The 56,445-nt window shown below is 62.6% G+C and carries 55 protein-coding genes, 1 tRNA gene and 1 pseudogene (2 of these 57 cut by a window edge); 38 read left to right on the top strand and 19 right to left on the bottom strand.

Features of this window, described 5'->3' with window-relative positions; genetic code table 11:
• The 4 genes from JG739_RS20935 to hemB form a co-directional block, all read right to left on the bottom strand.
• Window positions 1-233, bottom strand: the start of a protein-coding gene (locus JG739_RS20935) for a dihydrofolate reductase family protein (protein WP_202363194.1). 409 nt of this gene lie to the left of the window's left edge; only the first 233 of its 642 coding nucleotides appear in the window; the start codon lies at window positions 231-233; the stop codon falls past the left edge of the window.
• A gap of 149 nt (window positions 234-382) precedes the next feature.
• Entirely contained in the window at window positions 383-733 is a 351-nt protein-coding gene (locus JG739_RS20930) for a HepT-like ribonuclease domain-containing protein (RefSeq protein ID WP_202363193.1), read from the bottom strand.
• Window positions 733-1,029, bottom strand: a complete 297-nt coding sequence (locus JG739_RS20925) for a nucleotidyltransferase family protein (RefSeq protein WP_202363192.1) — start codon at window positions 1,027-1,029, stop codon at window positions 733-735. The genes JG739_RS20930 and JG739_RS20925 overlap by 1 nt, the downstream gene beginning before the upstream one ends.
• Window positions 1,030-1,078: 49 nt before the next feature.
• On the bottom strand, window positions 1,079-2,110 hold the full coding sequence (gene hemB, locus JG739_RS20920; RefSeq protein WP_202363191.1) for a porphobilinogen synthase: 1,032 nt from the start codon (window positions 2,108-2,110) through the stop codon (window positions 1,079-1,081).
• A 398-nt stretch (window positions 2,111-2,508) separates the two neighbouring features.
• Here hemB and JG739_RS20915 point away from each other — a divergent pair, with 398 nt between their 5' ends.
• From JG739_RS20915 to JG739_RS20845, 15 genes are all read left to right on the top strand, one after another.
• Window positions 2,509-3,552 carry an enoyl-CoA hydratase/isomerase family protein gene (locus JG739_RS20915; protein WP_202363190.1) on the top strand — a complete coding sequence of 348 codons (1,044 nt, stop codon included), beginning with the start codon at window positions 2,509-2,511 and terminating at the stop codon, window positions 3,550-3,552.
• On the top strand, window positions 3,549-3,971 hold the full coding sequence (locus JG739_RS20910) for a DUF6163 family protein (protein WP_202363189.1): 423 nt from the start codon (window positions 3,549-3,551) through the stop codon (window positions 3,969-3,971). The genes JG739_RS20915 and JG739_RS20910 overlap by 4 nt, the downstream gene beginning before the upstream one ends.
• Window positions 3,972-4,226: 255 nt before the next feature.
• Window positions 4,227-4,742, top strand: coding sequence for a transcriptional regulator LdtR (gene ldtR / locus JG739_RS20905; RefSeq protein ID WP_202363188.1), 516 nt, complete (start codon window positions 4,227-4,229; stop codon window positions 4,740-4,742).
• 349 nt (window positions 4,743-5,091) lie between these two features.
• On the top strand, window positions 5,092-6,345 hold the full coding sequence (locus JG739_RS20900) for a L,D-transpeptidase family protein (protein WP_202363187.1): 1,254 nt from the start codon (window positions 5,092-5,094) through the stop codon (window positions 6,343-6,345).
• Between the two features lie 108 nt (window positions 6,346-6,453).
• Window positions 6,454-8,100 carry a Na+/H+ antiporter gene (locus tag JG739_RS20895; RefSeq protein WP_202363186.1) on the top strand — a complete coding sequence of 549 codons (1,647 nt, stop codon included), beginning with the start codon at window positions 6,454-6,456 and terminating at the stop codon, window positions 8,098-8,100.
• Between the two features lie 118 nt (window positions 8,101-8,218).
• Window positions 8,219-9,532 (top strand): serine hydroxymethyltransferase, encoded by a 1,314-nt coding sequence (gene glyA / locus JG739_RS20890; RefSeq protein ID WP_202363185.1) that lies wholly within the window; start codon window positions 8,219-8,221, stop codon window positions 9,530-9,532.
• An 82-nt stretch (window positions 9,533-9,614) separates the two neighbouring features.
• Complete coding sequence (locus tag JG739_RS20885) at window positions 9,615-10,202, top strand: hypothetical protein (protein ID WP_342216417.1); 588 nt, start codon at window positions 9,615-9,617, stop codon at window positions 10,200-10,202.
• Window positions 10,203-10,547: 345 nt separating this feature from the next.
• Window positions 10,548-11,315 (top strand): class I SAM-dependent DNA methyltransferase, encoded by a 768-nt coding sequence (locus JG739_RS20880; RefSeq protein WP_244749498.1) that lies wholly within the window; start codon window positions 10,548-10,550, stop codon window positions 11,313-11,315.
• 229 nt (window positions 11,316-11,544) lie between these two features.
• The gene (gene nrdR, locus JG739_RS20875) at window positions 11,545-12,021 is read left to right on the top strand and encodes a transcriptional regulator NrdR (RefSeq protein WP_023798407.1); all 477 of its coding nucleotides are present in this window, start codon (window positions 11,545-11,547) and stop codon (window positions 12,019-12,021) included.
• Window positions 12,022-12,023: 2 nt separating this feature from the next.
• On the top strand, window positions 12,024-13,145 hold the full coding sequence (gene ribD, locus JG739_RS20870; RefSeq protein ID WP_446720508.1) for a bifunctional diaminohydroxyphosphoribosylaminopyrimidine deaminase/5-amino-6-(5-phosphoribosylamino)uracil reductase RibD: 1,122 nt from the start codon (window positions 12,024-12,026) through the stop codon (window positions 13,143-13,145).
• A gap of 119 nt (window positions 13,146-13,264) precedes the next feature.
• The gene (locus JG739_RS20865; RefSeq protein WP_202363184.1) at window positions 13,265-13,882 is read left to right on the top strand and encodes a riboflavin synthase; all 618 of its coding nucleotides are present in this window, start codon (window positions 13,265-13,267) and stop codon (window positions 13,880-13,882) included.
• Window positions 13,883-14,250: 368 nt separating this feature from the next.
• Window positions 14,251-14,745, top strand: a complete 495-nt coding sequence (gene ribH, locus JG739_RS20860; protein WP_202363183.1) for a 6,7-dimethyl-8-ribityllumazine synthase — start codon at window positions 14,251-14,253, stop codon at window positions 14,743-14,745.
• Window positions 14,742-15,242, top strand: a complete 501-nt coding sequence (gene nusB, locus JG739_RS20855; protein ID WP_202363182.1) for a transcription antitermination factor NusB — start codon at window positions 14,742-14,744, stop codon at window positions 15,240-15,242. The genes ribH and nusB overlap by 4 nt, the downstream gene beginning before the upstream one ends.
• Complete coding sequence (locus tag JG739_RS20850) at window positions 15,239-16,456, top strand: MFS transporter (protein ID WP_202363181.1); 1,218 nt, start codon at window positions 15,239-15,241, stop codon at window positions 16,454-16,456. The genes nusB and JG739_RS20850 overlap by 4 nt, the downstream gene beginning before the upstream one ends.
• 629 nt (window positions 16,457-17,085) lie before the next feature.
• Entirely contained in the window at window positions 17,086-19,227 is a 2,142-nt protein-coding gene (locus JG739_RS20845; RefSeq protein WP_202363180.1) for a sodium-translocating pyrophosphatase, read from the top strand.
• A 261-nt stretch (window positions 19,228-19,488) separates the two neighbouring features.
• On the opposite strand, the gene JG739_RS20840 is transcribed toward JG739_RS20845, so the two are convergent.
• On the bottom strand, window positions 19,489-20,037 hold the full coding sequence (locus JG739_RS20840) for an outer membrane protein assembly factor BamE (RefSeq protein WP_202363179.1): 549 nt from the start codon (window positions 20,035-20,037) through the stop codon (window positions 19,489-19,491).
• 114 nt (window positions 20,038-20,151) lie between these two features.
• Here JG739_RS20840 and JG739_RS20835 point away from each other — a divergent pair, with 114 nt between their 5' ends.
• From JG739_RS20835 to JG739_RS20805, 7 genes are all read left to right on the top strand, one after another.
• Complete coding sequence (locus JG739_RS20835) at window positions 20,152-20,694, top strand: ubiquinol-cytochrome C chaperone family protein (protein WP_202363178.1); 543 nt, start codon at window positions 20,152-20,154, stop codon at window positions 20,692-20,694.
• Between the two features lie 44 nt (window positions 20,695-20,738).
• Window positions 20,739-21,302 (top strand): DUF177 domain-containing protein, encoded by a 564-nt coding sequence (locus tag JG739_RS20830; protein ID WP_202363177.1) that lies wholly within the window; start codon window positions 20,739-20,741, stop codon window positions 21,300-21,302.
• Between the two features lie 149 nt (window positions 21,303-21,451).
• A complete protein-coding gene (gene plsX / locus JG739_RS20825; protein WP_202363176.1) occupies window positions 21,452-22,522 on the top strand; it encodes a phosphate acyltransferase PlsX in 1,071 nt (356 codons plus the stop codon).
• Window positions 22,523-22,531: 9 nt separating this feature from the next.
• Window positions 22,532-23,503 carry a beta-ketoacyl-ACP synthase III gene (locus tag JG739_RS20820; RefSeq protein ID WP_202363175.1) on the top strand — a complete coding sequence of 324 codons (972 nt, stop codon included), beginning with the start codon at window positions 22,532-22,534 and terminating at the stop codon, window positions 23,501-23,503.
• Between the two features lie 106 nt (window positions 23,504-23,609).
• The gene (locus tag JG739_RS20815) at window positions 23,610-23,933 is read left to right on the top strand and encodes an integration host factor subunit alpha (RefSeq protein ID WP_202363174.1); all 324 of its coding nucleotides are present in this window, start codon (window positions 23,610-23,612) and stop codon (window positions 23,931-23,933) included.
• 195 nt (window positions 23,934-24,128) lie between these two features.
• Window positions 24,129-24,671: a MerR family transcriptional regulator gene (locus tag JG739_RS20810; protein ID WP_095485784.1), complete on the top strand. Its 543-nt coding sequence runs from the start codon at window positions 24,129-24,131 to the stop codon at window positions 24,669-24,671.
• A 185-nt stretch (window positions 24,672-24,856) separates the two neighbouring features.
• Window positions 24,857-25,195, top strand: coding sequence for a hypothetical protein (locus JG739_RS20805; RefSeq protein WP_202363173.1), 339 nt, complete (start codon window positions 24,857-24,859; stop codon window positions 25,193-25,195).
• A gap of 52 nt (window positions 25,196-25,247) precedes the next feature.
• Here JG739_RS20805 and JG739_RS20800 read toward each other — a convergent pair whose 3' ends face one another.
• Entirely contained in the window at window positions 25,248-25,538 is a 291-nt protein-coding gene (locus JG739_RS20800) for a hypothetical protein (RefSeq protein ID WP_202363172.1), read from the bottom strand.
• Window positions 25,539-25,996: 458 nt separating this feature from the next.
• On the opposite strand from JG739_RS20800, the gene JG739_RS36210 reads away from it, so the two are divergent.
• The 3 genes from JG739_RS36210 to JG739_RS35440 all read left to right on the top strand — a co-directional run bounded on the left by JG739_RS36210 (window position 25,997) and on the right by JG739_RS35440 (window position 27,687).
• Entirely contained in the window at window positions 25,997-26,284 is a 288-nt protein-coding gene (locus JG739_RS36210; protein WP_202363171.1) for a helix-turn-helix domain-containing protein, read from the top strand.
• Between the two features lie 176 nt (window positions 26,285-26,460).
• Window positions 26,461-26,537 (top strand) — tRNA-Pro (locus JG739_RS20790).
• 862 nt (window positions 26,538-27,399) lie between these two features.
• Window positions 27,400-27,687 carry an ATP-dependent DNA ligase gene (locus tag JG739_RS35440; RefSeq protein WP_244749496.1) on the top strand — a complete coding sequence of 96 codons (288 nt, stop codon included), beginning with the start codon at window positions 27,400-27,402 and terminating at the stop codon, window positions 27,685-27,687.
• A gap of 477 nt (window positions 27,688-28,164) precedes the next feature.
• Here JG739_RS35440 and JG739_RS20780 read toward each other — a convergent pair whose 3' ends face one another.
• The 4 genes from JG739_RS20780 to JG739_RS20765 form a co-directional block, all read right to left on the bottom strand.
• Window positions 28,165-29,424: an O-antigen ligase family protein gene (locus JG739_RS20780; RefSeq protein WP_202363170.1), complete on the bottom strand. Its 1,260-nt coding sequence runs from the start codon at window positions 29,422-29,424 to the stop codon at window positions 28,165-28,167.
• Window positions 29,421-30,956, bottom strand: a complete 1,536-nt coding sequence (locus JG739_RS20775; RefSeq protein WP_202363169.1) for an undecaprenyl-phosphate glucose phosphotransferase — start codon at window positions 30,954-30,956, stop codon at window positions 29,421-29,423. The genes JG739_RS20780 and JG739_RS20775 overlap by 4 nt, the downstream gene beginning before the upstream one ends.
• 106 nt (window positions 30,957-31,062) lie before the next feature.
• Window positions 31,063-32,193, bottom strand: coding sequence for a glycosyltransferase family 4 protein (locus tag JG739_RS20770; RefSeq protein ID WP_202363168.1), 1,131 nt, complete (start codon window positions 32,191-32,193; stop codon window positions 31,063-31,065).
• A 5-nt stretch (window positions 32,194-32,198) separates the two neighbouring features.
• Window positions 32,199-32,762, bottom strand: a complete 564-nt coding sequence (locus JG739_RS20765; RefSeq protein WP_202363167.1) for a polysaccharide biosynthesis/export family protein — start codon at window positions 32,760-32,762, stop codon at window positions 32,199-32,201.
• 359 nt (window positions 32,763-33,121) lie between these two features.
• On the opposite strand from JG739_RS20765, the gene JG739_RS20760 reads away from it, so the two are divergent.
• Together JG739_RS20760 and JG739_RS20755 are read left to right on the top strand one after the other, a co-directional pair.
• Window positions 33,122-35,353: a GumC family protein gene (locus tag JG739_RS20760; RefSeq protein WP_202363166.1), complete on the top strand. Its 2,232-nt coding sequence runs from the start codon at window positions 33,122-33,124 to the stop codon at window positions 35,351-35,353.
• An 88-nt stretch (window positions 35,354-35,441) separates the two neighbouring features.
• Window positions 35,442-35,699, top strand: a complete 258-nt coding sequence (locus tag JG739_RS20755) for a type II toxin-antitoxin system Phd/YefM family antitoxin (protein ID WP_202363165.1) — start codon at window positions 35,442-35,444, stop codon at window positions 35,697-35,699.
• A gap of 185 nt (window positions 35,700-35,884) precedes the next feature.
• On the opposite strand, the gene JG739_RS20750 is transcribed toward JG739_RS20755, so the two are convergent.
• Complete coding sequence (locus tag JG739_RS20750; RefSeq protein WP_202363164.1) at window positions 35,885-37,108, bottom strand: GNAT family N-acetyltransferase; 1,224 nt, start codon at window positions 37,106-37,108, stop codon at window positions 35,885-35,887.
• A gap of 90 nt (window positions 37,109-37,198) precedes the next feature.
• Between JG739_RS20750 and JG739_RS20745 the strand changes: the two genes are divergently transcribed.
• The 8 genes from JG739_RS20745 (at window position 37,199) to JG739_RS20710 (ending at window position 46,013) form a co-directional block, all read left to right on the top strand.
• A complete protein-coding gene (locus tag JG739_RS20745; RefSeq protein ID WP_202363163.1) occupies window positions 37,199-38,251 on the top strand; it encodes a polysaccharide deacetylase family protein in 1,053 nt (350 codons plus the stop codon).
• A 445-nt stretch (window positions 38,252-38,696) separates the two neighbouring features.
• Complete coding sequence (locus JG739_RS20740; protein ID WP_244749495.1) at window positions 38,697-39,716, top strand: ABC transporter substrate-binding protein; 1,020 nt, start codon at window positions 38,697-38,699, stop codon at window positions 39,714-39,716.
• Window positions 39,717-39,763: 47 nt separating this feature from the next.
• A complete protein-coding gene (locus JG739_RS20735) occupies window positions 39,764-40,771 on the top strand; it encodes an ABC transporter substrate-binding protein (protein WP_202363162.1) in 1,008 nt (335 codons plus the stop codon).
• A 46-nt stretch (window positions 40,772-40,817) separates the two neighbouring features.
• Window positions 40,818-41,831, top strand: a complete 1,014-nt coding sequence (locus JG739_RS20730; protein ID WP_202363161.1) for an ABC transporter substrate-binding protein — start codon at window positions 40,818-40,820, stop codon at window positions 41,829-41,831.
• On the top strand, window positions 41,828-42,415 hold the full coding sequence (locus JG739_RS20725; protein ID WP_202363160.1) for an SCO family protein: 588 nt from the start codon (window positions 41,828-41,830) through the stop codon (window positions 42,413-42,415). Before JG739_RS20730 ends, JG739_RS20725 begins: the two co-directional genes overlap by 4 nt.
• The gene (locus JG739_RS20720) at window positions 42,381-44,489 is read left to right on the top strand and encodes a sensor histidine kinase (protein WP_202363159.1); all 2,109 of its coding nucleotides are present in this window, start codon (window positions 42,381-42,383) and stop codon (window positions 44,487-44,489) included. Before JG739_RS20725 ends, JG739_RS20720 begins: the two co-directional genes overlap by 35 nt.
• Window positions 44,486-44,851 carry a response regulator gene (locus JG739_RS20715; protein WP_202363158.1) on the top strand — a complete coding sequence of 122 codons (366 nt, stop codon included), beginning with the start codon at window positions 44,486-44,488 and terminating at the stop codon, window positions 44,849-44,851. Before JG739_RS20720 ends, JG739_RS20715 begins: the two co-directional genes overlap by 4 nt.
• Window positions 44,852-44,864: 13 nt before the next feature.
• A complete protein-coding gene (locus JG739_RS20710; protein WP_202363157.1) occupies window positions 44,865-46,013 on the top strand; it encodes an adenylate/guanylate cyclase domain-containing protein in 1,149 nt (382 codons plus the stop codon).
• 288 nt (window positions 46,014-46,301) lie between these two features.
• On the opposite strand, the gene JG739_RS20705 is transcribed toward JG739_RS20710, so the two are convergent.
• From JG739_RS20705 to JG739_RS20680, 6 genes are all read right to left on the bottom strand, one after another.
• Window positions 46,302-47,276 carry a DUF2332 domain-containing protein gene (locus JG739_RS20705; protein ID WP_244749494.1) on the bottom strand — a complete coding sequence of 325 codons (975 nt, stop codon included), beginning with the start codon at window positions 47,274-47,276 and terminating at the stop codon, window positions 46,302-46,304.
• 110 nt (window positions 47,277-47,386) lie between these two features.
• Window positions 47,387-47,776: a cupin domain-containing protein gene (locus JG739_RS20700; RefSeq protein WP_202363155.1), complete on the bottom strand. Its 390-nt coding sequence runs from the start codon at window positions 47,774-47,776 to the stop codon at window positions 47,387-47,389.
• 64 nt (window positions 47,777-47,840) lie between these two features.
• Window positions 47,841-48,491: a pyridoxamine 5'-phosphate oxidase family protein gene (locus JG739_RS20695; RefSeq protein ID WP_202363154.1), complete on the bottom strand. Its 651-nt coding sequence runs from the start codon at window positions 48,489-48,491 to the stop codon at window positions 47,841-47,843.
• A 762-nt stretch (window positions 48,492-49,253) separates the two neighbouring features.
• Entirely contained in the window at window positions 49,254-50,984 is a 1,731-nt protein-coding gene (locus tag JG739_RS20690; protein ID WP_202363153.1) for an adenylate/guanylate cyclase domain-containing protein, read from the bottom strand.
• Between the two features lie 384 nt (window positions 50,985-51,368).
• Entirely contained in the window at window positions 51,369-51,593 is a 225-nt protein-coding gene (locus JG739_RS20685) for a dodecin (RefSeq protein WP_202367551.1), read from the bottom strand.
• Between the two features lie 234 nt (window positions 51,594-51,827).
• Window positions 51,828-52,454, bottom strand: coding sequence for a class I SAM-dependent methyltransferase (locus JG739_RS20680; RefSeq protein WP_202363152.1), 627 nt, complete (start codon window positions 52,452-52,454; stop codon window positions 51,828-51,830).
• 333 nt (window positions 52,455-52,787) lie between these two features.
• Here JG739_RS20680 and JG739_RS20675 point away from each other — a divergent pair, with 333 nt between their 5' ends.
• Together JG739_RS20675 and JG739_RS20670 are read left to right on the top strand one after the other, a co-directional pair.
• A complete protein-coding gene (locus JG739_RS20675; protein ID WP_202363151.1) occupies window positions 52,788-53,018 on the top strand; it encodes a hypothetical protein in 231 nt (76 codons plus the stop codon).
• 289 nt (window positions 53,019-53,307) lie between these two features.
• The gene (locus tag JG739_RS20670) at window positions 53,308-54,495 is read left to right on the top strand and encodes an MFS transporter (protein ID WP_202363150.1); all 1,188 of its coding nucleotides are present in this window, start codon (window positions 53,308-53,310) and stop codon (window positions 54,493-54,495) included.
• A 237-nt stretch (window positions 54,496-54,732) separates the two neighbouring features.
• Here JG739_RS20670 and JG739_RS20665 read toward each other — a convergent pair whose 3' ends face one another.
• A complete protein-coding gene (locus JG739_RS20665) occupies window positions 54,733-54,951 on the bottom strand; it encodes a DUF2842 domain-containing protein (RefSeq protein ID WP_202363149.1) in 219 nt (72 codons plus the stop codon).
• Between the two features lie 152 nt (window positions 54,952-55,103).
• Between JG739_RS20665 and JG739_RS20660 the strand changes: the two genes are divergently transcribed.
• Entirely contained in the window at window positions 55,104-56,195 is a 1,092-nt protein-coding gene (locus JG739_RS20660; protein ID WP_202363148.1) for a COX15/CtaA family protein, read from the top strand.
• On the opposite strand, the pseudogene JG739_RS20655 reads toward JG739_RS20660, so the two are convergent.
• A pseudogene (locus JG739_RS20655) lies at window positions 56,185-56,445 on the bottom strand (aminoglycoside phosphotransferase family protein); it runs 574 nt beyond the window's last position. The gene JG739_RS20660 and the pseudogene JG739_RS20655 overlap by 11 nt on opposite strands.

Genomic DNA, 56,445 nt, shown 5'->3' with positions numbered 1-56,445 from the left:
TTCCGTCCCATTATCCAAGCCCCGACATTTTCGAAGCTGCGCGCCACGAACCCGTCGTCCGTGTCCGTGGTGCCGCTGTCCTCGCCGGACATGTTGCGGAAGGTTCGGGTGCCGAACATCCATGTGTGCAGGGCTTCCCCGCCGACGCCCAGCGGCTCTTTCAGGTCCTGGTCGGGACCGGCGCCGAAGCCGTCGATGGACACGGTGAAAGCGTTGACGCGAAGCTTGGACATAGGTACCTCCCTAAACCAGTTGTGAAATGCAAGCAGTTATTTTTAGCCGGACTGATTGCGATTTGCAAGCGGTATTTCGCCGCCGAGCATGAGCGGCTCGTTTGGCCAGCATAAGGGCCAGCGCCAAGAGGGGAGTTTGCAGCAGGCGGCTACTTGCGCCGCGACGCCTCGAGTATGCGCTCGACAGCCAGGCGGAGCGGCGACAGACTGTCTGTCACCACGGTCCAGATGATGGCGTCGGAAGTCTTGTGGTATTCGTGACGCAAAACGTTGCCAATTCCACGAATCTGTTTCCAGGGAATTTCTGGAGCAAGAGCGAGCAAATCGTCCGGGATGTGCCGGGCAGCTTCGGAGATAATCTCGATGCCGCGCTCCACGCCATGACGAAGCAGCCAGTCGTCACGAAAGTCGTCCAGTGTCTTGCCGGCGGTGGCAGCGCTGATGCCATCCAAAGCCGCCATGATCTCGGCTAGGATCGGCTCGATCCGGCGGACTGCCATCAGAATACGCGTACGGCCGATTGTTCGATCTCGGCCTTCAACATGGGATGAAGGCTGTCGCGTGTGGTGATGTCAATTTCGGTTGACATCTTCTCTTCCAGAAATTGCTTGATCCCGACCAGGTCGATCAGAGAAAAGCGCCGCGCCGGATCATAGTCGATGAACAGATCGAGATCGCTGTCCGGCTGCGCATCGTCCCGCGCTGCCGACCCGAATAGATACAGCGAAGTTGCGCCCATGCCTTTGATGGCATCTGCGTTTCTCTGCAACCGTTCGATGACCTCGTTCCTGCTCATGGGCCTATTCTAGCGGATTGCAGCAAAATCCCAAAACGATGCGAGTGCCTCAGCCCTTGAGCATCGCCGCCACCTCGGGCGCGAAATAGGTAAGAATACCGTCGCAGCCGGCGCGCTTGAAGGCGAGCAGCGATTCCAGCATTGCCTTGTCGCCGTCGATCCAGCCATTGGCGGCGGCCGCCTTGATCATCGAATATTCGCCCGACACCTGATAGGCGAAGGTCGGCATCCGGAATTCGTCCTTCAGCCTGCGGATGATGTCGAGATAGGGCAGGCCGGGCTTGACCATCAGCATGTCGGCGCCCTCGGCGAGGTCCTGCTCGGCCTCGCGCACGGCCTCGTCGGAATTGGCATGGTCGAGATAATAAGTCTTCTTGTCGCCCTTGAGCAGGTCGGCGGTGCCGACCGCCTCGCGATAGGGTCCATAGAAAGCGGAGGCGAATTTCGTCGCGTAGGACATGATCGCCACATCCTGAAAACCATTGGCGTCGAGCGCATCGCGGATGGCGCCGATGCGGCCGTCCATCATGTCGGACGGGGCAATGATGTCGGCGCCGGCCGAAGCCTGGATGACGGCGGCCGCCGTCACCTGCTCCACGGTCTGGTCGTTGACGATGATGCCGTCACGCAAGATGCCGTCATGGCCGTGCGAGGTGAAGGGATCCAGCGCCGCATCGGTGATGATGCCGATCTCGGGCACTGCGCGCTTGATGGCGCGCGTGGCGCGGTTGATGACGTTTTCCGGATCGAGGATGTGCGAGCCGGTCTGGTCGCGCAGGCTGAGCTCGATATTGGGAAAGGTGGCGATCGCCGGAATGCCGAGCTTTGCCGCGCGCTCGGCCTCCTTGACGGCAAGGTCGAGCGACAGGCGGAAGACACCAGGCATGGCGGCGATCGGTTCGCGGATGTTTTTGCCATCGACGACGAAGATCGGCCAGATCAGATCGTCGACGCAGAGCCGGTTCTCCTGCACGAGGCGGCGCGACCAGTCGGCCTTGCGCATGCGGCGCAAACGGCGGCTGCCGGTGATCTCGTCGACGCTGCGCGCGCCGGCAGGCTTTGCTGGGGTGAATTTGTTCATCGCCAAAACTCCGGATTGGCGGCTTTTAACACGAGCCCCCGCCGCTGACCAATGCGGCACGATAGTGCCAGGCTTTCCAGCTTGAGTTCCTCGCCCCCACGGGAGTGGGGGAGAGGTGGCTCGGCGAAGCCGAGACGGAGAGGGGGAACTGCGCCCTGCGAAAAGGCCCCCTCTCCGACCGCTTCGCGGCCACCGCTCCCCCGCTTCGCGGGGGCGAGGAACCCAGGGCTTATAAGGGTCGCCGCACCTCGTGTCTCCTCTATTCTGTGGAAGCCACAAGGGAGTCGCGTTTCAAGGCTGACGGTTCACGGACAGGATTGCGCCTTGGCATTGACGCGCCCATGCGCCACGCTTTAGCACTTCAATCCCGGCGGCATGGGGGAGGGATTCTTTAGGCGATGGATTTTGGCGGCGGCAACGAGATCCGCTTCGAACGACTGGGCAGCGCCGGCGTCGTCACACTGACGCGGCCGCAGGCGCTCAATGCCGTCACCCATCGCATGGTCAGGGCGCTCGACAAGGCGCTGCGCGCCTGGGAGCGCGACGACGGTGTCGATGTTGTCGTGGTCAAGGCCGAGGGCAGGGCGTTTTCGGCCGGCGGCGACATCCTCCACATCTACGAGGCCGGCCGGGCGGGAAAGCCGCCGGTCGACTTCTTCGCCGACGAATACCGGCTGAACGCCCGCATCGCGCGGTTCGAAAAACCCTATGTCGCGCTGATCGACGGTATCGTCATGGGCGGCGGTGTCGGCATCTCGTTCCACGGCTCGCATCGGCTGCTGACCGAGAACGCCCAGTTCGCCATGCCGGAAGTCGGCATCGGCTTTTTCCCGGATGTCGGCGCCAGTCATCTCTTGCCGGGCCTCGGCGGCAGCTTCGGCATGTATCTGGCCCTGACCGGAAACCGCATCCGCTATGGCGACGCTTCGTGGTCGGGCCTGGCGACGCACACGATCAAGGCGCAGGACCAGGCCGGCTTTCTCGACCGGCTGGTTGCGACAGGCGACCCGGAAGCGGCGCTTCGCGGCTTTTCCGTCCCGGCCCGGCGCGAAACGGACAGTCCGACGCTGGAAGCCATCGCCCGCCATTTCGCGCAGCCGTCGCTGAGCGACATCATCGGCAGCCTGGAGCGCGCCGCACCCGCAGACGCGTTCGCGGCCAAGACGCTGGCGACGATCCGCACCCGCTCGCCGACCAGCCTGCATGTTGCCTGGCGCGAGATCAGCGCCGGGCTGACGCTGTCGATGGACGAGTGCATGCGGATGGAGTTCCGCATCCTCAACCGCATGCTTGCCGGCCACGATTTCTACGAAGGCATCCGCGCCGCCATCATCGACAAGGGCTCGACGCCGCAATGGCGGCCGGCAGGCATCGACGACGTCAGTGCTGCCGACGTCGATTCCTATTTCGCTCCACTCGGCGAACGGGAACTCAAGCTGTGAGCGAGGTCACGTCGAGACGCGTCGTGCTCCAGCCCTCGACGGTCGAGGTCATCTTCGCCTGGTTTCAACGCGTCATCGCAGGCTATTGTCTGGTGTTCGGGATTTTGTACTGGATCCGGCTGATCGGCTTCTATCCCGGCTCGTTGTGGCGCTTCGACCTGATGCCGGTGCATTGGCAGGTGGCGGCGGTGACGCTCGCCGTCTTCTTTCCCTTCGCCGCCGCCGGTCTTTGGATGCTGGCCTCCTGGGGGCCGGTGATCTGGTTCATCTGCGCGGCGACCGAGACCGTCATGCATGCCGGCTTTCCCGAGCTCTTCGGTCACCGGCCGCTGATCGTCGCCTCGCATGCGGCGGTGGCGCTGCTCTACATTGTCTTTCGCGTGATGATCTGGATGCAGAAGCGCCGGAGCCGGCAATAGAGCATCGACCGATGCTCAACAAGAATAGGCCACGCATCCAGTTGGACGGGCAAATTACCGCACGGATTCATTGGCTAAATCTTTAGGTTAATCGTCCTTGTTCGGGTGACCCTTCGTTAAGCCTCTTTCGAAACCTATTACCGGTAAGCTCTTGTTAGCCCTAGCGTTTAAGTCGAATTTTATGAGTATTCGATAGTGTCGCGATCAAGGTGAAAAACAAAAAATCACCAGGGCGACAAACGAGAGGCAAAGACAATGATCAATTCCCGTCCGGCGGCGAAGACCGTCAACGTATCCGATGACCGCCGCGAGGCGATCCGTTCGCTGTACATGGAATCGCTGCAGCTGGTGGAGCGGCTGCACCGGCGTTTGCTTGACGTGATCAAGGACGAATTTGACCGCAACGGCCGTTCCGATATCAACGCCATCCAGGCGCTGCTGCTCTTCAACATCGGCAATTCGGAACTGACCGCCGGCGAGCTGCGCTCGCGCGGCTATTATCTCGGCTCGAATGTCTCCTACAATCTGAAGAAGCTGGTCGATCTCGGCTTCATCAACCACCAGCGCTCGCGCATCGACCGCCGTTCGGTGCGGGTCTCGCTGACGCCGAAGGGCAGTGAGGTGGCGGAAGTCGTCGCCGGCCTCTATGAGCGCCATGTCGGCTCGATCGAACAGGTCGGCGGCATCAACACGGAAGAATTCAAGCAAATGAACCGCGCCCTGCAGCGCCTCGACCGCTTCTGGAACGACACCATCGCCTATCGGATGTAATCATGTCCGTCGCATGAGGGGGAACCGCGCCGAAGAAGTGCGGTCGGGGAGCGATCCAAAAGACCGGTGCCGAAAAGCATCGGTCTTTGCGTTTCGTGAGGACCAGCCGATCCAAATCGCGGTCAGGGTCACGTTGCCGCCATATTCCCGGTGAAAGCGAGAATGCGGGTGATGTTACGGCGCGAGCCAAACCGTCTCCCCGCCAACCGCCTCTCTGAAAGCGCGTCGCGCCGGCGCGTTCTCGCCCAGCAGCATAGCATGGTTGGCTAATTGTTAAGGGCGCCGACCTAGAATGCGGGCGGCCTAGCGTGCGGGCGGATCGCCCGGTGAAAAAATATCTGGAGCGTACATGAGAACCAGTCGCCGTTTCTTCCTTTCCGGAGCCTCCGCGTTAGCCGCAACGATGGTTGCCGGTGGCGCCAGCGCGCAGGATGTGATCGCCGATATCCTGAAATCCTCTGGCCGCGGCAACTGGAACGACCAGTTCGACGCCCGCGCCAGCGAGGGCGGCAAGGTGGCCTCGACGCTGCCGATCGTCAGCCTGCAGACCGTAGCGTACACCGAGCAGGCGATCGCGCAGTATCAGAATATTGTCGCGCAGGGCGGCTGGGAGCCGGTCCCGGACACCAAGAAATTGCAACTCGGCGTCATCGATCCCGACGTGGTGCCATTGCGCAGGCGCTTGATGGTTTCGGGCGACCTGGCGCAGAGCGCCGGCCTTTCAGAGGCCTTCGATTCCTATGTCGATGCGGCGGTCAAGCGCTTCCAGGCGCGTCATGGCCTGCCTTCCGACGGGACCCTGGGCCAATATAGCTATGCGGCGATGAATGTCTCGGCGCAGGTCCGGCTTGGCCAGCTGCAGACCAATCTGCAGCGGCTGAACGAACGCGCCGGTACGCTGGGCAACCGCTATGTATTGGTCGATATCCCTGGCGCCCAGATCGAAGCGGTCGAGAACGACCGCGTCGTGCTGCGCCACACCGCCGTTGTCGGCAAGATCGATCGCCAGACGCCGATCGTCGATTCCAAGATCAACGAGATCATCGTCAATCCTTACTGGAACGCGCCGGTCTCGATCGTGCGCAAGGACATCATTCCGCTGATGCGGAAGGACCCCAACTATCTCAAGGACAGCAAGATCCGGCTGTTCGCGCCGGATGGCAGCGAGGTCGATCCACTGACCGTCGACTGGTCGACCGACGACGCGGAGAAATACCGCTTTCGCCAGGATCCGGGCGCCGGCAATGCAATGGCCTCCGTCAAGATCAATTTCCCGAGTCCGGACGGCGTCTACATGCACGACACGCCGCAGCAGAGCCTGTTCGGCAAGATGATGCGCTTCGATTCCTCGGGCTGCGTGCGCGTCCAGAACGTGCGCGACCTCGTCACCTGGATCCTGCGCGACACGCCGGGCTGGAGCCGCCAGCATTTCGAGGCGGCGATCAAGAGCGGCGAGAACATCCCGGTGCAGGTCACCAATCCGGTGCCGGTCTTTTTCCTCTACATCTCGGCCTGGTCGACGGGTCCTGGCGTCGTGCAGTTCCGCGACGACATTTATGGGCTCGACGGAGCCAACGAGCTGCAGATCACGTCCGCGCTCTAAACCACTGATCTTTTTACCGAAAGGGCCGCCGGTGAGGGCGGCCTTTTTGTATCCGGTTGAAGGGCGCGCTTTGCGCCGGGTCCGGAAAGCGCCGTTCGGTACAGGGCCATGCAAGTCGCCATCTTCATTCTGGTCGTGCTCGTCTTCGTCGCCGTTTCCGGGGCACTGGCCCGGCTGGTGCGGGTGCCGCTGCCGGTGCTGCAGATTGCCATAGGCGCCGCACTCGCCTGGCCGATGCGCGGCATCCATGTCGAGATCGACCCCGAGCTCTTCCTGCTGGTGTTCATTCCGCCGCTGCTGTTCAGCGACGCCTTTGGTGCGCCGAAGCGCGAACTGGTGGCGCTGCGCGGGCCGATACTGGACCTTGCCATCGGGCTGGTCTTCTTCACCATCGTCGGCTTCGGCTACGCCTTGCACTGGCTGGTGCCGAGCGTTCCGCTCGTCGTCGCTTTCGCGCTCGCCGCGGTGCTGTCTCCGACCGACGCAGTGGCCGTGTCCTCGATCGTCGACAAGAACGTGGTTCCGGCGCGGCTGATGCACATTCTGGAAGGCGAGTCGCTGCTCAACGATGCGTCGGGACTGGTCATGTTCCGTTTCGCGGTGGCGGCAGTGTTGACCGGCAGCTTTTCCTTCGCCGCGGCGTCTCTGACTTTCGTCTATGCCGTGGCAGTCGGCATCCTGGCCGGCGTGGTGGCATTGTTCGTTGCCGCCAAGGCGCTGCAACTGCTGAACCGCATCGGCGGCGTGCCGGCCGAGGCGCAGGTGCTGGTCATGATCCTGCTGCCATTCGTCGCCTATCTCGGCGCCGAGCATGTCGGCGCTTCGGGCATCCTGGCGGCGGTCACCGCCGGGGTTCTGACCGGCGTTTCCGGAATTTTCCGCTTCCTCGGCGTTTCGGCGCGTATCCAGACGATGTCGCTGTGGACGACGCTGTCCTTCGTTTTCAACGGTGCTCTCTTCATCCTGCTCGGCCTGCAGTTTCCCGACATCATCGGCAATGTGCCGCCCGAGCTCAGCGGCCGCCATCCGGTGATCCAGCCGATCCTGACGATGTTGGCGCTGACGCTGTGCCTGATCGCGCTGCGCTTCCTGTGGATATGGATTGGCGACACCGCAGCCTGCGTCGTGGCGCGATTGCGCAAGCGCAAGGCGGAGCCGTTCGGACTGCGTATTCTCCTCGCCGGCTCGGTGGCCGGCGTGCGTGGCGCCATAACGCTGGCCGGCATCCTGTCGCTGCCGTTCGCTATGCCGGACGGCTCGCCCTTTCCGGCCCGCGACGTGGTGATCTTCCTGGCCGCCGGCGTCATCATTTGTTCACTGGCCATCGCCAGCCTCACGCTGCCCTGGATAGCGCGCGGGCTGGTCGAGCCGGGCGAGGATCGAGGTGCCGCCGAGGAACGCCTGGCGCGTGTCGGCGCAGCCAATGCCGCAATCGCCCGCATCGAGGCCATCGCGGGCGCTGAAGACGGGGACGAAGGTGAGGTGCCCGGCGCCCGGCTCGCGGCGGCCGACAGCATCGTCGCCGGTTACCGTCGCCGCATCGCCGCCTCCGACGAGGCCGATGAAGCGCGCGCCGAAGCACGGGAAGCCGGACGGCTGGAGCTCGAAATGAGGCTCGCCGGCATCGAGGCCGAGCGCAAGGCGGTGCGCGCCATGTTTCGCCGTCGCGAGATCAACGATCATACGATGCGGGCGCTGTTTACCGAAATCACGCTCACCGAGGCCTTGCTGAAGGGCCGGCAGGCGAGGAAATAGCCGGCGTTTGGCCTCGCTGCCGCAATCCGACCAGCAAATTTCGCGCCGCAAACGTGGCGGGGCGAAAGCAACTGTGTTAATGGCGCGGCAGACCCCCCGGACGACAAGGATCTCAAGCATGGCAACAGCAGCGGCAGTGTCGAACAAATTCGAATCCTTCTTCGAAACCACGCTAGCCGATGCCGATCCGGAGATTTTCGGCGCGATCCGCAACGAACTCGGCCGCCAGCGCCACGAGATCGAGCTGATCGCATCGGAAAACATCGTCTCCCGCGCCGTACTGGAAGCGCAGGGGTCGATCATGACCAACAAATACGCCGAGGGCTATCCGGGCAAGCGCTACTATGGCGGCTGCCAGTTCGTCGACGTCGCCGAGGAACTGGCCATCGAGCGTGCGAAAAAGCTGTTCGGCTGCAACTTCGCCAACGTCCAGCCGAATTCCGGCAGCCAGATGAACCAGGCGGTCTTTTTGGCGCTGCTGCAGCCCGGCGACACCTTCATGGGGCTCGACCTGAATTCCGGTGGCCACCTGACGCACGGTTCGCCGGTCAACATGAGCGGCAAATGGTTCAAGGTCGTTTCCTACGGTGTGCGCAGGGACGATCAACTGGTCGACATGGATGCGATCGAGAAGACTGCTCACGAAACCAAGCCGAAGCTGATCCTGGCCGGCGGCACCGCCTATTCGCGCGTCTGGGACTGGAAGCGCTTTCGCGAGATCGCTGACTCGATCGGCGCCTATCTGATGGTCGACATGGCCCACATCGCCGGCCTGGTCGCCGGCGGCGTGCATCCATCGCCGCTGCCATATGCCCATGTGGTCACCACCACCACGCACAAGTCGCTGCGCGGTCCGCGCGGCGGCATGATCCTGTGCAATGACGAGGACATCGCCAAGAAGATGAACTCGGCGGTGTTTCCAGGCCTGCAGGGTGGTCCGCTGATGCATGTCATCGCCGCCAAGGCTGTGGCCTTCGGCGAAGCGCTGAAGCCAAGCTTCAAGATCTATGCCGAGAGCGTTGCCGCTAATGCCAAGGCGCTGGCCTCCAGCCTGCAGGAAACCGGTCTCGACATCGTCTCCGGCGGCACCGACAACCATCTGATGCTGGTCGACCTGCGGCCGAAGAACGCCACCGGCAAGCGTGCCGAGGCAGCGCTTGGCCGCGCCAACATTACCTGCAACAAGAACGGCATCCCTTTCGATCCCGAAAAGCCGTTCGTCACCTCGGGCGTGCGCCTCGGCACGCCGGCCGGCACCACGCGCGGTTTCGGCCAGGCCGAGTTCCGCGAGATCGGCAAGCTGATCGCCGAGGTGCTGGACGGGCTCAAGGCCGCGAATTCCGATGAAGGCAATGCAGCCGTCGAAGCCGCGGTGAAGGCGAAGGTGGCCGCGTTGACGGATCGTTTTCCGCTCTATCCCTATCTCGGTTGAGCTCACGCAAAGTGTCGTCCCTTATCGGCCCGACGAGAAGCACTTTTTCAGCGGGGACGGAGTCCGGAAAGGAGCCTTGACGATGATGCAGATTTTCCGTGTCGCTGGCTTTGGCGCGCTTGGCGTGTTGGTCACATTGACTACCATGCCGTCCGCCGCCCTGGCACAGTCTGCGCCCACCCCAGCCGCACCGAAGACCGAGACCTTCGGCAACTGGTCCACCACGGTGGACGAGATCGATACCGGTGGGGATCTGCGCAAGACCTGCGTCGCCTCGAGTGCCTTTCTCGACGCGAGCGGTACCAGCGGCACGCTCACGCTTGCCATCTCGAACGATGATGCGCTGCCGCCCAACGGCTATCCGACCCTTGTCATCGCCATGAAGAACAAGGACTTGCCGACTGGCGAGAACATTCCGGCGGTGTTCGGCGATGGCAACGGCAAGGTCAAGGCGACCGTCGATGCCATGGCCGGTGCCGGCGGAAAATGGATGTTGAACAACAAGCCCGAGATCAGCCTGGCGCTGCTGCGTGCCATGCGCCGCGCCAGCGCGCTCGATATCGTCTTCTCCGACACCCCGGTCGCGACCGTATCGATGGACGGCTTCACCAAGGCCTATCGCAGCCTCGGCGTGTCATGTGGGTTCCCGACTGCTGACGTCGCGCCGTAATCGGCCGGTATTGTCGTCTCGGTTTGAATTTCGACTAACGACCCCTGGCCGTCATTCGCAACAGCCGCGATGAAAGGATCGATTGAGCCCCTCTACGACTTTCGGCAAGACGCAATGATGTCCGGCTTCAACGAGACTCGTCGGGTTCCGACTGAAGTTATGCCTTCGGTCGTTGAATAGAGTTCGACGGGAAACAAGCGACCGTTCTTGTGCAAGATAGTCTGCTGAAGTGTCCCAAAGTACGCCTGTCATTGCGCAAGCCGCGCCGCGCGTCTGGCGCGTCACGCCTCGGCGCGCTGGCCCAGCCTCGCCCTGGAGCAGATCACCATCAGAAAGGCAGACAAGATGCATGACGACGGACATTTCGATGAAAAGGTCGCGGCGACCTACGATGACGACGGGATGTCGGCCCCAGAGGTCGTCGACCCGGCCGTCGATCTCCTGGCCAAACTCGCCGGAGACGGGCGTGTCCTGGAGTTTGCGATCGGGACGGGTCGCCTGGCACTTCCGCTCGCACGCAGGGGGGTGCAGGTGGAAGGCATCGAGCTTTCGAGGCCGATGGTGGCCCGCCTTCGCGCGAAAAAGGGAGGCGCGGAGATCCCGGTGGCAATCGGCGACATGGCGACGACGCGCGTCGCGGGGCGATTCTCGCTCGTCTATCTGGTCTTCAACACGATCAACAACCTGACATCGCAGGACGCTCAGGTCGCCTGCTTCGGCAACGCGGCCGCGCATCTTGAACGCGGTGGGTACTTCCTGATCGAGGTCGGTGTCCCACCGCTTCAGCGGCTTCCGGTCGGGGAGACCATCCTGGCGTTCGACCACAGCGAGACGCATTGGGGCCTCGACGAGTTCGACGTGGTGAGCCAGAACTTCTCGTCCCATCACATCTGGCTCCGGAACGGGAGATTTGAGCGCTTCTCAGTTCCGTTCCGCTATGCCTGGCCGGCTGAGTTCGACCTCATGGCGCGGCTTGCCGGTCTAACGCTCCAACACCGCTGGAGCGGCTGGAAAAAGGAGCCGTTTCACGCAGGTCAGCGACAAGCACATCTCCGTCTGGCAGAAGGTCGGAGGCTAGGAGGGGTCTTTCGCGGACCGCTGAATCCGACATAGGAAGGCAGTTTAGTCGGCAACCGGCTCGTTCCGATCGGCGAGACAGAGCGCGGTGAACCACCCACAGCAGAAATTCAAAACTGAGACACTACCGTCCGGCATGGCGCTGGCAATTTCTCTCGCGCCTCGCTATCTCTGAGGCGCGCGAGAGGCCACCCCGATACTTTGCCGTTGCGGCAAAAACCTCTAAGCCTTTCGCTCCACCAGAATCGCGAACACAAGGCTGTCCATGCGCTGTCCCTACTGCCAGTCCGAAGATACGCAGGTGAAGGATTCGCGCCCCGCCGAAGATGGTGCGGCGATCCGCAGGCGGCGCGTCTGCCCCGATTGCGGCGGCCGCTTCACCACCTTCGAGCGCGTGCAGTTGCGCGACCTCGTGGTGGTGAAGAAATCCGGGCGCAAGGTGCCGTTCGACCGCGACAAGCTGCTGCGCTCGGTCGAGATCGCCGTGCGCAAGCGCAATGTCGATCCCGAGCGCATCGACCGCGCGGTGACCGGCATCGTGCGCCAGCTCGAAAGCTCCGGCGAGACCGAGGTCGCCTCGGGCGAGGTCGGCCGCCTGGTGATGGAGGCGCTGAAGTCGCTCGACGACGTCGCCTATGTACGCTTCGCCTCGGTCTATCGCAATTTCCGCGAGGCCAAGGATTTCCACGACGTGCTGGGTGAGCTCAAAGGTGACGAGCTCAAGGAAGAGGACGCCGGCTGAGCATGACAAGGCGCAGCCAAGCCGAGCAAGAGGTTCTTGATCGCCGCTTCATGGCGGCGGCACTGAGGCTGTCGCGGAAAAACGCCGGGCGGACCTCGACCAACCCTTCCGTCGGCACGCTGATCGTGCGCGACGACGGCGCCGGGCCGATGATCGTCGGCTCCGGCGTCACCGCTGTCGGCGGCCGGCCACATGCCGAGACCGAGGCGCTGGCGGAGGCCGGCGAGCTCGCACGCGGCGCCACCGCCTATGTCACATTGGAGCCCTGCGCCCACCATGGCCGCACCCCGCCTTGCGCCAGTGCACTGGTCAATGCCGGCGTCGCGCGCGTGGTTGGGGCTGCGAGCGACCCCGATCCACGCGTGTCCGGCAACGGCTATGCGATCCTGCGTGCCGCCGGTGTCGAAGTGGTCGAAAAGGTGCTGCTGGCAGAAGCCGCCGAGCAGATGGCCGGCTATCTCATTCGATCTCTGAAAAAACGTCCGGAAGTGATCCTGAAACTTGCGCTTTCCAGCGACGGCAAGATCGGCATGGAAGGCGCGGGGCAGGTCTCGATCACCGGCGACATCGCCCGGCGCGAAGTCTATCTGATGCGCGCCGAAGCCGACGCCGTGCTGATCGGCATCGGCACGGCGCTGGAGGACGATCCGGCGCTGACGGTGCGGTTGCCGGGGCTGGAGAACCGCTCGCCGGCGCGCATTGTGCTCGACCGCCAGATCAGGCTGCCGGAGACGTCGAAACTGGTCGCCGGCGTCGACCGGGTTCCGCTCTATGTCGCCGCCTGTGCCGAAGCCGACCCGCACCGGCGGGCCGCGCTCGAACGCGCCGGCGTGCGCTTCATCGGCACCGAGACGTATGAAGGCGATATTGCGCTGCCGGAACTGCTTGAGGATCTGGCCGCGCTCGGCATGGCCAGCGTGCTGGTCGAGGGCGGCGCCAAGGTGGCCGGGGCCTTCCTCGCCGAGGGGCTGGTCGACCGCATCGTGCTGTTCCAGGGGCAGGAGCCGATCGGCAAGCGCGGCATTGCATCACCCATCGACGCCAACCATATCCCGGCAGGATTTCGCAAATTGCGCGACATGCGTTTCGGCGAAGACAGCTACGCCGAGTGGATAAGGCCATGATCCCGAAAAGTGGGAACCGGTTTTCGGAAAAGATCATGGCCAAACAATCGAGGCCATGATCCCGAAAAGTGGGAACCGGTTTCGGAAAAGATCATGGCCAAACAAGAAGACAGGATCTGATGTTTACCGGGATTGTCACCGATGTCGGCACCGTCGCTGCCGTCAAGCCGCTGAGAGAGGGCGTCGGCCTGCGCATCGACACCGCCTATGACCCGCAGACGATCGCCATTGGAGCTTCGATCTCGTGCGGCGGAGTCTGCCTGACGGTGACGGCGCTGCCGGAAAGCGGCGCCAACTCGCGCTGGTTCGAGGTTGAGGCCTGGGATGAGGCACTCAGGCTGACGACGGCGATGGGCTGGAAATCCGGCACCAGGATCAATCTGGAGCGGGCGCTGAAGATCGGCGACGAACTCGGTGGCCACATTGTTTCAGGCCATGTCGACGGCACAGCCGAGATCGTCGCACGCAAGGAGGAGGGCGATGCCGTGCGCTTCACGCTGGAAGCGCCGCGCGATCTGGCCAAGTTCATCGCACCCAAGGGCTCGGTCGCGCTCGACGGCACCTCGCTCACCGTCAACAAGGTCGAAGGCACGCGTTTCGACGTGCTCTTGATCCATCACTCGCTGACGGTGACCACCTGGGGCGAACGCGATGTCGGCGACCGTGTCAACCTCGAGATCGACACCATGGCCCGCTACGCGGCGCGGCTGGCGGAGGCTGCGAAAGAGGGACTTTAAGGCCGTTGTTGCTGCCGGAGAGCGGCATGGATTCACACGGTTGGTCCGAACAGGACGAGCACCGCTAACTTAATTCCCGCCTTATTCCGTTCCGTTGGCACCTGCCTGCCGGCGACCTCTCCCCGTAAACCGGGTGAGGGGCGCGGTCATCGATGGTTTCGCCAATTGCCAGCGATGCAAGAAGGGCGCAGGCGTCGCAGCCAGCCTCTTTCTCCCCGTTTGCGAGGAGGAATGCCCGGCAGGGCAGTGAGGGGCAGCGCCGGCTTCGGAGGAAACCCGATAATAAGGCACCTCCCGCATCTCCACCAATCTTCTGCTTGCGATCAAACCGGCTTCGGCCTAAGTCACCGGCGATCCCGGAGACATCTATGGCTGGCACATCCCAACACGGCAAAGCGTTCATTCGGCCGAAGAAGCAGGCCCACCTTCTTGTCATCGAGGCACGCTTCCACGACGATCTTGCCGACGCGCTGCTCGAAGGCGCGACCAGCGCGCTCGAGGAAGCGGGCGCGACATACGACGTCGTCACCGTTCCGGGCTCGCTCGAAATTCCCGCGGTGATTTCCTTCGCGCTCGACGGCGCCGCCGAAGGCGGGCCGAGCTATGATGGCTTTGTCGCCCTCGGCACAATCGTGCGCGGCGACACCTATCATTTCGACATCGTCGCCAATGAATCGAGCCGTGCCCTGATGGACCTGTCCGTGCAGGAAGCGGTCTGCATCGGCAACGGCATCCTGACCACCGAAAATGACGAGCAGGCCTGGACGCGGGCCAGGCGTTCGGAAGGCGACAAGGGCGGCTTTGCGGCGCGTGCGGCGCTGACCATGATTGCCCTCAAGCAACAGTTGGGAGAGCGATCGTGAGCGAGCCCGCATCGCCCGGCCAGCCCGCGGTGCGCCACGCCAACAAGCGCGGTGCAGCCCGTCTGGCCGCCGTGCAGGCGCTCTACCAGATGGATGTGGCCGGCAGCGGCGTCTTCGAGATCACCGCCGAATACGAGGCGTTCAGGCTCGGCAAGGAAGTCGATGGCGCGCTCTATCGCGAGGCCGACGCACAATGGTTTCGCGCCATCCTCGCCGGCGTCGTCGAGAACCAGAAGACCATCGATCCGATCATCCGCCAGGCGCTGACGGAGGACTGGCCGTTGTCCAGGCTCGATTCGACGCTGCGCGCCATATTGCGCGCCGGCGTCTACGAGCTGATGAAGCGCGACGACGTGCCGGTGGCTGTCATCGTCTCGGAATATGTCGACATCGCCAAGGCGTTTTACGAAGAAGACGAGCCGAAGTTGGTCAACGCGGTGCTCGATCGCGTGTCGCGCCGGGTGCGCGGCGAAGGGCGTGGCAAGGACGCTTCATGACCGCCGTCGCCATCGCCGAGGCCGCCAGGGAAGCGCGCCGCACGGCGCTCATCCTGGCCGCTTCGCAGGCGATCATCGGCTCGGCCGCACCCATCGCCATTTCAGTGGGTGGATTGGCCGGGCACTACCTGCTCGGCTCCGACAAGTCGCTGGCGACGGCGCCGATCACCGGCTTCAACGTCGGCGTGGCGCTCGGCGCCCTGCCGGCCGCGGCCATCATCCGTCGGCTCGGCCAGCGCGACGGCTTCATGACCGGGACGATCGTCACTGCGCTCGGTGGTCTGATTGCCACGCTGGCGCTGTTCCAGGCCAGCTTCTGGCTGTTTGCCTTCGGCCTGTCGGTGATCGGCATCGGCGGTGCCTTCGTCCAGCAATTCCGCTTCGCCGCCGCCGACAACGCGCCGTCTGAATTCAAGGCGCGCGCCATCTCCTTTGTGCTGGCCGGCGGCATCGTCACCGCCATCCTTGGGCCGCAGATCGTCATCTTCACCCGCGAATTGTTTGCGCCGGTGATGTTTGCCGGCTCGTTTGCCTCCATCCTGGTGCTGGCGGCGGTCGGCGCCGCCATCCTGTCTTTGCTGCGCATCCCGGCCAAGGCGACGGGCAAAGCGGAAATCGCCGACAGCGACGCGCGGCCGCTCGCCGAGATCGTCACCAGGCCGCGTTTCGTGGCAGCGCTGTTTTGCGCCGTCGGCAGTTATGCGCTGATGAGCTTCGTCATGACCGGCTCGCCGCTCGCCATGGTCGGCTGCGGCCTGTCGACGGACGACGCCACGCTCGGCATTTCCTGGCATGTCATGGCGATGTTCGCGCCGAGCTTCTTCACCGGCGCGCTGATCTATCGCTTCGGCGCCGAACGGATTGTCGCAACCGGCCTTGTGCTGCTGATCGGCTGCGCCGTGGTGGCGCTGTCGGGCCTGGCGCTGTGGCAGTTCTGGACGGCGCTGATCCTGCTTGGCCTTGGCTGGAATTTCGGCTTCATCGGCGCCACCGCCATGGTCGCCGACAGCTACCGGCCATCCGAAAAGGCCAAGGTCCAGGGTTTTCACGACTTCGTCCTGTTCGGCTCCGTCGCCTTCGCCTCGCTGATGTCGGGCGCGGTCTACAACGCCTGGGGCTGGGAGATGCTGAACTGGATCATCTTCCCGGTGACGGTGCTGTGCTTCGTGGCGCTGGGCGTGCTGAAGATGACCGCGCGGCCGACCAGCGCATGACCCCGAACAAGGTTCGATAGACGCCGGTGCGAGGCGCCCCCCTCTGGCTTGCCGGCCAATCTCCCCCACGTGGGGGGAGATTGGATGCCAGCTCGGCTTTCGCCAATCGCCAACGACGAAGATGGATCAGCGGCAATGAAGCTGCCGATCTCCCCCCGTGTGGGGGAGATGTCCGGCAGGACAGAGGGGGGCGCGACGGAGCGCGACGGTCCTGACGTCAGTCCTCAAGTCGCCGCCATCGCACGCGCGAGCTCCTTGCCGGAAATGGATTTCAAACAGCGATTTCCATGACCCGGCCGGGTTCTGACGTGAAAGATAGCGGCTCAACCGAGCGTCACGACCTGCGCGAAGGCTGACGACCACGAAACCGATTTCGAGCGATCCAATCGGGCGGCGGCGATCGCAAGCGTGTTGCCGCCCATTGCTTTGGTGGAAAGCCGGGGGCTTTCGAGCGAAAGCTGGGGCTTTTGGGCGAAAGCCGGGCAAAAACCGAACAATATCTTGACGTTCGCACCCCTGTTTCGCATAAGCCGATGCGAGGAGAGCGGATTCTGCGTGCGGAATCCGCTCCCCGTCTCAACGGCCCAGGGAGGGGTTCTTTTGGGTCATCAATCGAGGAAAATCCGGCAATGACCATAATTTCAGCTGTCATCGCCTGCGGTCTGCTTTCAGTCCTTTACGCCATCTGGGCGACAAAATCGGTCCTCGCGGCCGATCAGGGCAATGCACGCATGCAGGAAATTTCCGCGGCCATCCGCGAAGGCGCGCAGGCCTATCTGGCGCGCCAGTACACCACCATCGCCATCGTCGGCGTCGTGGTCCTGCTGCTCGCCTGGTGGCTGCTTTCGATCACCGCCGCCATCGGCTTCCTGATCGGCGCCGTTCTGTCGGGCGCCGCCGGCTTCATCGGCATGCACGTCTCGGTGCGCGCCAATGTGCGCACCGCGCAGGCGGCTTCCAACAGCCTCGCAGCCGGCCTCGAGATCGCCTTCAAGTCGGGCGCCATCACCGGCATGCTGGTCGCTGGCCTGGCGCTGCTCGGCGTCTCGATCTATTATCTGATCCTCACCCAATTCATGGGCCTTCAGCCCAACGACCGCGTCGTCATCGATTCGCTGGTTTCACTCGGCTTCGGCGCCTCGCTGATCTCGATCTTCGCCCGTCTCGGCGGTGGCATCTTCACCAAGGGCGCCGATGTCGGCGGCGATCTCGTCGGCAAGGTCGAAGCCGGCATTCCCGAAGACGATCCGCGCAATCCGGCCACCATCGCCGACAATGTCGGCGACAATGTCGGCGACTGCGCCGGCATGGCCGCCGACCTGTTCGAGACCTATGCGGTGACCGTGGTCGCCACAATGGTCCTCGCCGCCATCTTCTTCGGCGGCACCGCCGTCCTCAGCGCCACGATGCTCTATCCGCTGGCCATCTGCGGCGCCTGCATCCTGACCTCCATCGTCGGCACCTTCTTCGTCAAGCTCGGCTCCAACGGCTCGATCATGGGCGCTCTCTACAAGGGCCTGATCGTCACCGGCCTGCTGTCGATCGTCGGCCTCGGCATCGCCACCTCGGCAACGCTGGGCTGGGGCGAGATCGGCACGGTCGCCGGCATGGCCATCACCGGCGCGAACCTGTTCATCTGCGGCCTGATCGGCCTTCTGGTGACCGGCCTCATCGTGGTGATCACCGAATACTATACCGGCACCGACAAACGCCCGGTGAACTCCATCGCCCAGGCTTCGGTCACCGGCCACGGCACCAACGTCATCCAGGGCCTTGCGGTCTCGCTGGAATCGACGGCACTTCCGGCGATCGTCATCGTCGGCGGCATCATTTCGACCTACCAGCTCGCCGGCCTCTACGGCACGGCGATCGCAGTCACCACAATGCTTGGCCTTGCCGGGATGATCGTTGCGCTCGACGCCTTCGGCCCCGTCACCGACAATGCCGGCGGCATTGCCGAAATGGCCGGCTTGCCCAAGGAAGTGCGCCAGTCGACCGATGCGCTCGATGCCGTCGGCAACACCACCAAGGCGGTGACCAAGGGTTACGCCATCGGTTCGGCCGGGCTCGGTGCGCTGGTGCTGTTTGCGGCCTACTCCAACGACCTGAAGTTCTTTGCCGCCAATAGCGACAAATATCCTTACTTCCAGGGTATGGGCGAAGTCTCTTTCGACCTCTCCAACCCTTACGTCGTCGCCGGTCTGATCTTCGGCGGTCTGATCCCTTATCTGTTCGGCGGCATCGCCATGACCGCTGTCGGCCGTGCGGCGGGCGCCATCGTCCAAGAAGTGCGCAAGCAGTTCCGCGAGGATCCGGGCATCATGGCCGGCACCTCGAAGCCGAACTATGCGCGTGCGGTCGATCTTCTGACCAAGGCGGCGATCCGGGAAATGATCATTCCGTCGCTGCTGCCGGTGCTGGCACCGCTGGTCGTCTATTTCGGGGTGCTGCTGATCTCGGGTTCGAAGGCATCCGCCTTTGCGGCGCTCGGCGCCTCGCTGCTCGGCGTCATCGTCAACGGCCTGTTCGTCGCCATCTCGATGACCTCTGGCGGCGGCGCCTGGGACAATGCGAAAAAATCGTTCGAGGACGGCTTTACTGACAAGGACCGGGTCAAGCATCTCAAGGGGTCCGAGGCACACAAGGCCTCGGTGACCGGCGACACCGTCGGCGATCCCTACAAGGACACCGCCGGTCCGGCAGTCAACCCGGCGATCAAGATCACCAACATCGTCGCCCTGCTGCTGCTGGCCGTGCTCGCGCACGGCTGAGGCCGCTCGGCCTTCCGGGGCCGAAATACACAACCGAACCCGCGGGAGCGATCCCGCGGGTTCTTCTATTTTGCACGTCCCGCATCAGGGCATTGACGCCCGTGACGCTCCAAAGCTCGTGTTCAAGTCGTCTGCGGCCCGGAGCCTGCGACGCTGGCTTGCTGTCTCAAAACAAAAACCCGCAGGATCGCTCCCGCGGGTTTTCGGTCGCCTGAGATGTTGCTGCTTCCAGGGAAGCAAAAGGAAGGAGGCTGGGATGGGTCAGGTGCCGGGCGTGGCGCCGCCGCCGCCGCCGCCGGGGAGGCCGGGCGCCAGCTTGCTGGCGCCGCCGATGATCTGGCTGAGGAAGTTCTGGTCCTTGCCGCCGGTCGGCGTGGTCCGCGAGATGAAGTCGAACACCTTGCCGTCCTTCAGGCCGTAATTGGCGATCTGGGTCACGCGCCCGTCCTCGCCGAAATAGACGGCCAACACCTTCTGGTCGACCAGCCTAGGCTTGTCGAAGGCGACGTAACGCTTGCGCGTCTGTGAAATGTAATAAAAGGCCTCGTTGTCGAAAGTCGCCTTGGTCGACGGGGTGCCGAGCGCCAGAAGCACCTGTTCGCGGCTCGAGCCGACCGGCACCAGGTCGATCGCCTGCTGGTCGATGACGTAGCCCTGCGTCAGCGTCTCGCTCGGATTGAGATCACCGATCATCTTCGACGAGTTGCAGGCGCAAAGCGCCGAAGCAACCACCAGCAGCGAGATCGCGCCGGCGGATCTCGGAAAAGCGGACCTGGGCAGAAAAGTCGACTTGAATTTCAGCGCGCGCAACTACAACTCCATTAGCTGGCCGCAACTTGCGCTGGGCCGCAAAACCGGTAAACCAGCTTGCTCGCCGATGCAACAAGGCCACTTCAACAAACGGTCCCCGGGAGACCACCCTCAATGTTCCAGCGCCTTTTTGGTCGCGAACGTCACGCCAACCGCGCTATCACCGAGGCGCTCTACGCACAAATCGTGGCAGCGGCGCGGCAAACCGTGTTTTATTCCGACTGGAATGTCCCGGACACGCCGCTTGGCCGCTTCGAGATGCTGTCGCTGCACATGTTCCTGTTCCAGCACCGGCTGCGCGGCGAGGGTGGTGTTGCCGGGGAGGTCGCCCAGGTGCTGATCGACGAGTTCTTCATGGATGTCGAGCATTCGCTGCGGGAACTCGGCATCGGCGACGTCGGCGTGCCGAAACGCATGAAGAAACTGGCGAAGATGTTCTATGGCCGCACCGCCGCCTATGACGATGCGCTGGAACGAAACGACCATGACGCCCTCGTCGCGGCGCTTGACCGCAATGTCAGGCCCGATGCCGCCACCTGGCCGCAGGCGACGCATCTGGCCGGCTACGTCGCCGATGCCGCCAGACGACTCGCCGAACAGCCGACCGAATCGATTGTTTCCGGCACTGTGGCATTCCCCGTGGCCCAGACTATTTAAGAGAAACAAAGCCTATCCAAGAAACAAGACTATCCAAGGAAAAGATGAAACACGCCGATTCCCCGAGCCCCGATCGCCGGAGCCCCGTGTCCTTCGTGGCCAACGTCGCCCGGCTGCCGCAAAAGGGCCTGCCGGTGCAGATCGAGGCCGACGCCGCGCAGCGCGCCGCGCTGGCAGGCGAGCACGACTTGCTCTCGGTCGAGAACTACCGCGCCGAACTGCTGGTGGCGCCATGGAAGCGCAATGGCGTCAAGGTCAGCGGCCGCGTCGAGGCCGATATCACCCAGGCCTGCATCGTCACCCTGGATCCGATCGAGGCGCATATCGACGAGGCGGTTGACGCACTGTTCCTGCCGGAGCAGTCGAAGCTCGGGCGGCAGGGTTTCGAGGGCGGCGGCGAGATAATGCTCGATGCCGAAGGGCCGGACAGTCCGGAAACATTTTCCGGCAATTCAATCAATGTCGGGGCGCTCGCCGAACAGTTCTTTGGGTTGGCGATCGATCCCTATCCGCGCAAGCAAGGCGTTTCGATGGAGGCTGCCGACGATGCCGGGACTGCGGAAAGCGAATTCCAGCAAAAGCTGCGTTCCCTGCTGGGAAAATCCTGAAAACCCGACCCAATCGGAGAAAGCCGGTTGTGCGGCAGCCCAAAAACGCTATTTTCGCCGAACCTTCGCGAGCCCCAAACCCGTTGCCAGCGACAAATTCGTTGCCAGCGCTTGCCGCTCGCTCAAGCTAACTGTGAGATGAACACCGCGTGATCAGGATTTCCATCGATGCCATGGGTGGCGATCACGGACCAAGCGTGGTCATCCCGGCGCTCATGACGGTCGCGACCCGGCGTCCCGACATCCGCTTCGTCATCTATGGTCGCGAGGAGGCAGTGCGCCCCGAACTGGCAAAGCTGCCAAAGCTGGCGGAAGTGAGCGAGTTCATCCACTGCGAGGTAGCAGTCCGGATGGACGACAAGCCGAGCCAGGCGCTGCGCCATGGCCGCTGGAAATCATCGATGTGGAAAGCGGTCGAGGCGGTCAAGGCAGGCACTGCCGACGCCTGCATCTCGGCCGGCAACACCGGCGCGCTGATGGCGATGTCGAGGTTCTGCCTCCGCACCATGGCGACCATCGACCGTCCGGCGATCGCGGCGCTCTGGCCGACATTGCGCGGCGAAAGCGTGGTGCTGGACGTCGGCGCCACCATCGGCGCGGATGCGCATCAACTAGTTGATTTTGCCATTCTGGGCACTGGCATGGCGCGCTCGGTTTTCGGCATCGAACGGCCGAGCGTCGGTCTGCTCAATGTCGGCGTCGAGGAGATCAAAGGCCAGGAAGAGGTCAAGGAGGCGGGCCGCATGTTGCGCGAGGCCAACATGGCCTCGATGAACTACCATGGTTTCGTCGAGGGCGACGACATCGGCAAGGGCACGGTCGACGTGGTCGTCACCGAAGGATTTGCCGGCAACATCGCGCTGAAGACTGCGGAAGGCACGGTACGACAGATCGCCGGTTACTTGCGCGCCGCGATGGACCGCACGCTGATGGCCAGGATCGGCTATGTATTCGCCAAGGGCGCCTTCGATCGCCTGCGCGAAAAGATGGATGTCGGCCGCTCCAACGGCGGGGTTTTCCTGGGTCTGAACGGCGTCGTGGTGAAAAGCCATGGCGGCGCCGATTCGGACGGCTTCGCGGCGGCGATCGAGCTTGGCTACGACATGGTGCGCAACAACCTGCTCGATCGCATCGAAGCCGATCTCGACCTGTTCCATGCGCGCAATCCGCATGCCCAGACATTCAGGAAATCCGACGTCGTTGCCGACGCAGAGGAATAGGAAAGAGCCTTGATCAGATCAGTCGTGCGCGGCACAGGCGCCGCGCTGCCCCGCCGCATCATGAAGAATGCCGATTTCGAAGGCATGGTCGAGACGTCAGACGCATGGATTGCCCAGCGCACCGGCATCCGCCAGCGCCATATCGCGGCCGACGATGAGACGACGGCTTCGCTCGGCGAGGCGGCGGCGCGCGCAGCCCTGGAAAATGCCGGCCTGACGCCGGCCGATATCGACCTGATCGTGCTGGCGACCTCGACGCCCAACAACACCTTTCCGGCGACCGCCGTCGACATCCAGAACCGGCTCGGCATGCATCACGGCTTCGCCTTCGACATGCAGGCGGTGTGCTCGGGCTTCGTCTACGCGGTGACGACGGCCGATCTCTATATCCGCGGCGGCCTGGCCAAACGCGTGCTGGTGATCGGCTCTGAAACCTTTTCGCGCATCCTCGACTGGAGCGATCGCTCGACCTGCGTGTTGTTTGGCGACGGCGCCGGCGCGATGGTGCTGGAAGCAGGAGAGGGGGCGGGCGGCATTGCCGACCACGGCGTGCTGGCGGCCAGCCTGCGCTCCGACGGGGCTCACAAGGACAAGCTGTTCGTCGACGGTGGAGCGTCGACCACCGGAACGGTGGGCCATCTCAGGATGGAAGGCCGCGAAGTGTTCAAGCACGCGGTCGGCATGATCACCGACGTCATCGAGGCGACGTTTTCGGCTGCCGGGATCACCGCTGAAGATCTCGACTGGTTCGTGCCGCATCAGGCCAATAAGCGGATTATCGACGCTTCCGCCAGGAAGCTCGGGATAGCAGAACAAAAGGTGGTGGTGACCGTCGATTTGCACGGTAACACCTCGGCTGCTTCGGTGCCGCTGGCTCTGTCGGTGGCGGTCGCCGACGGCCGCATCAAGAAGGGTGATCTGGTGCTGATCGAGGCGATGGGCGGCGGCTTCACTTGGGGCGCGGTCCTGGTTCGCTGGTAAGTGCCGAACGGACCGGTTCGGTCCTTGACCTTGCCGGATCAATTACTTAGGCTCTATCTTTGCTTATATAGAGTTATGTTTTTTTGAGCTGATGGGGACGGTTCGCATGGGGGGAAAGACACTTACGCGCGCCGATCTTGCTGAAGCCGTTTATCGCAAGGTTGGCTTGTCGCGTACTGAATCGGCCGAGCTCGTCGAAGCGGTTCTGGACGAGATCTGCGAGGCGATCGTTCGCGGCGAGACGGTGAAATTGTCGTCGTTCGCGACGTTCCATGTTCGCTCCAAGAACGAGCGCATCGGGCGCAACCCCAAAACCGGCGAGGAAGTGCCGATCCTGCCGCGCCGCGTGATGACCTTCAAATCGTCGAATGTGCTGAAGAACCGCATTCTGCGCGCCCACCAGATCAACAAGGCCAAGGGCAGCAAATAGCGCCTGTGCTTCAAAGCCCGGTTGAAAACGGTCGCCTGCTTTGACGCCGGGCTTGAATATTGTTTCATAAACCGCTGAAATAAGGCTCGATTCGGCGGAACAAGCCGGATCGGAATGACTCTTTGTTGAGCATGATCCTGGCCGAAAACCGATTCCGACTTTTCGGGACCATGCTCCAGCGTGAGGATTTCGCCCATGGACAAGAGCCCCGACGCTTTCCGCACCATCAGTGAGGTCGCAGAAGATCTCGACCTGCCGCAGCATGTGCTGCGTTTTTGGGAAACGCGTTTCAACCAGATCAAGCCGATGAAGCGCGGCGGCGGCCGTCGCTACTACCGGCCGCAGGATGTCGAACTGATCAAGGGCATCCGCCACATGCTCTACGATCAGGGCTACACGATCAAGGGTGTGCAGAAGCTGTTGCGCGAGAACGGCAATCATTTCCTGGTCGCCATCGGCAATGGCGACATGGCGGCCGTCGAGGCGATCTCGCAGCGCCGGCAGGCCGATGCGGTGCCGCTGACGCCGGCGGCCCAGCCGCGCGGCGCCGATGACGAGATGCTGGTCGGCGAGCCCAAGGTGAAACCCAGCCGGCGCTTTTTCGGCCTGGGCAAGACCGACGACGAAGGCCCGGTGCAGCCGGGCACGTCGAAACTCTCGCGCGACAATCGCGCTTTGCTGCAGGAGGCGCTGTTCGACCTTCTGGAATGCAAGCGCCTGCTCGATCAGGTGCGCTAGTCCCTCTGCACAGGGGATTTGGTTCTTTGACTGACGGTCACTGCCGGCCGGCCTGCAGCCATCATCCCTGACGCTGGCCACAGGCCACCTTCTGATGCGACGTGCCCTGGGCCCCGATCGGTCGCGGCAAAACCGGAACCGGTTTTGCGATCGTGCGTTCCTCCCGCAAAAGAAGGAAGCCTGTCATGGTATCATTTTCGACCCTCTCCGACATCGATCTTGAAAAGCAGGTCGCGGCCCTCTCCAGGGAACTGGCGGCGCTGAGGAAGGCCGTTTCCAGGCGCGGCAGCGCTTATTACGAGGACGGGCGTGACACCGCGTCGGACTATTACGCGGACCTCGCCGAGCGCTTCAGTGACGCTCTGCCCGCGATCAGGAGGCATGGCAGGGTGATAGAGAAGACAGCCCGCGATCATCCCGCGACAGCGGCCGCCGTCGGCCTGGTTGTGGTCGGGCTCGTCGCCAGCCTGTTCCTCAGCCGCCAGCAGAAAACGTCGCGAACGAAATCGAGATCGGCACGTTGAGACAAGAAAATGGCGGCGCGGACGGCCGCCATTCTCGTTGACTACGGATCGATCAGCGCGCGAGCTTGAGCTTGTTCTTCGGGCTGACCTGCGCGGTCTGGCTGCATTTGCCGTAGACGGTGCCGTTGGAGTCGGTGGCGTCCGTGTAGGTACCCTTGCAGTCGAGCTGCAGCACCAGGCAGTGACCCGCGCCCTTACAAACCGCGCCGCCGCCGCTCGGATGCGTGCCGTTGGCGAAGGCCGAGTTCGGCACGGAAATCGAGCCGAAGGCCGAGACGACGATGGCAGCGGCGAGCGACAAGTGCTTGAGGTTCAGGCGATTGAAGTTCGAGATGTTGGTCATTTGAGCATTTCCTTCTCTGGATCGAGGATCGCCGTCAGGGCGTCCTTCCGGTTGGGAACGCCTTTGTGGCGTCCATACCGTGTTGGTGCGGCCCGGAGAGAAAAGGTTCACGCGTCGCTTCAAAAAATATTCGCCGTCCCCTGACGCGCTCTGCCTGCATCAGCTCCCGCCGCTGATTCGATCCGTTCAAAGCGGCTGACGGGCCAGCGACAGCCGGTTAACAAGGGAGCGGCTCAGAACCGTCGAACAGTTCGGCGATCGGCCAGTCAAAGACCCCGATCGGGATGACGGACCCGTGCCGGCGCCGCCAAGGCCAGTGCCGGGCTGCGCCGATCGGAATCACGATGCCGTGACGGCATTTTTGGCGCTTGGCAAATCACCATCGAGAGGGCATTCTCTGCGCCGTCTCAGGCAACTTCTTGATTTGATCAAACTCTTTAAATCCACGGAGTTGCCAAATGCCCCAAATAGCAACAAGCGAAGCTTTTTCCGAACTGTCGGCGACCCAAGCTGCGCCCGATCACAGCGCCCTCAAGGCCATCCGAGAAACCAGGGGATACAGCATGGAAGAGCTGTCCCTGACGTGCGGACTGTCGGTCGATGAGATTGCGGACATCGAGAACGGCAGGAATTCCGATTTGTCGAAACTTAGGCGAATAGCCTCCGCGCTCCGGCTTCCGGAAAGCGCGCTGATCGATACAGCCGCGCTGACACAATCTGTGGAAAATCCAAGACCCGTCTCATAGCAGCGACGCCAGACGATCAAGCCAGACAAGCGAGGCTTGTTCTGGATTTGAAGTTCCTGAATGCTGACGACGTCCAACGGGGCAGGAACTTCAAATCCACCATGCCGGGCATCGGCGTGATGGCCGCCGAATTCGGTTGACCCGAACCGGGTTATCACGATACATCGCGACCGGTCCGGAGTGTAGCGCAGCCCGGTAGCGCACTTGACTGGGGGTCAAGGGGTCGTCGGTTCGAATCCGGCCACTCCGACCATTAAATCCTTGAGATCCCTAGTTTTTATTGAAGGCGCCTTCTGGCGCCTTTTCCATTTTCGGAACGAAAGGGGCTCAAATCGCCCGTTTTCGGAACCCGGAGTCCCGAAAAAGTCCCGAAGTGAAGCCCGAATGTTTTGAATTCGTGCGCCTCGGCTACTCCAAATCTAGCCTGCGTAACTCTCTAGGAACCCGAAATGCGTATCCATTCTATTGAGCCTGCCGTCCATGTGGGTGAAGGGCGACTCCATGCGTCGCTAGGTTCGACGCGGAGCTGATGCCAGACATCCGAATCTATGGGCTGCGACTTCTTCGGTCGCCAGACGGTCGATTCCTCACCTACTCACCGTCTTCGGGCGGAAAAAGATGCACGACCTTCTCACCTCGATTTGAGGGCGGCCCAGGCGTAGCGGATGTTCTCTTGGGCTTCCATGTTTCCTCGCTGAGATGGACTGTCTCGGCGTCAACCGTGAAAGCGAGGCCCTGTTCCATCAAAGTCTAACGACTGTGAAAGCGCACTGTAAAGCACGTGCGGTAACAGTTGATTCAACCGTTGCTGGTATTTTGGAGGAGTGTGGTAGCGGCTCCGACAGTGGCGCGGGAAGGCGAATTGCCGGAGCCGCCAGCGCGGCCCGTTTGGGGGTTTGACCGCGCCGTCCTATTCTGGGACAGCGCGGTCAACGATTCGTTAAAATTTTCCGGAACTAATTAAGAGCATGCTAATTGAATCGCGGTTTTGCGAGTCAAATGCATGCGTTTGAAGTTTGTCCCGCCACTACTGCCGACCTTGGTTGAGAAGCCTCCGGAAAGCGGCCTATGGCTTCATGAGGTCAAGTTCGACGGCTATCGGTCGCAAATGATCATTGACGAAAGCGGCATCGAAGTCACTGGCTGTGGACAGCGCCATCATCGACGGTGAGATCATCGTGCTCAATGATGCCGGCCCGTCGGATTTCGCGGCTTTGCGCAAGGCCATCACGCGGCGCCAGCACGATCTCTACTTTGTTGCCTTCGATCTGCTGCACCTCAACGGCCACGATCTGCGCGACATGGCTCTGCAAGAGCGCCGCGATATCCTTGCCGGCATCATCCCGCCTGACATCCGCACCCAGTTCAGCCAGGCGCTCCCGCCAATGCGATCTATCACCTGATCGACCAGGCCGGCCTTGAGCGAATGGGGAGACACTAAGTTTCGCAGCGGCCGGTCGACCAACTGGCTGAAGACGAAATGCTACACTGTCGGGGAATTAGAACTGCTCGGCCACCTTCGAAAGTGAAACGCGGGAACCTTTCATCCGCGAGCCGCTTTGTGTGCATGTCCCAAGCCGTGCAACCACCCATATTGCCAAAGGGCAGCCCAGATCGGGATGTCAACTGTGAAGTCGCTTTGGAAGTCGCATTTGCAGCCTTGGTGACCGCCTCGGAAGCGAAAGGGTGGACGCCGCGCGAAACGGCTGCAGCCTTACTAAAACTCGCATCGGAGCATGCTCAGCGGTTCAGGCTTGTGCCGGCTGAGCCGCCAAGGTGGCGAACGCGAAGAGGTATGTTGATCGCGGGTGCCGCGCTCGTGTTTTTGCTGTGTGCGGCCATCGTTTGGTGGGTTGCTTAGACTTGCCCCCAGAAATCCATCAAACCCCCGCCGCCGGCGCAGGCAGCGCCACCGGTCGCAACTGCCGCTGATGGCGATATTCCAGCGCGATGGCGCCCCAGATCAGCCCGAGCAGCAGATAGACGTGGCGCCAGTGATCGATGTCGATGAAGGTGCCCAGCGCGATATTGCCGATGAATGCGACATAGGCGCACAGAAGATAGGGTTGCCACGGCCTGTCGCGCAGGAGAATGCGGAAGCCGGCTGATATCGTCCAGCAGGTCAGCGTCAGGAACGACACGAAGCCGAGCCAGCCATAGTCCATCAGCATTTTTAGCCAGATGTTGTGTGTGTCCTCGCCGAAAATCGTGCCGAAGACGAGCGGGCCGATGCCGAGCGGATGCTCAAGCGCCATCTGGAAACCGAAGATATAGCGGGCGAAACGGCCGAGGCGGGCGGTATCGTAGCTCTGTTCCAGCTGAGCGCGGCTGGTGAACATTTCCGAGACGCCCGGCAGCTGCAGGACGACGAGCATCGCAATGACCAGCAGCGAGATGGCGGCGATGGTCATGATGACGACACGCAGCCGGAATTTTCCGCTGGCGCTCTGCAGGAACAGGGCGCCGGTGAGCAGGATCGCCGAAACCCCGAACATGCCCCAGGCGCCGCGCGAGAACGAGAAGAAAATGCCGGCCGTGATGATCAGCAGCGGCATCGCCAGCAACGGCATGCGTGAGACCGGGCCGGTCAGCAGGAGATGGAGCAGGTAGATGCCGGGCAGCACCAGGAACGGCCCGAACACATTCGGATCCTGGAAGGCACCGGTGGCGCGGTCGTATCTGGTGAAGATCTCCGCCCCCGGGAAGGCATGGAAATAGCCGGCGATCCCAAGCAGCGAGGTCAGCACCGCCGACATCACATAGGCCCGGAAGATCACCCGGTAGAGATTTGGCTGGACCGATGTCACCGAGGCGAAGAACACCGCGGTGAAGGCAAGGAACAGCGACACGGCGAGATAGAGCGGGGTGCCGGCAATATCCGACATCTGGGTCATCGCGATCATGCCGCCGATGTTCATGACCACCAGCAGCACCAGCAGCGGCGCCGCCGCGCGCGATATGCGCAGGCCGAACAGGGCCCAGACCGCCATCAACCCGACCATGTAGAGGTCGTACGGCGCTGGCTCGGCGATGACGAAGCCGGACAGGAAGACGCCGAGAAAAACCGCGCCCGACGCAATCAGCGCGATCAGCTTGGCGTTGACCGCAGCCGGCGAGAGTTCATGCGCGACTGCGCTCAATAGGCATTTTCCGTATTGAGCAGCCGGATCGGTGTCAGGAACAGGATCTTCAGATCGAACAGCAGCGACCAGTTCTCGATATAATAGAGGTCGTACTCCGTCCGCATGCGGATCTTCTCGTTGGTGTCCATCTCGCCGCGCCAGCCATTGATCTGCGCCCAGCCGGTGACGCCGGGCTTGACCTTGTGGCGTGCGAAATAGCCGTCGACCACCTCATTGTAGAGAAGGTTGTGCGACTGGGCGGCAATGGCGTGCGGGCGCGGGCCGACCAGCGACAGCGAACCGAAAAGCGAATTGAAGAACTGCGGCAACTCGTCGATCGAGGTCTTGCGGATGAAGCGGCCGACGCGGGTGACGCGCGGGTCGTTCCTGGTCACCGTCTGCTTGGCCGTCGGGTCCGCCTTGTCGGTGTACATCGAACGGAACTTGTAGACCTCGATGATCTCGTTGTTGAAACCATGCCGCTTCTGGTGGAACAGCACCGGGCCCTTGCTGTCGAGCTTGATGGCGATCGCGGTCGCCAGCATGACCGGCGAGAACACGATGATGCCGATGATCGAGAAGACGATGTCGAAGGCGCGCTTGGCGACCGAATCCCAGTCGTTGATCGGCCTGTCGAAGATGTCGAGCATCGGCACCGAGCCGATGTAGGAATAGGCGCGCGGCCGGAACTGCAGCGCGTTCGAATGCGCCGAGAGCCGGATGTCGACAGGCAGCACCCACAGCTTCTTCAAAAGCTGCAGAACGCGCGATTCGGCGGTCAGCGGCAGCGACACGATCAGCATGTCGATGCGGGCGATGCGGGCGAACTCGATGAGCTCGGAAACGGTGCCGAGTTTTGGATAGCCGGCGACGATGGGCGGCGAGCGCTTGTCGCCGCGGTCGTCGAAGATGCCGCAGATTCGGATGTCGTTGTAGGGCTGCTTTTCGACGGAGCGGATCAGGACTTCCGCCGCCGTGCCGCCGCCGACGATGACGGCGCGGCGTTCCATGCGCCCGTCGCGCGCCCAGCGCCGGATCAGCTTCGACATCAGCAGTCTCAGGCCGAAGATCAGCATGAAGCCGACGACGAACCAGGTGCCGAAAACCAGGCGCGAATAGTCTTGCGACATCTTCATGGCGAATGCCGTCAGCGCCATCAAGGCGAAGGTGCCGGCCCAGATCATCAGCAGACGGCCGAAATTGGCGAGCGGCCGCATAAACGAGACGATCTGATAGCAGTCGGCGACGTCGAGCAGCACCACGGCGAGGGCCGAGGCGGCGGCGATCGCCAGCGGATATTGCCAGGCGAGATGGTTGAAGAAGCCGACATAGTAAAAATAGATGCACAGGCCCGACAGGAACAGCAGCGCGAATTCGACCATCCGCAAGACGCCGCTGACCATGATCGGCGACATGGTGTCGCGCCGGTATTGCGTCGCGACCTGACGGGCGACGTCGTTCATGCCGCCGGGGCTATCGTCACCGGCCGGGCCGTTGAAATTGCGCACCGCGTCTTTCGAAAAGCGGCGTTTGGGATCGAAGTCGCTCATGATGCATCCGCAAAGCTTCACGCAAGTGAATAGCGAAAGAGAGCTAAGAAACCCTTGAAACAACAAATAGGTTTTGGAGAAGCTTTGAGGTTAGCGCCCTTTTGGGTTACCGCTTGAGCGCCGCGAAATACGCCGTCTCGATCGCGGCGGCCATCACGTCGGCGCCGAACCGCGCCTTGAGGTCGGCTGTACCGGGCATCAACCCGCCATAGGCATTGGGGTCGGCCAGCGCCGCGCTCATCTTGTCGGCAAGCTCGCGCGGATCGGGCCGGACCAGGGCAGGGGAGCCGGCGCCAAAAATTTCCGGGATGCCGCCGACGCCGGTGGCGATCATCGATTTGCCGGCGGCGAGCGTCTCCAGCACGATGTAAGGCATGGCTTCCGCGCGCGAAGGCACGACGACCAGTTCGGCCAGCGCGAAGGCTTTGCGCGCCGGCATCGGCGGCAGGAAACGCATATGGGCTTCGAGCCCGAGCCGCTTCACTTGCGCATGGTAGCGCGGCAGGTCGTCGCCGTCGCCGACCATCACCGCCTTCACCGGGCGTCCGAGCCGTGTTCCGGCAAGAACCAGCGCATCGATGAAGATGTCCGGTCCCTTGAGGTCGCGCATCATGCCGATGTAGAGGGCATCAGCCGCATGCGGCTCGGTTGGCACCGGCTCGAACTCGGCGGCGCTCAGGCCGTTGTAGACAAGCTTGTTCGGGATCGGTGGTTCGCCGACCTTCCTGCGATAGGTCTGCCTTTCATAGTCGGAGACAAACAGAAGATAGTCGGTGAAGCGCGCCATGAACCGCTCGAGCGCGAAGAACAGCTTCCCCGTGGCGGTGGTCTCGTCATAATGAAGAGAGCCGCCGTGAGGCGAATAAAGGCGGGCTACGCGAGACCTTGATACCCGCAACAATGAGCCGAACAGGCGGGCATAGGTGCCACCCTTGGCGCCGTGCCCGTGGAGCACGTCCGGCCGCAATTCTTTGATGATCCCAAATGTGCGCCAGGCCGAGGCGAGGTCGCCCGGCCCGACGTGCCGCTGCATCGGCGTACGATGGATGCCGAGCGCCATTGTGCCTTTCATCTGTTCGAACAGATGTTCCTCGAAGTCGCCGCCCGTCGTCGAATCGCAGACGATGCCGACGGCATGCCCGGCGGCGACCTGCGCCTCGGTCAAGTCGCGCACGTGACGAAAAATCCCTCCGACAGGTGAGCGAAAGCAGTGGACGATCCTGAGTGTGTCCGCCACGTGGTCTAGAACAGGCGTTCGCGAACATAGACCGTGTCGCCGGGCAGAAGCGGGTCGGAAGTGGCAACGCGACCAGTCATGACCTTGCCGTTGATGTCGCGGGTGATGTCGACGCTTGCCTGGTTGGCGCGCGGGCTGAAACCGCCGGCGATGGCAATCGCCTTTTGCACGGTCAGGCCGGGAACATAGGAATACTGGCCCGCAGCACCGACTTCGCCCATGATGAAGATCGGCCGGTAGCGGTCGATCTCGACCGAAACATCCGGATCACGGAGATAACCCTGGCGTAATTTGTCGGCGATCTCGCCTTCGAGTTGCTGTGCGGTGTGGCCGCGCGCCGGTACGGCGCCGACGAGCGGGATGGACAGATAGCCGGATTGGTCGACGCTGTAGACGTTGGTCAAACCTTCCTGCTCGAACACGGTGACCCGGACCCGGTCGCCGGCGCCGAGGCGATAGGGCTGATCGAGCATTTTATGAAAGGCGGCCGGCGCCGGCCGGTAGCTGGAGCAACCGGCAAGCAATGACACGGCGAGCAGCGCACGGAACAGGGGAGCAGTGCTTTTCATGACCGGACATGTACCTTCGACTGGCCGCCGCTACACCGCGGCAAACTCTGGAGATCGGGGCCCGTTATCATCCGGTTAGGGTTAATGGCCGGTAAAGGCAGGCGGCCCAAGCGACGGCAATCGACAAGAGACGGCCCGGTTTCGATGCTTTGTTGCCGGTTGCGCGTAAACCCCAAACAGGTGCTTACCGCAATATTAACGGCTGAGTTACCATATTTGTTTACGGTGTATGCTGACCAATGCATGTCGCCCAAGTTGCGCAGCGGTTTTGGGACAACGACATGCATGAAAACAAGAGCTGGAAGCGCGTCGCATGAATCCGTTCAATGCGACGCGCTTCAAGCACCGGAGCAGGATGCATGTCCGTTCAATCCGCGGCCGCAGATGTCGACGTCGATCTCAGGCAGCTCTTCGCCAGCCTCGCGAGGAATTGGCTGCGCATTCTTGCTGTCGCGCTAGTCGTAACCGGTCTGGCGTTCGCGCTCACCTGGCTCGCCACCCCGCATTACCGGGCCGAAACCCGGCTTTTGATCGAGACGCGCGAATCGGTCTACACGCGCCCCGACGGCACGAATGACAACGACAAGCCTATACTCGACGAAGAAGGCGTGACCAGCCAGGTCGAGGTCATTTCCTCGACCGACATCCTCAAGCAGGTGGCGCAGAAGCTTGATTTGTCGCGGCTTCCCGAGTTCGACGAGACGGCGGATATGCCGGCGCTGAGCCGGCTGCTGGTCGTCGCCGGCCTGAAAAGCGACCCCAACGAGATTCCGCCGGAAGAACGCGTGCTGACGAAGATGCGCGAGAAGCTCAACGTCTATCGGGTTGAAAAATCTCGCGTTATCGTCATCGAATTCTCCTCGGAGGACCCCAAGCTCGCTGCCGAAATTCCAAACGCCATCGCCGACGCCTACATCTCCGTCCAGGGCAATGCCAACATCGAATCGAATTCCGCCGCAACCGACTGGCTGGCGCCGGAGATCGCCGATCTGTCGAAGCGGGTGAAAGATGCCGAGGCCAAGGTGGCAAGCTACCGCGCCCAGTCCGATCTTTTGATGGGCGGCAACAATTCGGTGCTCGCCACGCAACAGCTTTCCGAACTGTCCAGCGAATTGTCGCGGGTGCGGGCCAATCGCGCCTCGGCGGCAGCGACTGCCGACAGCGTCCGCAGGGCGCTGCAGAATGGCGGCTCGCTCGATGCGGTGCCGGAGGTGTTGTCGTCCGGACTCATCCAGCGCCTGCGCGAGCGGCAGGTCGAGCTCAAGGCCAACGTCGCCGACCTTTCCACCTCCTTACTCGACAATCATCCGCGCATCCGGGCGCTGAGATCGCAACTTGCCGATCTCGACCGCCAGATCCGCAGCGAGGCGGAAAAGATCATGACAGGGCTGATGACGCAGGCGCAGACCGCCCAGGCCCGCGAAAACCAGCTTGTCGCCGACGTCAACACGCTGAAGGCCGCATCGGCGCGCGCCGGCGACCAGCAGGTCGAACTGGACGCGCTGCAGCGCGAAGCGACCGCCCAACGCCAGCTGCTCGAATCCTACCTGACCCGTTACCGTGAGGCGTCCTCGCGCAAGGACAGCAACTATCCGCCGGTCGACGCCCGTGTCTTTTCCCGCGCGGTGGCGCCGACCCAACCCTATTTCCCAAAAATCCTGGCGATCGTCGGTGCGGCCTTCGTCGGCTCGTTGTTGGTCATGGCGATCGTGACGCTTCTACAAGAGCTGTTTTCGGGTCGTGCCATGCGGCCGGCCGCCGGCGCCCGCTTCGAGCGGATCGAACAGGTGGCGATGCCGGTTGCCCACGAACCGCCAAATCACGAACCGCCCGATCACGAGCCGCCCAATCAGGAACCGGCCGATATCGAAGAGCTTGAGGATCGGACGGCGCAAGCCCAGGCAGAGCCGCAAGCGGCTGCCGCGGCGCAAGCAACGGCCCCAGCAACTGGCCCGGCAACTGGCGACCACGTCGGGCCGGCGCGCCGCAGCCTTGGCGAGGTCGAAATCGACAAGGCGGTGGAAAAACTGATCTCAAGCGGTGCGGCGCGCGCCATATTTGTGTCGCCGGAAGGCGACGAGGCGGCCGCCTCGGCGGTGCTGGTGGCGCGTGAGGTTTCCGACGCCGGCCTGCGTGTGCTCCTGCTCGACCTCACCGCTTCGGGCGCCGCTTCGCGGCCAACGCTGGACAGCAGGCTTTTCCCGGGCATCACCGATCTGCTCGCCTCCGAAGCGCAGTTCAGCGACGTGATCCATGCCGATCTCTATTCGGACTGCCACGTCATTCCCGTCGGCACCGCCGATCCGGTCCGCGCCATGCGCGCCGCCGACCGGCTGCCGATCATCATGCAGTCGCTGACCACCGCCTACGATCTGGTCGTGGTCGAATGCGGACCCACCGACGCGCAAGGTATCAGCCGCCTTGTCGGCGAGGGCACCGAGGTCTTCCTTTCGCTGCTGGAGCCGAACGACGAGGTGGCGCAGGCCGCGGTCGAGCTGATCGAGAGCGGCTATCCCGAACTGACGCTGGTGACGCCGGTTGGCCACCAGACGCCAGGGACGCCGCTGCCAGGACGACGCTCCGCCGCCTGAGACGGTTCGTTGCTTCCATGTCGATTCCGATTGAGGATGTCATGCATTATACGTATAATGCATGACTTCTGGATCGAATGGCAGGAAAATGATCAAAGTCAGCGCGGCCGAGTTTCAGCGCAATATTGGACGTTATCAGGACATGGCGCTCACCCAGCCCGTGGTGGTCACCCGCAACGGTCGGGAGCGCACCGTGATGATCTCGACCGAGGAATATCGTCGTCTCAAGCGCCGCGACCGAGAGGTGTTGAGCCTCGATGACTTCGATGATGCCGATATCGCTGCCCTTGAGGCGACCAGCGCCCCGGAATCGTCCAAAGCTTTCGATCACGAGCTAGACCAGTAGCTGCGTGGCGCTTCCCACTCCTGTCCCGGGTCTGGTCATACGCTATAGCTATCTCTGGTTGGCCGAGCATCGGCGCGGCCAAGAGGAAGGCGTCAAGGATCGGTCTTCATCCTCACGACGACCACGGAGGAGGGCAGGCACTGAAAGAGCGTCGCGCTGGCTGGTTGCCGCGGACAGAATGAATGCTAACTGTCACCCTCTGCTGGCACAGCCTGTCCGGCCGCCTTGCGGCGCAGCATCTTGGTCAGCTTCCAGATCGTCGGGCTGTTCTTGACGAAGGCTTTCAGGCGCCCGCCTTGCCGCAGGACAAACACCAGCGCGCGGCCTTTTGTCGTCAGCGGAATCAGGACCTCGAAATGCCGGGTCTCGATATCGCACCACAACCGCTTGTAGGGTTCGTCGCCGACCGAGAAATCATAAACATCGAACCCCTTCTCGCAGGCTTCCTCGATGTTGTCGAAGAACAGGAAGTCGCCGGGGCTGGCATGGGCGAGGTCGTCGTCGGCGATCGCTCCGAATTCGCAGATCAGGCGTTTTCCCGAGCGGCTCGATCCGGTGACGGCGCGAAGCTTGCCAGCGACTTCGAGCCCATGCAGCACGAAGGACGGTTTGTCGTCGCAAAGCGCTTCGACGAACAATGCGCGGAAGAAGGCACGAACTTGTGGCTCGCCGAAGACGTTGGCGATGCCCATTTTGCGGAAGCGGAACTCCTTCATCTCGAAAAACGCATCGAGCAGTCTGTTCACCTCGTCTGACGTCCGCGCCTCGATGCGGCGGTGGCTGCCGACGGCTTCCAACTTTCGCGCTTGCGAGCGGTGCCTCTTGCGCCTGCGCTTGCCGCTGGCGCGAGAGAGCAGTGCATCAAAACCTCCCGCTAGGTCGACGGCCAGCGACAGGTTGGGGCTGGGAAAATGCGGCAGGGATAGAAGCGGATTGGCAATGCCGTCGAGATCGGGCAGCAGCCGCTCCAGCGCGACGAGGTCGATGTCCGGCCGCGCCCTGGCGATCGCCGCCAGCATCGAGCAGATAGAAGCAGCATCCGCCTTGGTCAGCCAGAACGGGTCGGCGGCGGCGAAATTGCCGTTGGCATGGCGGCCGCCCATGAAACGGGCAACGCGTAACGGACCGCTTCTGGTGACTTCCAGCGCCAGCGAAAAAACCGGCCTGCCGTCGGCGCTCAGCGTCGCTAAAACGGTGTCCGCTTCGGCATGTCTGGCCCAGTTCAGGATCCAGGCCGGGCTCTGCGCAGGCGCGAACAGCGCCGAACCGCAGAACTCGGCATAGGCCGCAAGTGCCGCACCGTCGGCGACCGACACCGACCGGCCGGCATGATCCGCAGGCCCCGCGCGCGGCGCCGCCTGCATTGCCTCGAGCCGATTGCCGTCAAATGACGCGGTGGCGTCAACCATACCTCAATCCTTAGGGCGTATTCACCGCGATTGGGCGCGCGCATAGCCGCATTCCGTGCTTGGATGAGCCTAGGCGCAAAAGGTGAATGAATGATCGACGGGGGCGAGGCAATCCGGAAACTGGCGCTCAACGTCGTGCGCTATAGCGGTCTTGCCCCGCTGGCCAAGCCATTTGTCGGCGGCATCGGCGCCATCCTGATGCTGCATCGGGTCACCGCCACGCCGGAAAAGCCTGATAGCGTCAACCGGCATCTCAACATCGCGCCCGAGTTTCTGGACGCCGTGATCGCCGATATGACGGTGAACGGCTATACATTCGTCACCCTGGACGAGGCGATCGAGCGCATCAAGGCCGGCAAAGGTGGCCAGTTCGCGGCGATCACCGCCGACGACGCCTACCGCGACAACATGACCGAGGCGCTGCCGGTGCTGGAAAAGCACGGCTCGCCGATCACCATCTATGTCGCGCCGGGGCTGATAAACGGCGCCGCCGATCTATGGTGGGAGGTGGTCGAGGACATCGTCAGCGCGCGCAACCGGCTGGTTTTGACGACACCGAACGGTCCGGTGACGATCGACTGCTCGACCCCGGGCAAGAAAATCCAGGCCTTTGCGCGCCTGCACGACCATCTGACGCTGGAGGTCCGCGAAGAGGACCAGCGCGCGGTGCTGCGCCAATTGGCGCGGTCGAACGGTATCGAGTTGGGCGCGCGCCAGAGCCTGTTGATGAACTGGGACGAGATCCGCGCCATGGCAGGGCATCCGCTGGTGACGATCGGCGCCCACACCATCAATCATCGCAACCTGAAGCGGCTTTCCGAAGCCGATGCGCGGCACGAGGTCGATGACGTCAGGCGCATATTGCAGGCCGAGCTTGGCGAGGCGCCGCGCCATTTCGCCTATCCCTATGGCTATGCCAGCGCCGTTGGCGATCGCGAAGTCGGCTTTGCCCGCGATGCCGGCTATGCCTCGGCGGTGACGACCCGCCACGGCGTGCTGCGCGCAAAACATGCCGGTTTCCTGCACGCGCTGCCGCGCATTTCGGTCAACGGTCGCTATCAGAGCGTTGCCCATATCCGCACGATGCTGTCCGGCGTGACGACGCCGCTGGCCAATGCCGGCAAGATGGTCGTCACCATCTAGTGGTCTGACAATCCGATGGACGGCAAGAACCGAGCCCCTGCGGGCCATCCCTGATGGGAGGTCAAGGGAACGTCGTGACCCAATCCAGTCGCCTAATGAGGCGAGATCGAACGCCTCGAACAGGTGTCCAAAAGCCGCCATTTGGCGGTCACCAAATCAATTAGGTCGTCCGCTTTTGGAAACTGCGAGGATTTCCGCCTAAGGTCGGGGCTGGCCGAGAGCTTTGCCCTCGCCACGAACGCAGATAGGGCGTATGGTTACTGATCGCTGGCCGGGGCTTAGCCAAGCCAGCGACTGAGAGCGCAAGACTCCCGCATCAGGATTGAGCGCGCTCCAAACCGCAACCGCTCGGCGCGCTCACGAGACTATCTGCCTCTGCCGGAACCTCTTTTGCTCGGTTCCGACCGCATTGTCTTTTGCAATTCGGAAGAGAGGGAGCGATCCCGTGCAGATCATCCGGAGTCGCCGCGCTTTCCTGGCCGTGCTCATGGCCGGCGGTTCAGTGGCCGCCGCCGCAGGCTTGACCGGCGCACGAATATCGCTCGCTGCAGAACCACCGCCCGAAACAACCACCATCCGCTTGGCAAAGATCAGCGGCATTTGCATCGCACCGCAATACGTCGCCGAGGAGCTGCTGCACCTGGAGGGGTTCACCGACGTCCGTTACGTGGCAGCGGGAGCAGGGGTTGGGCAGGCTGAGAAGATCGCGCGCGGAGAGGTGGATTTCAGTCTGAATTTCGCCGCACCGCTCGCCCTTGCGATCGACGCCGGTGACCCGATTACGGTGCTGGCGGGCGTGCATCCCGGCTGCTTCGAACTGTTCGGAAACGAAAGCATCCACCGCATCACAGACCTGAAGGGCAAGACCGTGGGCGTACAAGGCCTTGGTTCAACGCCGCACGTATTCGTGACCAGCATGGCAGCTTACGTCGGGCTAGATCCAGAAAAGGACATCCGCTGGATCACCAGTTCATCCGTCAGGCCCATGGAGCTTTTCGTCCAAGGAAAGGTCGACGCGTTCCTCGGCTTTCCGCCCGAGCCCCAGGAACTGCGCGCCCGCGGCATCGGCCACGTGGTCGTAAACAGTGCCCTTGATCGTCCCTGGTCGCAGTACTTCTGCTGCATGCTGGCGGGCAATGCGAAGTTCGTTCGGAACAACCCTGTCGCCACCAAGCGCGTCTTGCGCGCCATTCTCAAGGCGGCAGACCTTTGCGTCGCAGAGCCGCAGCGCGTCGCGCAACAGATCGTCGATAGCGGGTTTACCGCCAACTATGACTATGCCCTGCAGACGATGAACGAAGTGCCCTACGGCAAGTGGCGCGAATACGAGCCCGAGGACACCGTACGGTTTTACGGCCTGCGCCTGCATGAGGCCGGCATGATCAAGTCGAGCCCCCACCAGATCATCGCCAACGGAACGGACTGGCGCTTCCTCAACGAGCTGAAGCGTGAGTTGAAAACGTGAGCGGGTGATGGGCACGCAGTGTTGTTTTCTACTGAAAGGAGACTCCGATGCCGATCATCCAGAACCGCCGTCGCTTCTTGGCTGGCCTCACGGCGGCCGGCGGAGCGGGCATTATCGGCACCTCGACATCGGCCTGGGCCGAGGCACCTCCTGAAACGACCTCCGTCCGTCTGCCGAGGTGGATCGATGGTGCCTACTGCTGGGCGGGGATGTACCTGGCGGGAGAGCTCCTCAAAGCGGAGGGCTTCACCGACGTCCGCTATGTGCAGGGCGACGAGAAAGTCGATCAGGCGGTGTGGATTGCACGCGGCGACACGGATTTCAGCATGAATTACGCGCCAGTCCATGTCGCGTCCATCGACGCGGGCGTGCCAATCAAGGTGCTTGGCGGTCTGCACTCCGGGTGCCTCGAACTGATCGCCAACGACAGCGTAGAAGGCATCCCGGACCTCAAGGGTAAGCGGGTGGGCATGCACGACATCGATGCGCCGTCGCGCGTACTGGTTGCCCTTATGGCGGCCTATATCGGACTGGATCCCAACAACGACATCGAATGGGTCCAGGAAAGCAAGCCGGTGGAAGCCTTCGCCAAAGGAAAGTTCGATGCATATCTCTTCACGCCGCCGGAGACGCAGCAACTGCGCGCCAAGAAAATCGGCCACACGATCCTCAACACTACGGTTGACCGCCCGTGGTCGCAGCACTTCTGCTGCATGACCTCGGCCGCTGCGGACTACGTGAACAAGTACCCGGTCGCGACCAAGCGCGTGCTCAGGGCCATCGTCAAGGGCGCCGACCTCTGCGCGTCGAATCCCGCATGGAGTGCAGGGCAGATGGTCGAGCGAGGTTTCGTCGACAGCTACGAATACGCGCTGCAAACGCTGAGCGACACGCGATACGACGTCTGGCGGGACTACGATGCCGAAGCCTCGATGCGCTTCTACGCGCTGCGCATGCAGGAGACGGGTATGATCAAGTCGAGCCCACAGCAGATCATCGCCGACGGAGCGGACTGGAGATTTCTTGACGAGCTGAAGCGCGAATTGAAGAGCTGATCAGGCAATCGGCCCGCGGTGCTGTTTCCACGGAAAGGAGAACCCCATGCAGATCATCCAGAACCGCCGCTGCTTCCTGGCCGGCGCAGCCGCAGCCGGGGCCGCAGGCTTGGTCGGCACCACTTCGACACCGGGTTGGGCCGAGCCGCCGCTGGAGACCACATCCGTCCGCCTGCCGCGATACATCGGCGGCGCCTATTGCTGGGCGGGCGTGTATATCGCCGGAGAGATGCTGCGCGCCGAGGGATTCGCCGATGTCCGCTATGTGCAAGGTGACACCAGCGTCGATCATTCGGTGTGGATTGCAAATAACGAGACGGATTTCAGTGTGAATTACGCGCCGATTCATGTGGCGTCAATCAACGCGGGCGTGCCAATCAAGGTGCTTGGCGGTCTGCACTCCGGGTGCCTCGAGCTGATCGCCAACGACAGCGTCGAAGGCATCTCGGATCTGCGGGGAAAGCGAGTTGGCGTGTTTACCCTCGATTCGCCGCAATACGTGTTGGTTTCCCTGATCGCCGCCTATGTCGGGCTCGATCCCGTCAACGACATCGAATGGGTTATCGAAGAACACAATTTCGCGGAAGGCTTCGTCGAAGGAAAGTTCGATGCATTCCTCGGTCAGCCGCCCCGCACGCAGGAACTTCGCTCCAAGAAAATAGGCCATACGATCCTCAACTCGACCACCGACGCGCCGTGGTCGCAGCATTTCTGCTGCATGATTTCCGCCACTGCGGATTATGTAAACAGATACCCCGTGGCGACCAAGCGTATCCTGCGGGCCATATTTAAGGGCGCCGACCTCTGCGCGTCCGAGCCGGAGCTGGTTGCGCAGCAGATGGTCGATCGAGGTTTCGTCCCTAGCTATGAATACGCACTGCAAACGCTGAACGACATCCGGTACGACCGGTGGCGGGATTATGATGCCGAAGCCTCTTTGCGGTTCTACGCGCTGCGGATGCATGAGACAGGTATGATCAAGTCAACTCCGCAGGCGATCATCGCCGAGGGCACTGACTGGCGCTTCCTCGACGAGTTGAAGCGCGAGTTGAAGACGTGAGCGGTTGGCCGGCACGCATTCTGCTATTGGCGCTGCTTGTTCCTTGGCCAGTGCAGGCGCATGAAGCGCCGCACGACCAGCGTCTGCCGACGATTGGGCCGGCGCCCGACTTTACCCTGACCTCGCAGGATGGGGCGCGCGTGTCGCTTCGCGACTTTCGCGGCAAGGTGGTCGCCGTCACTTTCATCTATGCTTCCTGCACTGACATCTGCCCGATGCTGACCGCCAACATGGCGCACGTGCAGGACAAGCTAGGTTCTGCGTTCGGGCCCAAGGTTGCCTTCGTTTCGATCACCGTCGATCCGGAGCACGATACGCCCGAAGTGCTGAAGCAATATGCACAGGACTTCGGCGCTGATCTGGACGGTTGGGCGTTTCTCACCGGCGATCCGACGATCATCCGTGAGGTCGGACGCAAGTACGGCATCTTCGCGAGGAAGGTGGCGAAAGGAGACGTCGATCACACATTCCTGACGTCGCTCATAGACCCGACTGGCACCTTGCGCGTACAGTATCTCGGCGTCCGGTTCGACTTGGAGGAGTTCCGGGGTGACCTTCTCAGCCTCTTGGACGAATCCAAATAACATCACAAACCGGCTGGTGGGCTGGGTTGCGCGGCTGCCGGCCCGCGTCCAGACCAAGCTCCTGGTCGCGTTTCTGTCGATCGTCGGCCTGCTGATCGTGCTCGGGGCCGTCGGGTTGCAGGTGTTGAGCGGGGTCAACGATCAAACAAACGAGTTGATCAAGCTGCAGCGTAGGATCGCAGCCTACCGCCAGGTCCAGCACGACACGACAAACCAACTCTACAGCATCTCGACCGCACTCTTGCTTCAGGACGACCGGATGCTGGATGCAGCGCTGCGCCAGCTCAACCAGTTTGGCTACGACCTCGACCGCATGGAGTTCGTCGCCGAAGTTGAGGCGGAAGTGCTCGGCCAGGTTCGGCAAGAGTACGACCGGTTTACGGCGGGGGTGACGCATGTCGTGGAGCTCGTCCGCGCCGGCCGCACGGAGGAGGCGCGCAAGGTTCAGCAGGCTGAGATCATGCCTTCGGCCGACCGTCTCGAGCGGCTGACGAACCAGTTGGTCAACATCGCCGAAGCCGACATGGTGGCGGCAATCGAAACAACCGAGGGGGCGTACGGCACCTCCCGGCTGATCGTGGTCTCTTTTGCGGTGGGCAGTATTCTGCTGGCGCTGGGGCTTGGCTACATCATTTCTTGGTCATTGATCGAGCCGGTCAAGAAGATCGAGACGCGATTGCGTCAGATCGCGGCCGGCGATTTTGCGCAACAGGTTGCCGTCGCCAATCGAGACGAGCTCGGAGTGCTTGCCGGCAATGTCAACCAGACGTCCGAGCAGCTGGGGCGGCTTTACCAGGAGGTGCAGGCGCGCACGGCCGAGCTTGCACGCTCGGTCGCCGAACTGGAGGCGCTCGGGGAAGTCAGCAAGGCGGTCAATTCGACGCTCGATCTCGACACGGTGCTGCAGACGATCGTTGCGAAGGCGGTTCAACTGTCGGACACGGATGCAGGCACTATCTATGTGTTCAGCAGCACCAGGCAACAATTCCGCCCGCGCGCGACTTATGGGATGAGCGACGAGCTCATTGCCGCAATTTCCGACCAGGCCATCGGGCTGAACGATCCCGGGATTGGCGACGCCGCACGGCGCCGTGCACCTGTCCAGGTACCCGATCTCAGCGAAGGAACGCCCTCTCCCGCTCAGAAGATCGTCCTCGACGCCGGATATCGCAGCGTCCTGGTGGTTCCGCTGCTCAGGCCGAACAAGCTCGTCGGCGCGCTCGTCGTCAGGCGCCGCAAGTCAGGTGAATTCGACCAGCAAATCGTTCATCTGCTGGAGACGTTCGCAGCGCAATCGGTGCTCGCAATCCAGAATGCCAAGCTGTTCCGCGAGATAGAGGAAAAAGGCCGGGAGCTGGAGGCGGCCAGCCGCCATAAGTCTCAGTTCCTCGCGAATATGAGCCACGAACTCAGGACGCCGCTCAATTCGGTTCTGGGCTTCACCGAACTGCTGGTCGACGGCATTTACGGCGAGCTCCCGGACAGGGCAAAAACGACGGTTGCGCGCGTGCAGGCAAACGGCCGTCATCTGCTGGGGCTCATCAACGACGTGCTCGATCTCTCAAAGATCGAAGCGGGCCAGCTTACGCTGGCGCTCGAGGATTATTCCGTTGGGCAAATTGTTCGATCGACCGTTACAGCTGTGGAGCCGCTGGCGCGTTCAAAAGGGCTTTCGCTCGCTGCGACCGTCGCCGAAAATCTTCCGCTGGGCCGCGGGGACGAGCGCCGCCTGACCCAGGTCCTGCTCAATCTTGTCGGTAATGCCGTCAAGTTCACCGAGACGGGCGCGATCGACATTCTTGCCGATGCGGTCGACGGCCACTTCGAGATCATCGTGCGCGACACCGGCCCTGGCATTGCACCCACAGACCAGGGGCTCATCTTCGATGAATTCCAGCAGGTCGATAGCAGCAGCACCAGGCAGAAGGGTGGCACCGGTCTCGGCCTGGCGATCTCGAAGCGTATCGTCGAAATGCATGGTGGAACCATAGGCGTCGAGTCCGTGCCGGGTTCAGGCTCGACATTCCGCATGAAAATACCGATCCGAGTGGGAGAGGATGTGAAGGCAGCATGAGCAAGCGAATCCTGATGGTGGAAGACACCGAGGACAACCGGCAGATCATACGCGATCTCATCGCCACCACCGAATACGAACTGATCGAGGCCGCGGACGGTGCCGCCGGCGTCGTCGCTGCCGCCGCTGAGAAGCCGGACCTGATCTTAATGGACATTCAGCTTCCGGTGATCGACGGGTACGAAGCTGCTCGCCGCATAAAAGCTGACCCGGCGCTCCGGCACATTCCGATAATCGCCGTCACGTCCTACGCATTGTCGGGCGACGAGGCAAAAGCCCTTGCTGCCGGGTGCGATGGCTACATTGCCAAGCCATTCAGTCCGCGCCAGCTGCTTGCCAAGATCCGCGAGTTGCTTTCCTAAGGGAGACAGGGCCTTGCACGATCCGCCTCGCATTCTCGCCGTCGACGATACCCCGGAAAACCTCGAAATCCTGCGGATGCGCCTCGAGGCGAACGGCTACGAAGTGGTGACAGCAGCCGACGGCGAAGAGGGGCTTGCGAAGGTGCGCAGCCTCAAGCCGGACCTGATCCTCCTCGACATCATGATGCCGAGGCTCGATGGGATAAGCGTCGTGCGGATGCTCAAGGCAGACGTTTCGCTGCGATCGATCCCGGTTATCCTTGTTACCGCAAAAGCCGATACGCGAGATGTGGTCGAGGGATTGGATGCCGGTGGCGACGACTATCTGACCAAGCCGTTCGAGCACAAGGCGCTACTGGCGCGCGTGCGCTCGATGCTGCGCCAGAAGGCGCTATACGATACCGTGGAGAGCCAGACGCGGCTCCTCGAGGATCAGGCAGCGCAATTGGCTGCATGGAATCGCTCTCTTGAACAAACAGTGGCGGACCAGGTTGCGGAGATCGAGCGGATGGGCCGGCTCCGACGGTTTCTGCCCGCGCAGGTCGCCGACCTTATTGTTGCAGCGGGCAATGGCGACGCGCTCCTTCAAAGCCACCGTCGCGAGGTGACCGTCGTTTTCTGCGATCTGCGCGGCTTTACAGCCTTCGCCGAGACTGCCGAGCCCGAGGAGGTAATGACGGTGCTCGGCGAGTACCATTCCTGTCTCGGCGAACAAATCGTCCGTCACGAGGGGACTTTGGAGCGGTTCGTGGGCGACGGCATCGTTGTGGTTTTCAATGATCCGCTACCCTGTGCCGATCACACCGAGAGGGCTGTCTCAATGGCCGCGGCGATGCGTGACGCTATTGACGAGCATTCAGAGCGATGGCGCAAACGGGACTACTTGCTTGGCTTCGGAATCGGCATCGCTCGGGGCCACGCCACCATCGGGCGGATCGGTTTCGATCAGCGCGCGGACTATGCGGTGATCGGCACTGTGTCGAACCACGCGGCCCGATTGTGCGAGGAGGCTAGGTCTCGCCAGATTCTCGTCAGCCAACGGGTTCTTGGTGCCGTCGAATCATTGGTCGAATCCGTTCCAGTTGGCGAACTGACGCTGAAGGGGTTTCGCCGCCCTATGCCGGCCTACGAAGTTGTCCGGTGGCTTGGCCGGTCAAGTTAGTGATGAACGCAGCCCAATGAGTGACCCGCGGGACCGAACGACGGCATGAAATGACCGCAACGGTGGAAAGCGGTCGTTCCGTCGGCAGCAAGCGAACGGCAACTCTTGTGATGGCTTTCGGACGCCGGCCTCGGAGCCACGCCATCTCAGTAAAGCCGGCATCCGCAACCCTTCACATAAGGCGACCTTCATGGCGCTCGCTCAAAGCTGCGCTTCGCGCAACGGCTCAAGCCGGACCTGTAGCTGACCTTTGGCAAGCGGTTTGGAGACGTTGTGACTGCCAACCGCCTACGCCTCGTCCGCGATCCATTCGAGCGAGGCGCCATGCGGGTCGGTCCAAGCGGCAGGGGAGCCGTTCACAGATAGGAGGAAGCGGCCCGGCGGCCGGCTTTCTCCGGCGCGTGTGGCGATGGACGGGAACACGCGCCGGAACTCGTTCGATACCCAATACGGAGAGAGGCGCATCACCTGTTCTGCGAAAGCCTCTCGGTCTGCCGGGTCGGAGACATAGTCGAGGACGGCTGTGTGAAAGACAACGAGGGTAGCGTCCTTTGGCGCTTCGCTGCAGAGCCGCACGAGGTCGCTCCCGCGCAGGTCGCCCTTCACCACCCGAGGCTTGACTGTGGCAGCAATCTTTAGGGCGGCCCGCAGATTGGCAAGCCGCTCCGTCTGCTCCGGCCAGACCAGCGTCTCAAGCCATGCGACTTGCGAAGCGTCCGAAGCATCGATCGGGTTCAGGTCCAATCCCGCTCGCCAGACGACATGCGGCGGGGTCGTCGGCAATGGCGTTGTCTCGCTGGCGGTGCATCGGAAGACAGGCGGTTCCGAGGCCATGACGGGTGCGCGGAGCACCGTGCGCCCGTAGTCGTAGCCATAGAGGTCGGGCATAAGGCAGAGCCCTGCGGAAGTCCCGACCTCCAGGAGCGCCAATGGCTGCGGCAGGCGCGCCAGGACGGGCAGCAGTGTGGCGCACCTTCCCGGCTCGTTGGTTTGCGTCGAGCGCTCGAGCATGAGCGAGCGGACAAGCTCGGGGTGCGCCAGAAGCCCCTGACGAAACTCGGTCCACCCTGTCGGTGTGCCGAACAGGTGACGCACCACGGCAAGCAGAAGATTCGGTTGCCGCTTCACGTCCGGGAGGGTCGACAGGAAGCCGAGTGTCTCACGGTCCCCTGCGACAGCACGAGCCAACTCCTCATAGAGCGGTGAGCGACTGCGAGCTTCCGTATCGGCGAAGCGAATATACCGGGTTGAGATCTCTGCCAAGCCCTCCTCGCCCATATCCACTCATCCCCGATCCCGACGTCTCGTCGCAGTACACGATCCACGGATCAGATTGGAGCCAGGCGCGGCGCCTGTCGTCAAGATGCCGGGTGTCACGCTTTTGCGGTAGCCCAATGCCTCGTAACTTCCGGCTGCCCCTCGAAAGAGGCCTCGAAGGTTGGCGCGGCCACTATGGCCTGTATGTGCAATGTCGCGCTTCCGGTGTTACGAAAGCCATGCCAGCTGCCGGCCGGCACGATGACTGATTGTCCCGTCGATACTGTTTCTCGTTCATCATCCAACCACAGCTCGGCTTGGCCTTCCAGCACGGTCAAGACTTCCTCGACGGGATGGGTGTGAGTACGTGTGCCACTTCCTGGTGCGACCCACTGTTCGAATATGCAGAGCGTCGCTGCCTCGGTGACCGCAGAAACGCGCATTCTGGTCAACACGCCGGAACGCCACTCTTCTGTCGGCTGAAGGTTATGATCGATAATCTGCATGATCCCCTCTGTTGGCAGAGTAGCACTCGCGCAGCATGAAGCCGGCAACCGGTGGTTCATCAAGTTAGTAGAGCCGGTCGCGATTACCCGTGTCGATGATCGTTTGCATCTCCTCAACCGTCTCCGCGAGTTTGCCGTGGGCGACCAACATCTCCGCAAACGACGGAACGTTGCTGGTATCAGGCCACGCTTCCGGCTGCCACAACCCCGAGCGGACCATGCATTTTGGACAATGAGAAAGTACGTGCGAGATCTCGATGACGAGTATGTGCTCCGGGAGCTTACGGTTGACAGCCATGGCCTCACGCAGCTCAGCATCGCGGACAATGAGCGCCCTGCCGGACACGCGAAGGGTGTAGGTCACACCGGGGATTACGAAAATCAGGCCGACATTCGGGTTGCTCAGGACGTTACGGAAAGTATCGAGTCGACGATTGCCGGGGCGGTCTGGAATGGCGAGAGTTCTTTCGTCCAGCACCTTGACGAAGCCGGCGGGATCGCCCTTTGGCGAGACGTCGAGCATGCCATCGGCCCCGGCGGACGCTACGAACACAAAAGGCGCGTGAGCAATGAAGCGGCGAGCATGTTCGTCAATTACTCGAACGATCTTGGCAACCGCTCGGTCTGTGGGCGCCCCCAACACCGTTCGCAATTGCTCTTCGCTCGTGATGACATCGCGGAAACGGCGCCGAAGACTGCTCTCGTCGTCTTGCATGATGCCGGCCCCTCTCCGCGTACCTGCGTAGTATGACGCAAAGGATCGCGCGACCGCAACTCCGTTGACGAGCCATTCCGTGCCGGCGCCGCGTTCTGGCGCGCATTTGCGCCGTTCAGCCGTGCGACTGAAAGTCGGCTCACCATTCCAGCCAGTCGATCGGTGCTCGATTCTGGCGTTCTGCGAGTCAGGTAGGTATTTGAATCAGCGGACGCGCCATTTGCTGACCGTTAATGCACAAAGCGCGGCTCCGCCCACTTTCTTTGGTTTAAAACAGACCACCTCGCAACGCGGAGCACATCCTGGGTGTCCGTATCGCGAGGGGCTTCTGCACCACCATACCTCCACGACTGTTTCCTGCCGTGGGGTGGAGTGTTCGCCCCGCGGTCAAATGTTGGCGAGCAATTCGTTGATGCGGCTTTCCATGTCGGCCAGTGCGGCATCGACGTCCTTCTGGCCACTGATTGCAGCGCTGCCGCGCTTGAATGACCACTCGGCGCGCCATGCCGGCTACAAGCAAGCCTAAATCCGCAGCGAGCCTTGGCGGCCGTTGGTTGCCGCTTTCCAGCGCGACCGAGCCGGCCGAAGGATTCGGTTCTGCCGTACAGCCACGGAGCGTTTTATGTCGCGGTTAGGTGGTGAGCAGACGCTCCCATTCCCTCAGCCGATTGGAAAGATGCGCCATTTTCCGGACGTTGCTGGGGCTTCTCCAAAGCGGATCTTCGCGTTTCGGCTGGAGTCGATGCAAGACGGACGTTCACTTCATTCGGGAAGACCTGCCTTCAGCAAGCCTTCGCGCAGATGCTCGGCATCGGCAGGATATCGGTAGTGCGGCATCTCCGCCCGCACGCTGAAACCGGGCTTGCGGCGGAGCACCTCTGCGGCTTTGGCGCGAGCTTCGTCGAGACGCCCAAGCTGCGCCAGGCAGGCTGACTCGCGCGCCATCATCCACGGCGACAACTCGTGCCCGAGCTTCCGGTTTGCCGCCAGGGCTTCTTCATAGCGCCTCACGGCGTATAGACAGAAGGCGAGGGTACCCCAGGCAAACTTAACATAAGGATCAAGTCTGATGGCTCGGCGAGCCAACTCGATGCCCTCTTCGGCGCGACCGGACACGCCAAACACCGCGCTCAAGTGCACTATGCCGACCACGTCGTTGGGGTTGAGCGCCACACCATTTTCGAGGTGCGTTATCGCTAGATCGTACTCATCGCGGAATCGGTGGATCTGCCCGAGGAACGTGTGACATCGGCTTTCGCGCGGGTCCAGCCGGACAGCAGTCATGGCCACCTCCAATGCCCGTTGTTTGATCGCATCCGACGCGGCACCGTAGTTATTCTCGACCAGAAGTGACAGGGCCAGATAGGCGTGGCCCATAGCGTATTGCGGATCGAGAGAAACGGCCTGCTCGAACAACTCGCGAGCACGACGGTTGTTTTCCATGCCGAACCCACGCAATTGCTGAATACCGCGGAGCAGACAGTCATATGCCGGTAGGCTGTCGGTCCGCCTGTTTGACGCCATCCTGATTTCGGCGTCCTCCAGCCGGCCCACCACGGTTGCGACGACGGTGTGTGTCAACTCGTCCTGAACGTCGAATAGGTCCTCGATCCTGCGGTCGAAACGCTCGCTCCACAGATGATTGCCTGGAACGGCGTCGATCAGCTGCGCCGTGATGCGAATCCGGCCGCCCATTTTGCGGACGCTGCCCTCGATGACGTAGCGCACGCCGAGGTCGCGCGCGACCCGGCGCACGTCCACCGCTTTGTCGCGATACTGAAACGACGAGTTCCGGGCAATGACGAACAGCGCACGGGAGCGTGATAGTTCGGTGATGATATCCTCAGTGATGCCGTCTGAGAAATATTGCTGTTCAGGATCGCCGCTCATGTTGGTGAAAGGCAGGACCGCGATCGACGGCTTGTCGGGAAGCGACAACGCAGGTCCGACGGGTGCCGGCGCCACACCGTTCACGATTCTGAACACGCGCACCGGATTGGCAATGTTCTTGAGTTCGACCTCTCCCATCTCGTCGAAGACATGAGCGCCCTTGCCACGCAGTTCATCGCGCACCTTTGCCGAAACGCAGATCCCGCCCGGCTCCGCCAACGCCTCCAGCCGCGCGGCTACGTTGACGCCGTCGCCGTAGACATCGGATCCCTCGCCAATGATATCGCCAAGATTGATGCCGATGCGCAGAAGGATGCGTCTATCCTCGCCCAAAAGCGTGTTGACCTCGGCCATCTTCTCCTGCAGGTCCAGCGCCGCCTTAACTGCATTGACCGCACTGGCGAACTCCACCAGCGCGCCATCGCCCATGACCTTGACAATGCGGCCCTCATGGTCGCGCACTATCGGCTCCAAGACGCTCTTCCGCTGTTCCCTCAGCGCCGCCAGCGTTCCCGCCTCGTCGGCCTCCATGAGGCGCGAGTACCCCACGACGTCAGCGACGGCGATGGCGGCAAGGCGGCGTTTGGCGCGTTCATCGGCCATTTAGATGATGCCTTAGGGCCCAGGTTCCGCCGATGGTATTTGTGCCATGCCACGATGTCCATTGCCGCTATGGGCCCCATTCCGAACATTGGTCAGGGGCCGACACAGGTCTCCGATCATCAGTGCTGGTTTCAGCGAATGTCCGCTGTCGGCAGCAAAAGAGTACAGGAAGGTCCGTTCAGGGTTCCTGCTGACTCGTTGGTCGCCGTTCGGTAGAGGCCGCTCAGGGGTAGACACCTGCCGGAGCGTGAACGTCCGGTCCGGAGAACTGTCGGGAACGGCGGCTTATGGCGCAACTATCCTGTTCGCATGCGCGAATGGATCGACGGGGAGCGTGGTGCGTGGCAACTGCGCCCCTCATTCGCTTCGGCGCCGGCTGATACCCTAGCCGCCTTCACCGTCGTCGAGCGTGAAACCAGCCTTCAAACTCACCTGGAAGTGACGAACCTCACCATTCTCAACATGGCCGCGCGTCTGCGTTACCTCGAACCAACGCAAGTTCCTGAGCGTCTTTCCGGCGCGGGCGATCGCCACGCGAATAGCATCGTCGATGCTCTCACCTGATGAGCCTACGAGCTCAACCACCTTGTAGATATGCCTCTCATCCATGGAACGCTCCTTTCCGGTTTGCACCATATTTGTGGCGCAATCCGGAAGCGGAAAGTGAGCAGCGAGCGCTTTATCTCCGCCGTCGATGGCGACCGCCAGCGCGTCGATGATCCTCGTCGCAGTTTCCTTCTCGATGTCCAGCATGCCTTGCCACCCCTGTCGCTGTCGCCGCCGCCGGCGGGTCTCGTACCAGGGGAGGCCGAATGCTGACCTTCTCCGCAAGGTCGCTGTGCGTCACGCCCGACTCGCCCGAACGCTCAGCCATCGATCATCACGCTTTCCGATGCACCGGCGTACCTCGCTGACGATCCAGCCGGCGTCTGTGAGTGCGGACCGCAGGGCAGACTCGCGCCAGTACGTCTCGACGTAGCGCCGAGGCGCTGCAGCGCAGCCGTGTGTCGACACATCCTCGCCATCGCCCTCTCTGACCGAGGCGTGCAGTCGGCCACCGGGCCGGGTCGCCTCGGCAAGCCGTCCAAGCACAGTGCCGAAATCCTCGCGCGCGACGTGAATCAGGCAGGCACAGGCCCAGATCCCGTCGTATGGCGTGCCGGGACGCTGCGGGTCGGCCAGGTCTTCGGTCAGCGGATCCAACAGGTCGGCCTCGAAGCCGCTCTCGCGAAGCAGTTCGACGAAACCCTTCGAAATGTCGGTGCGCCGGACGCTGATCCCCCGCTTCTCAAGCTCAAGGGCATCTCGCCCGCCACCGCTTCCGATCTCCAGCACCCTGCCAGAGCCACCCAGCTCGGTCACGAACGCATCGATCTCTGTCGCGACCCATTCGGGCATCGCCGCGGCCTCGGCAGCGTACTCCGCCGCGACCGCATCATAGGACCGCACGGTATCCCGGTCGGTGCTCATCCTAGCGCTCCTCCGTCAAGACAAGAGGCCCATCAGCCCGTTGCGCCCCTTCGTCAGTTGGTGACATCGCGGGCGATTTGCTTCCCAGCCTTAGCAGAAATGCGATCAGAGACACTAGCGATTGCCCATGGCTGCCGGGCGGCAATGCGCCCAAACTTGGATCTAGGTCCAATTTTGCGGTTGCCAGAAAGCAGATATCTCCAGCGACCACCTGGGCGTCGGGTCGCGCCAGGAACCTGCTATGCCGGTAGAGACGATTGACGGTCTCATCGGTATCGGCGGAGCCGCGATTCTGTGGTAAGCCGCCGCTCAACCAACCAAAGGACGACACCTGTGAGCGAACCGACCGTGGCCGAGGCGACCGAGAGTATCTATGCCTCCCTCAGGGCGGACAATGCCGATATCGACGCACATATCGCGACGCTTAAAATGGCGCTGGCACGAGAAGGGCTAAAACAGGCGGTGTTCGATCCGGCCAGGCTGGCGCAGAACAACCGTTCGGGGCGCAAGCTGATGCAGGCCTATTTTCGGCAGCGCGGCGTGAGCGTGAGGTTTTCGGACTAGTAGAGCCGCGCGCGGGTGATCTCAAGCGCGCCTTGGAGCAGCAACGCGCTCTTCTCGATCATTCGGCCGGCCCCTGAGCGCATCGGTACGTTGCCGCGTCGCTTTCATCATATCGCGGTTCGCTCCCGCAAGGCGCCAGAGCGGCAAATGGTGACAAGCAGCCGCCGTGGCGTTCTTCCCCGCGGGTGGCCGCGAAGGACTGGCTGGCAAGCCGCCGGCGACCTGTCACTGCTGCCGCGCGGCGCAGCGTGCTAGGAACCATTCAAAACGTCATGACGAGGATTCCACCTTGCCCGCCGTTCCTGCCCGCATCCTGCCGACGATCGTCATCTCGCAGTTCGCCGCGACATCACTGTGGTTCGCCGGCAATGCGGTGATGCCCGACCTGCAGCGCAGCGCCGGCCTGCCGGCGTCCGCCCTCGGTGACATCACGATCGCCGTGCAGCTCGGCTTCATCGCCGGCACGCTGGTCTTCGCCTGGCTGGCGATCGCCGACCGCTACTCACCGCGTATCATCTTCTTTCTTTCCACGCTCGCCGGCGCGGCGGCCAATGCCGCGACGCTGGCGAGCGGCGAGTTCCTGCCCCGGCTCGCGGCGCGGTTCGCAACCGGCTTCTTTCTCGCCGGCATGTATCCCGTAGGCATGAAGATCGCGTCGGGCTGGTATGACCGCGACCTCGGGCTCGCGCTTGGCTGGCTGGTCGGGGCGCTGGTTCTCGGAACGGCATTTCCCCATCTCATCCGCGGCCTGGGCGGCGACCTGCCTTGGCAGGGCGTAATCCTGTCGGTCTCGGCGATATCGATCGCCGGCGGTCTGGCAATGTTTCTTCTCGTGCCGGACGGGCCGCAGCTCAGAGCGGGCGCGAAGTTCGATCCGGCCGCATTCGCGACGATCTTCCGCTCGGCCGAATTCCGGGCGTCGGCCTTCGGCTATTTCGGCCATATGTGGGAGCTCTACGCGTTCTACGCGTTCCTGCCGGTGCTGCTGGCGGCGCGCCTCGGCAGCGACGGCGCGGCGGTTTCGGTGTGGAGCTTCGCGGTGATCGCCACCGGTTTTCTCGGCTGCATGGTCGGCGGCTACGTTTCGCGGGGGATAGGCAGCGCGCGCGTCGCCTATATGCAGTTGTCGGCGTCCGGCCTGTGCTGCCTCGTCTCGCCGCTGGCATTCCTGGCGCCCTTGCCGGTGTTCCTCGCCTTCCTGTTGTTCTGGGGCGTGGTCGTTGCCGGCGACTCGCCGCAATTCTCCACGCTCAACGCCCGTTTCGCCCCGCCGAGGCTCGTCGGCTCGGCGCTGACGATCGCCAATTGCATCGGCTTTTCGATCACGATCGTTTCGATCGCGCTGCTTGCTCGGTTGATCGAAACCGTCGGACCGCAGTATGTTTTCCTGATGCTGGTGCCCGGGCCGGTGCTCGGGCTGGCGGCGTTGAGACGGCTGGTCGCGAAGCCGGGACCGAAGGACGACATGACCGAGTAGAGAGTCGTCGCCTGCGGCCGCGGAGTCATTCTGCCAGCGAACTGGCAGTCTCCGACCTTCATCCTATCTCCATTGCCGGCGAGCCGCGAAGGTCTGCTGAGAGGTCGTGACCCCGAACGGGACGCCTGAGTAGTGGTTCGGCGATGACCGGCGCAGCCTGTGCGTTCCGATCGGCGACGCAGAAGGCAGAAACCACCCTGGCTCGGGCGTCAGGCTTTCACCATCTAACGGCGCGCCTCAGTTCTTCGGTCGCGGCGGCTCCAGGATCAGCCATTTGATGATGCCCATGGCCGGCAGCACCCACAGCATGCCGCTGAGCAGGAAGAACAGGAAATGCGCCCACGGTCCAGATTCTGCCAGTTGGGCAACCGCGACAATCGATGCGACCAGCGCATAGACGATGACCAGCGCCACCAGCAGGATTGTTCCGATCAGCTTTTTTAGACAAATGGGCATTTCGCGATCCGGTTCATCGCTATCGCTTAGGCCCAACGGAAGAGGCACGCAACAGCCAAGAAGCGGCGCGACGGCGTGCCGCGCTGTCCGGACTTGCCAGTTGGATTGCGATGGTTCACCAATCCGCGACTGCAACCTGCCGGGACAAGTCTATGGCTGCCATATCAGCTGCCGCGCCTTTCGTGGCCCGCGACCGCGACCTGCGTAACCGGGCGCTGGTGCGCGGCTGGCTCTACGTCGTGCTCCTGGTGCTGTTTGTGCTGGTGCTGGTCGGCGGCGCCACCAGGCTCACCGAATCCGGCCTGTCGATCACCGAATGGAAGCCGATCCACGGCGTCATCCCGCCGCTCAACGATTCCGAATGGCAGGAGGAGTTCCAGCGCTACCAGCAAATCCCGCAATATGCCGAGCTCAACAAGGGCATGAGCATCGAAGCGTTCAAGTCGATCTTCTGGTGGGAATGGTTGCACAGGATCCTGGCGCGCGGTGTCGGCGTGGTTTTCGCCGTGCCGCTGGTGTTTTTCTGGGCGACGCGCCGCATCGAACGCGGTCTTGGGCCGAAACTGTTAGGAATTCTTCTTCTCGGCGGCCTGCAGGGCGCGATCGGCTGGTGGATGGTGGCGTCCGGGCTGGTCGACCGCGTCTCCGTCAGCCAGTACCGGCTGGCGACGCATCTGACCCTGGCCGCGCTGATCTTCACCGCGACCATGGTGGTCGCGCGTGGATTGGCCCCGCACTCCGAGCCCGCCGCCGACCGTTCGACCCAGCGTCTGGCCGGCTTTCTGGTGCTGCTGGCGCTGATCCAGATCTATCTCGGCGGGCTGGTCGCCGGGCTCGATGCCGGCCTGAGCTACAACACCTGGCCGCTGATGGACGGCAAGCTCATCCCCGGCGATCTGTTGATCCTCGAGCCGGCATGGCGCAACTTCTTCGAGAGCCCGAAGACGGTCCAGTTCATCCACCGGCTCGGCGCTTACGCGATTTTCGCCGCAGCACTTTGGCACATGATCGCGACGCACCGCCGCCAGCCCGGCACCACCCATGCGCGCCGCGCGACGCTGCTGTTTCTGCTGGTGCTGGTGCAGGCCTTGATCGGCATCGGCACGTTGCTGATGCAGGTGCCGCTGCACATGGCGCTGACGCATCAGGCATTAGCGCTCGTCCTGCTGGGATTTGCCGCAGCGCATTGGCGCGGCACCAAGGGCGCTTATCCCATGCCCAACCAGATCGCCGTCAGAGGCTGAGCCGCACCGTCCTGATCGCCGTGGCAATGGACAATTCGCGGCTTTCGTCGATCGCATTGCCGTCTTCATGATGCCATGACGCCGACAGGCAGCCATAGGCAATGGCGTGGTCCAGGATGGCTGGCGGAGTCTGGCCGAGCGTCCTGGCGAAGATCTCGGCCATCTCGGCAATCCGCCGGGGATCACGGCAAAGGTCGTCGCGGTCGAGCGGATTGTAGAACATGTTCGCCGCGTCGAAGCCGGGATCGCC

Source organism: Mesorhizobium sp. L-2-11, assembly GCF_016756595.1.
GTDB lineage: Bacteria > Pseudomonadota > Alphaproteobacteria > Rhizobiales > Rhizobiaceae > Mesorhizobium.
The sequence above is the reverse complement of the archived record's forward strand: the minus strand, read 5'-3'. Positions and strand labels throughout refer to the sequence as shown.

Excerpts from the sequence above, each read along its gene's own strand:
- JG739_RS20930 (WP_202363193.1), bottom strand. The coding sequence starts at position 733 with ATGGCAGTCCGCCGGATCGAGCCGATCCTAGCCGAGATCATGGCGGCT.
- JG739_RS20925 (WP_202363192.1), bottom strand. The coding sequence starts at position 1,029 with ATGAGCAGGAACGAGGTCATCGAACGGTTGCAGAGAAACGCAGATGCC.
- hemB (WP_202363191.1), bottom strand. The coding sequence starts at position 2,110 with ATGAACAAATTCACCCCAGCAAAGCCTGCCGGCGCGCGCAGCGTCGAC.
- JG739_RS20915 (WP_202363190.1), top strand. The coding sequence starts at position 2,509 with ATGGATTTTGGCGGCGGCAACGAGATCCGCTTCGAACGACTGGGCAGC.
- ldtR (WP_202363188.1), top strand. The coding sequence starts at position 4,227 with ATGATCAATTCCCGTCCGGCGGCGAAGACCGTCAACGTATCCGATGAC.
- JG739_RS20900 (WP_202363187.1), top strand. The coding sequence starts at position 5,092 with ATGAGAACCAGTCGCCGTTTCTTCCTTTCCGGAGCCTCCGCGTTAGCC.
- JG739_RS20895 (WP_202363186.1), top strand. The coding sequence starts at position 6,454 with ATGCAAGTCGCCATCTTCATTCTGGTCGTGCTCGTCTTCGTCGCCGTT.
- glyA (WP_202363185.1), top strand. The coding sequence starts at position 8,219 with ATGGCAACAGCAGCGGCAGTGTCGAACAAATTCGAATCCTTCTTCGAA.
- JG739_RS20885 (WP_342216417.1), top strand. The coding sequence starts at position 9,615 with ATGATGCAGATTTTCCGTGTCGCTGGCTTTGGCGCGCTTGGCGTGTTG.
- JG739_RS20880 (WP_244749498.1), top strand. The coding sequence starts at position 10,548 with ATGCATGACGACGGACATTTCGATGAAAAGGTCGCGGCGACCTACGAT.
- nrdR (WP_023798407.1), top strand. The coding sequence starts at position 11,545 with ATGCGCTGTCCCTACTGCCAGTCCGAAGATACGCAGGTGAAGGATTCG.
- ribD (WP_446720508.1), top strand. The coding sequence starts at position 12,024 with ATGACAAGGCGCAGCCAAGCCGAGCAAGAGGTTCTTGATCGCCGCTTC.
- JG739_RS20865 (WP_202363184.1), top strand. The coding sequence starts at position 13,265 with ATGTTTACCGGGATTGTCACCGATGTCGGCACCGTCGCTGCCGTCAAG.
- ribH (WP_202363183.1), top strand. The coding sequence starts at position 14,251 with ATGGCTGGCACATCCCAACACGGCAAAGCGTTCATTCGGCCGAAGAAG.
- JG739_RS20850 (WP_202363181.1), top strand. The coding sequence starts at position 15,239 with ATGACCGCCGTCGCCATCGCCGAGGCCGCCAGGGAAGCGCGCCGCACG.
- JG739_RS20845 (WP_202363180.1), top strand. The coding sequence starts at position 17,086 with ATGACCATAATTTCAGCTGTCATCGCCTGCGGTCTGCTTTCAGTCCTT.
- JG739_RS20835 (WP_202363178.1), top strand. The coding sequence starts at position 20,152 with ATGTTCCAGCGCCTTTTTGGTCGCGAACGTCACGCCAACCGCGCTATC.
- JG739_RS20830 (WP_202363177.1), top strand. The coding sequence starts at position 20,739 with ATGAAACACGCCGATTCCCCGAGCCCCGATCGCCGGAGCCCCGTGTCC.
- JG739_RS20815 (WP_202363174.1), top strand. The coding sequence starts at position 23,610 with ATGGGGGGAAAGACACTTACGCGCGCCGATCTTGCTGAAGCCGTTTAT.
- JG739_RS20810 (WP_095485784.1), top strand. The coding sequence starts at position 24,129 with ATGGACAAGAGCCCCGACGCTTTCCGCACCATCAGTGAGGTCGCAGAA.
- JG739_RS20805 (WP_202363173.1), top strand. The coding sequence starts at position 24,857 with ATGGTATCATTTTCGACCCTCTCCGACATCGATCTTGAAAAGCAGGTC.
- JG739_RS20800 (WP_202363172.1), bottom strand. The coding sequence starts at position 25,538 with ATGACCAACATCTCGAACTTCAATCGCCTGAACCTCAAGCACTTGTCG.
- JG739_RS36210 (WP_202363171.1), top strand. The coding sequence starts at position 25,997 with ATGCCCCAAATAGCAACAAGCGAAGCTTTTTCCGAACTGTCGGCGACC.
- JG739_RS20775 (WP_202363169.1), bottom strand. The coding sequence starts at position 30,956 with ATGAGCGACTTCGATCCCAAACGCCGCTTTTCGAAAGACGCGGTGCGC.
- JG739_RS20765 (WP_202363167.1), bottom strand. The coding sequence starts at position 32,762 with ATGAAAAGCACTGCTCCCCTGTTCCGTGCGCTGCTCGCCGTGTCATTG.
- JG739_RS20760 (WP_202363166.1), top strand. The coding sequence starts at position 33,122 with ATGTCCGTTCAATCCGCGGCCGCAGATGTCGACGTCGATCTCAGGCAG.
- JG739_RS20755 (WP_202363165.1), top strand. The coding sequence starts at position 35,442 with ATGATCAAAGTCAGCGCGGCCGAGTTTCAGCGCAATATTGGACGTTAT.
- JG739_RS20750 (WP_202363164.1), bottom strand. The coding sequence starts at position 37,108 with ATGGTTGACGCCACCGCGTCATTTGACGGCAATCGGCTCGAGGCAATG.
- JG739_RS20745 (WP_202363163.1), top strand. The coding sequence starts at position 37,199 with ATGATCGACGGGGGCGAGGCAATCCGGAAACTGGCGCTCAACGTCGTG.
- JG739_RS20735 (WP_202363162.1), top strand. The coding sequence starts at position 39,764 with ATGCCGATCATCCAGAACCGCCGTCGCTTCTTGGCTGGCCTCACGGCG.
- JG739_RS20730 (WP_202363161.1), top strand. The coding sequence starts at position 40,818 with ATGCAGATCATCCAGAACCGCCGCTGCTTCCTGGCCGGCGCAGCCGCA.
- JG739_RS20715 (WP_202363158.1), top strand. The coding sequence starts at position 44,486 with ATGAGCAAGCGAATCCTGATGGTGGAAGACACCGAGGACAACCGGCAG.
- JG739_RS20700 (WP_202363155.1), bottom strand. The coding sequence starts at position 47,776 with ATGCAGATTATCGATCATAACCTTCAGCCGACAGAAGAGTGGCGTTCC.
- JG739_RS20695 (WP_202363154.1), bottom strand. The coding sequence starts at position 48,491 with ATGCAAGACGACGAGAGCAGTCTTCGGCGCCGTTTCCGCGATGTCATC.
- JG739_RS20690 (WP_202363153.1), bottom strand. The coding sequence starts at position 50,984 with ATGGCCGATGAACGCGCCAAACGCCGCCTTGCCGCCATCGCCGTCGCT.
- JG739_RS20685 (WP_202367551.1), bottom strand. The coding sequence starts at position 51,593 with ATGGATGAGAGGCATATCTACAAGGTGGTTGAGCTCGTAGGCTCATCA.
- JG739_RS20680 (WP_202363152.1), bottom strand. The coding sequence starts at position 52,454 with ATGAGCACCGACCGGGATACCGTGCGGTCCTATGATGCGGTCGCGGCG.
- JG739_RS20665 (WP_202363149.1), bottom strand. The coding sequence starts at position 54,951 with ATGCCCATTTGTCTAAAAAAGCTGATCGGAACAATCCTGCTGGTGGCG.
- JG739_RS20660 (WP_202363148.1), top strand. The coding sequence starts at position 55,104 with ATGGCTGCCATATCAGCTGCCGCGCCTTTCGTGGCCCGCGACCGCGAC.